The organism is Acidovorax sacchari (assembly GCF_042847045.1).
GTDB lineage: Bacteria > Pseudomonadota > Gammaproteobacteria > Burkholderiales > Burkholderiaceae_C > Paracidovorax > Paracidovorax sacchari.
The window spans coordinates 663,774-719,773 of sequence record NZ_AP035783.1; the positions used below are offsets into that span (position 1 = coordinate 663,774).

Annotated in this window: 45 protein-coding genes (2 of these 45 cut by a window edge); 26 read left to right on the forward strand and 19 right to left on the reverse strand. The window is 70.6% G+C overall.

The features are described from left to right. Nucleotides 1-297, reverse strand: the 5' end (the start) of a protein-coding gene (gene ltaE / locus ACGHC0_RS03155; protein ID WP_107132100.1) for a low-specificity L-threonine aldolase. It extends 768 nt beyond the left edge of the window; the window shows 297 of its 1,065 coding nt (coding positions 1-297); the start codon lies at nt 295-297; its stop codon lies beyond the left edge, outside the window. A 221-nt stretch (nt 298-518) separates the two neighbouring features. Here ltaE and ACGHC0_RS03160 point away from each other — a divergent pair, with 221 nt between their 5' ends. Both ACGHC0_RS03160 and ACGHC0_RS03165 read left to right on the forward strand, forming a co-directional pair. Beyond that, nucleotides 519-1,658, forward strand: a complete 1,140-nt coding sequence (locus ACGHC0_RS03160; protein ID WP_415267396.1) for an aminotransferase class V-fold PLP-dependent enzyme — start codon at nt 519-521, stop codon at nt 1,656-1,658. 115 nt (nt 1,659-1,773) lie between these two features. Then, nucleotides 1,774-3,198: a DUF445 domain-containing protein gene (locus ACGHC0_RS03165; RefSeq protein WP_368353948.1), complete on the forward strand. Its 1,425-nt coding sequence runs from the start codon at nt 1,774-1,776 to the stop codon at nt 3,196-3,198. A gap of 22 nt (nt 3,199-3,220) precedes the next feature. Here the strand turns inward: ACGHC0_RS03165 and ACGHC0_RS03170 are convergent, their stop codons facing one another. Both ACGHC0_RS03170 and ACGHC0_RS03175 read right to left on the reverse strand, forming a co-directional pair. Then, nucleotides 3,221-3,649 (reverse strand): XRE family transcriptional regulator, encoded by a 429-nt coding sequence (locus ACGHC0_RS03170; protein WP_368353949.1) that lies wholly within the window; start codon nt 3,647-3,649, stop codon nt 3,221-3,223. Nucleotides 3,650-3,756: 107 nt separating this feature from the next. Beyond that, entirely contained in the window at nt 3,757-4,182 is a 426-nt protein-coding gene (locus ACGHC0_RS03175; protein ID WP_368353950.1) for an XRE family transcriptional regulator, read from the reverse strand. A 303-nt stretch (nt 4,183-4,485) separates the two neighbouring features. Between ACGHC0_RS03175 and ACGHC0_RS03180 the strand changes: the two genes are divergently transcribed. Beyond that, nucleotides 4,486-5,451: a hypothetical protein gene (locus tag ACGHC0_RS03180; RefSeq protein ID WP_368353951.1), complete on the forward strand. Its 966-nt coding sequence runs from the start codon at nt 4,486-4,488 to the stop codon at nt 5,449-5,451. 108 nt (nt 5,452-5,559) lie between these two features. Here ACGHC0_RS03180 and ACGHC0_RS03185 read toward each other — a convergent pair whose 3' ends face one another. From ACGHC0_RS03185 to purU, 4 genes are all read right to left on the reverse strand, one after another. Then, nucleotides 5,560-7,095, reverse strand: a complete 1,536-nt coding sequence (locus ACGHC0_RS03185) for an FAD-linked oxidase C-terminal domain-containing protein (protein ID WP_415267397.1) — start codon at nt 7,093-7,095, stop codon at nt 5,560-5,562. An 87-nt stretch (nt 7,096-7,182) separates the two neighbouring features. Beyond that, complete coding sequence (locus tag ACGHC0_RS03190) at nt 7,183-9,180, reverse strand: UvrD-helicase domain-containing protein (protein ID WP_415267398.1); 1,998 nt, start codon at nt 9,178-9,180, stop codon at nt 7,183-7,185. 41 nt (nt 9,181-9,221) lie between these two features. After that, nucleotides 9,222-10,127 carry a LysR substrate-binding domain-containing protein gene (locus tag ACGHC0_RS03195; RefSeq protein WP_368353954.1) on the reverse strand — a complete coding sequence of 302 codons (906 nt, stop codon included), beginning with the start codon at nt 10,125-10,127 and terminating at the stop codon, nt 9,222-9,224. A 60-nt stretch (nt 10,128-10,187) separates the two neighbouring features. After that, a complete protein-coding gene (gene purU, locus ACGHC0_RS03200; protein ID WP_011793823.1) occupies nt 10,188-11,036 on the reverse strand; it encodes a formyltetrahydrofolate deformylase in 849 nt (282 codons plus the stop codon). Nucleotides 11,037-11,087: 51 nt separating this feature from the next. Between purU and ACGHC0_RS03205 the strand changes: the two genes are divergently transcribed. The 3 genes from ACGHC0_RS03205 to ACGHC0_RS03215 all read left to right on the forward strand — a co-directional run bounded on the left by ACGHC0_RS03205 (nt 11,088) and on the right by ACGHC0_RS03215 (nt 14,582). Further along, nucleotides 11,088-13,061 (forward strand): putative bifunctional diguanylate cyclase/phosphodiesterase, encoded by a 1,974-nt coding sequence (locus ACGHC0_RS03205; protein WP_415267399.1) that lies wholly within the window; start codon nt 11,088-11,090, stop codon nt 13,059-13,061. Between the two features lie 339 nt (nt 13,062-13,400). After that, nucleotides 13,401-13,772 carry a hypothetical protein gene (locus ACGHC0_RS03210; RefSeq protein ID WP_415267400.1) on the forward strand — a complete coding sequence of 124 codons (372 nt, stop codon included), beginning with the start codon at nt 13,401-13,403 and terminating at the stop codon, nt 13,770-13,772. A 93-nt stretch (nt 13,773-13,865) separates the two neighbouring features. Continuing rightward, nucleotides 13,866-14,582, forward strand: coding sequence for an MgtC/SapB family protein (locus ACGHC0_RS03215; RefSeq protein WP_368353957.1), 717 nt, complete (start codon nt 13,866-13,868; stop codon nt 14,580-14,582). 36 nt (nt 14,583-14,618) lie between these two features. On the opposite strand, the gene ACGHC0_RS03220 is transcribed toward ACGHC0_RS03215, so the two are convergent. Further along, nucleotides 14,619-15,431, reverse strand: a complete 813-nt coding sequence (locus ACGHC0_RS03220) for a ChaN family lipoprotein (protein WP_415267401.1) — start codon at nt 15,429-15,431, stop codon at nt 14,619-14,621. Between the two features lie 97 nt (nt 15,432-15,528). Between ACGHC0_RS03220 and ACGHC0_RS03225 the strand changes: the two genes are divergently transcribed. Both ACGHC0_RS03225 and ACGHC0_RS03230 read left to right on the forward strand, forming a co-directional pair. Next, nucleotides 15,529-17,439 (forward strand): type IV pili methyl-accepting chemotaxis transducer N-terminal domain-containing protein, encoded by a 1,911-nt coding sequence (locus ACGHC0_RS03225; protein WP_415267402.1) that lies wholly within the window; start codon nt 15,529-15,531, stop codon nt 17,437-17,439. 12 nt (nt 17,440-17,451) lie between these two features. After that, on the forward strand, nt 17,452-18,210 hold the full coding sequence (locus ACGHC0_RS03230; protein ID WP_368353960.1) for a LuxR C-terminal-related transcriptional regulator: 759 nt from the start codon (nt 17,452-17,454) through the stop codon (nt 18,208-18,210). Here the strand turns inward: ACGHC0_RS03230 and ACGHC0_RS03235 are convergent. From ACGHC0_RS03235 to ACGHC0_RS03245, 3 genes are read right to left on the reverse strand one after another with little or no spacing between them, the layout of a single operon-like run. Next, nucleotides 18,183-19,466 carry an MFS transporter gene (locus ACGHC0_RS03235; protein WP_415267403.1) on the reverse strand — a complete coding sequence of 428 codons (1,284 nt, stop codon included), beginning with the start codon at nt 19,464-19,466 and terminating at the stop codon, nt 18,183-18,185. The genes ACGHC0_RS03230 and ACGHC0_RS03235 overlap by 28 nt on opposite strands. Beyond that, nucleotides 19,463-20,518 carry a class I SAM-dependent methyltransferase gene (locus tag ACGHC0_RS03240; protein ID WP_368353962.1) on the reverse strand — a complete coding sequence of 352 codons (1,056 nt, stop codon included), beginning with the start codon at nt 20,516-20,518 and terminating at the stop codon, nt 19,463-19,465. Before ACGHC0_RS03240 ends, ACGHC0_RS03235 begins: the two co-directional genes overlap by 4 nt. 26 nt (nt 20,519-20,544) lie before the next feature. Continuing rightward, nucleotides 20,545-22,545: a TonB-dependent receptor gene (locus ACGHC0_RS03245; protein WP_368353963.1), complete on the reverse strand. Its 2,001-nt coding sequence runs from the start codon at nt 22,543-22,545 to the stop codon at nt 20,545-20,547. A 131-nt stretch (nt 22,546-22,676) separates the two neighbouring features. On the opposite strand from ACGHC0_RS03245, the gene ACGHC0_RS03250 reads away from it, so the two are divergent. The 10 genes from ACGHC0_RS03250 to ACGHC0_RS03295 all read left to right on the forward strand — a co-directional run bounded on the left by ACGHC0_RS03250 (nt 22,677) and on the right by ACGHC0_RS03295 (nt 40,803). Then, nucleotides 22,677-23,633, forward strand: a complete 957-nt coding sequence (locus ACGHC0_RS03250; protein WP_368353964.1) for a helix-turn-helix transcriptional regulator — start codon at nt 22,677-22,679, stop codon at nt 23,631-23,633. Nucleotides 23,634-23,795: 162 nt separating this feature from the next. Further along, nucleotides 23,796-25,106 (forward strand): MFS transporter, encoded by a 1,311-nt coding sequence (locus ACGHC0_RS03255; protein WP_415267404.1) that lies wholly within the window; start codon nt 23,796-23,798, stop codon nt 25,104-25,106. A gap of 1 nt (nt 25,107) precedes the next feature. Beyond that, nucleotides 25,108-26,568 carry a NarK family nitrate/nitrite MFS transporter gene (locus ACGHC0_RS03260; RefSeq protein ID WP_415267405.1) on the forward strand — a complete coding sequence of 487 codons (1,461 nt, stop codon included), beginning with the start codon at nt 25,108-25,110 and terminating at the stop codon, nt 26,566-26,568. A 215-nt stretch (nt 26,569-26,783) separates the two neighbouring features. Continuing rightward, the gene (locus ACGHC0_RS03265) at nt 26,784-30,611 is read left to right on the forward strand and encodes a nitrate reductase subunit alpha (protein ID WP_415267406.1); all 3,828 of its coding nucleotides are present in this window, start codon (nt 26,784-26,786) and stop codon (nt 30,609-30,611) included. Then, nucleotides 30,608-32,131: a nitrate reductase subunit beta gene (gene narH, locus ACGHC0_RS03270; protein WP_415267407.1), complete on the forward strand. Its 1,524-nt coding sequence runs from the start codon at nt 30,608-30,610 to the stop codon at nt 32,129-32,131. The genes ACGHC0_RS03265 and narH overlap by 4 nt, the downstream gene beginning before the upstream one ends. 1 nt (nt 32,132) lies before the next feature. Beyond that, a complete protein-coding gene (narJ, locus tag ACGHC0_RS03275) occupies nt 32,133-32,903 on the forward strand; it encodes a nitrate reductase molybdenum cofactor assembly chaperone (RefSeq protein WP_415267408.1) in 771 nt (256 codons plus the stop codon). Continuing rightward, nucleotides 32,900-33,682 (forward strand): respiratory nitrate reductase subunit gamma, encoded by a 783-nt coding sequence (gene narI / locus ACGHC0_RS03280; RefSeq protein WP_415267409.1) that lies wholly within the window; start codon nt 32,900-32,902, stop codon nt 33,680-33,682. The genes narJ and narI overlap by 4 nt, the downstream gene beginning before the upstream one ends. Nucleotides 33,683-33,705: 23 nt before the next feature. Continuing rightward, nucleotides 33,706-34,623 (forward strand): peptidylprolyl isomerase, encoded by a 918-nt coding sequence (locus tag ACGHC0_RS03285; RefSeq protein WP_415267410.1) that lies wholly within the window; start codon nt 33,706-33,708, stop codon nt 34,621-34,623. A 168-nt stretch (nt 34,624-34,791) separates the two neighbouring features. Continuing rightward, complete coding sequence (locus tag ACGHC0_RS03290) at nt 34,792-38,427, forward strand: LAGLIDADG family homing endonuclease (protein WP_415267411.1); 3,636 nt, start codon at nt 34,792-34,794, stop codon at nt 38,425-38,427. A 618-nt stretch (nt 38,428-39,045) separates the two neighbouring features. Then, nucleotides 39,046-40,803, forward strand: a complete 1,758-nt coding sequence (locus ACGHC0_RS03295) for a hypothetical protein (RefSeq protein ID WP_415267412.1) — start codon at nt 39,046-39,048, stop codon at nt 40,801-40,803. A 48-nt stretch (nt 40,804-40,851) separates the two neighbouring features. On the opposite strand, the gene ACGHC0_RS03300 is transcribed toward ACGHC0_RS03295, so the two are convergent. From ACGHC0_RS03300 to ACGHC0_RS03310, 3 genes are read right to left on the reverse strand one after another with little or no spacing between them, the layout of a single operon-like run. Next, nucleotides 40,852-41,241: a VOC family protein gene (locus tag ACGHC0_RS03300; protein WP_415267413.1), complete on the reverse strand. Its 390-nt coding sequence runs from the start codon at nt 41,239-41,241 to the stop codon at nt 40,852-40,854. After that, the gene (locus ACGHC0_RS03305) at nt 41,238-42,653 is read right to left on the reverse strand and encodes a sigma-54-dependent transcriptional regulator (protein WP_415267414.1); all 1,416 of its coding nucleotides are present in this window, start codon (nt 42,651-42,653) and stop codon (nt 41,238-41,240) included. Before ACGHC0_RS03305 ends, ACGHC0_RS03300 begins: the two co-directional genes overlap by 4 nt. Then, the gene (locus tag ACGHC0_RS03310; protein ID WP_415267415.1) at nt 42,650-44,455 is read right to left on the reverse strand and encodes a sensor histidine kinase; all 1,806 of its coding nucleotides are present in this window, start codon (nt 44,453-44,455) and stop codon (nt 42,650-42,652) included. Before ACGHC0_RS03310 ends, ACGHC0_RS03305 begins: the two co-directional genes overlap by 4 nt. Nucleotides 44,456-44,582: 127 nt before the next feature. Here ACGHC0_RS03310 and ACGHC0_RS03315 point away from each other — a divergent pair, with 127 nt between their 5' ends. Genes ACGHC0_RS03315 through ACGHC0_RS03325 form a run of 3 tightly spaced genes read left to right on the forward strand, consistent with a single transcriptional unit; the run spans nt 44,583 to nt 47,367 of the window. Then, nucleotides 44,583-45,230 carry a DUF4166 domain-containing protein gene (locus ACGHC0_RS03315; RefSeq protein WP_415267416.1) on the forward strand — a complete coding sequence of 216 codons (648 nt, stop codon included), beginning with the start codon at nt 44,583-44,585 and terminating at the stop codon, nt 45,228-45,230. Continuing rightward, nucleotides 45,227-46,780, forward strand: a complete 1,554-nt coding sequence (locus ACGHC0_RS03320; protein ID WP_415267417.1) for a TIGR01777 family oxidoreductase — start codon at nt 45,227-45,229, stop codon at nt 46,778-46,780. Before ACGHC0_RS03315 ends, ACGHC0_RS03320 begins: the two co-directional genes overlap by 4 nt. Further along, complete coding sequence (locus tag ACGHC0_RS03325) at nt 46,777-47,367, forward strand: hemerythrin domain-containing protein (RefSeq protein ID WP_415267418.1); 591 nt, start codon at nt 46,777-46,779, stop codon at nt 47,365-47,367. Before ACGHC0_RS03320 ends, ACGHC0_RS03325 begins: the two co-directional genes overlap by 4 nt. 73 nt (nt 47,368-47,440) lie before the next feature. On the opposite strand, the gene ACGHC0_RS03330 is transcribed toward ACGHC0_RS03325, so the two are convergent. Beyond that, complete coding sequence (locus ACGHC0_RS03330) at nt 47,441-47,992, reverse strand: RNA 2'-phosphotransferase (protein ID WP_415267419.1); 552 nt, start codon at nt 47,990-47,992, stop codon at nt 47,441-47,443. 1 nt (nt 47,993) lies between these two features. Continuing rightward, nucleotides 47,994-48,911 (reverse strand): LysR family transcriptional regulator, encoded by a 918-nt coding sequence (locus ACGHC0_RS03335; protein ID WP_415267420.1) that lies wholly within the window; start codon nt 48,909-48,911, stop codon nt 47,994-47,996. Between the two features lie 96 nt (nt 48,912-49,007). Between ACGHC0_RS03335 and ACGHC0_RS03340 the strand changes: the two genes are divergently transcribed. Further along, entirely contained in the window at nt 49,008-49,526 is a 519-nt protein-coding gene (locus ACGHC0_RS03340) for a hypothetical protein (protein WP_415267421.1), read from the forward strand. Between the two features lie 93 nt (nt 49,527-49,619). On the opposite strand, the gene ACGHC0_RS03345 is transcribed toward ACGHC0_RS03340, so the two are convergent. The 3 genes from ACGHC0_RS03345 to ACGHC0_RS03355 all read right to left on the reverse strand — a co-directional run bounded on the left by ACGHC0_RS03345 (nt 49,620) and on the right by ACGHC0_RS03355 (nt 52,285). Continuing rightward, nucleotides 49,620-49,907, reverse strand: a complete 288-nt coding sequence (locus ACGHC0_RS03345; RefSeq protein WP_107132115.1) for a DUF3567 domain-containing protein — start codon at nt 49,905-49,907, stop codon at nt 49,620-49,622. Between the two features lie 286 nt (nt 49,908-50,193). After that, nucleotides 50,194-51,465, reverse strand: a complete 1,272-nt coding sequence (locus tag ACGHC0_RS03350) for a DUF3108 domain-containing protein (protein ID WP_415267422.1) — start codon at nt 51,463-51,465, stop codon at nt 50,194-50,196. A 37-nt stretch (nt 51,466-51,502) separates the two neighbouring features. Then, nucleotides 51,503-52,285 carry an IclR family transcriptional regulator gene (locus ACGHC0_RS03355; protein ID WP_019700212.1) on the reverse strand — a complete coding sequence of 261 codons (783 nt, stop codon included), beginning with the start codon at nt 52,283-52,285 and terminating at the stop codon, nt 51,503-51,505. 108 nt (nt 52,286-52,393) lie between these two features. Between ACGHC0_RS03355 and ACGHC0_RS03360 the strand changes: the two genes are divergently transcribed. From ACGHC0_RS03360 to ACGHC0_RS03375, 4 genes are all read left to right on the forward strand, one after another. Then, nucleotides 52,394-53,404: a fumarylacetoacetate hydrolase family protein gene (locus ACGHC0_RS03360; protein ID WP_368353980.1), complete on the forward strand. Its 1,011-nt coding sequence runs from the start codon at nt 52,394-52,396 to the stop codon at nt 53,402-53,404. Nucleotides 53,405-53,408: 4 nt separating this feature from the next. Beyond that, entirely contained in the window at nt 53,409-54,503 is a 1,095-nt protein-coding gene (locus tag ACGHC0_RS03365; protein WP_415267423.1) for a TraB/GumN family protein, read from the forward strand. A gap of 27 nt (nt 54,504-54,530) precedes the next feature. Beyond that, entirely contained in the window at nt 54,531-55,508 is a 978-nt protein-coding gene (locus ACGHC0_RS03370) for a Bug family tripartite tricarboxylate transporter substrate binding protein (RefSeq protein WP_415267424.1), read from the forward strand. A gap of 119 nt (nt 55,509-55,627) precedes the next feature. Then, nucleotides 55,628-56,000: the 5' portion of a type 1 glutamine amidotransferase domain-containing protein gene (locus ACGHC0_RS03375; RefSeq protein WP_415267425.1), read on the forward strand. It continues 308 nt past the right edge of the window; the window shows 373 of its 681 coding nt (coding positions 1-373); its start codon is at nt 55,628-55,630; its stop codon lies beyond the right edge, outside the window.

The window sequence follows — 56,000 nt, forward strand, 5'->3', positions numbered from 1 at the left end:
ATGGATGGAGCCCAGCGTCGCCATGCCGCCGCCTTCCCAGCGGTAGGTGTGCCAGCTCTGGCCCACGATGGCTTCGTCCCCGCGCTGGCAGTGGCCCATGAGCGCAATGAGGTTGGCCTGCGTGCCGCTGGGGGCGAACAGCGCGGCGTCGAACCCGAGAAGTTCCGCGGCATGGTTCTGCAGGTCGTTCACGGAAGGGTCGTCGCCGAAGACGTCGTCGCCCAGGGGGGCGCCCTGCATGGCTTCACGCATGGCGGCAGTGGGCTGCGTGACGGTATCGCTGCGGAAGTCGTGCATCGGAACGGGCTCCTGGGGGGGCGGGAGAAGGGGGGCGGGCTTCGGCTGCGATAGTAGCTGCGGCGACCCGCTCCGCGAGTGAAACGGGGGCAAATCCCCTCGGGATGCCGGTGCGCTCCCGCCTGCGGGCGGTGTAAGCTGGGGCGGTTGCGCGCCGTGCCCGCTCCAGGGCCTGCCCCTCCCTTTTTTACCCCTTCCCGTTTTCAAGGAGTTGCCCTGCCATGCCCGGTCTGTTGCCCGATGTCGATCCCGATGGCCTGCTGGAGTTCTCGGTCGTGTACACCGACCGGGCGCTCAACCATATGTCGCGCCGTTTCGCCGGCGTGGTGCAGGACATCCTCGCCACGCTGAAGTCGGTGTACGGCGCCCACACCGCCGTGCTCGTTCCCGGCAGCGGCACGTTCGGCATGGAGGCGGTGGCCCGCCAGTTCGCCAACCGCGAGAAGGTGCTGATCGTTCGCAATGGCTGGTTCAGCTACCGCTGGAGCCAGATTTTCGACGCGGGCGGGCTGGGCGGCGGTGCCGTGGTCTGCCAGGCGCGCCGGCAGGGCGAGGGCCCGCAGGCACCCTGGGCGCCGTGCCCGGCCGACGAGGTGGCGCAGGCCATCCGCGCCGAACGGCCGAAGGTGGTGTTCGCGCCGCACGTGGAGACGGCCAGCGGCATCCTGCTGCCGGACGACTACCTGCGCACCGTGGCGGAGGCGGCGCACGAGGTGGGCGCGCTGTTCGTGCTGGACTGCGTGGCTTCCGGCGCGATGTGGGTGGACATGCGTGCCACGGGCGTGGACGTTCTCATCTCCGCGCCGCAGAAGGGCTGGAGCGGCTCGCCCTGCTGTGCCATGGTCATGCTCAGCGAGCGCGCGCGTCATGCGATCGAGGGAACGCAGAGTTCCAGCTTCTCCTGCGACCTCAAGAAGTGGATGCAGATCGCGGAAGGCTACGAGAAGGGGCAGCATGCCTACCACACGACCATGCCAACCGATGCGCTCATGCGGCTGCGGGACGTGATGTTCGAGACCCGCGACGACGGCTTCGAGCGGGTGCGCGAGCGGCAGATCGAAATGGGGGCCAAGGTGCGCGCGCTGCTGGAGTCGCGCGGGTTCCCGAGCGTGGCGGCCGAGGGCTGGAAGGCGCCGGGCGTAGTGGTGAGCTACACCACCGATCCGGGCATCCAGAGCGGCCGCAAGTTCCTGGAGGCGGGGCTGCAGACCGCTGCGGGCGTGCCGCTGCAGTGCGGCGAAGGGCCTGACTTCCAGACCTTCCGCATCGGCCTGTTCGGGCTGGACAAGTGGCGCAACGTGGACCGCACGGTCGGCCACCTGGCCGCGGCCCTGGACCGCATCGCGCCCGCCCGGGGCTGAGTCCGCGCCGGGCGCGGCCGCGCCTGGGGCCTGTTGACAGGCCCTAAACCGCCAAGCCCGTACGGGCAACAGTTCCTTACGCCCCGCCGGGCGGCGGGCGGGCTATTCTCCGGGCATGGACAGCAGCAGTCGCAACCGCAACCCCGGCGACGGCGGGCCCGCGCCGGGCATGGAAGCCCTGGGCGCCGCGGGCGGCCTCCTGGGTGTGCCACCCCTGGGCGAAAGCCCTTCGGCGTCGCCGGCCGCCACCGAGCGCGCGCTGGCGCTGGCGCGGTCGAAATGGCTGGCCACCGGGCTGCTGCTGGCCGTGGCGGCGGTCTTCGCGGGCACCTATGCCCTCCCGCCGAGCCTGCTGGTGTCGTGCGTGCGCGCGATGGCCGAGGCAGCGATGGTCGGTGCACTGGCGGACTGGTTCGCGGTGTCCGCCCTGTTCCGCCGGATCCCGCTGCCCTGGGTGCAGCGCCATACCGACATCATCGCGCGCAACAAGGAGCGCATCGGTGGCAATCTGGCCGTGTTCGTGCGCGACAAGTTCCTGGACGCCCCCTCGCTGGTCACGCTGATCCGCCGCCACGACCCGGCGGACATGCTGGCGCAGTGGCTGACGTCGCCGGGCAACGCGCAGCTGCTGGGGCGGCAGGTGGCGCGGCTGGCGCTCGCGGCGCTCGATACGGTGGAGGACGCGCGCATCCAGCGCTTCATGAACCAAGCCGCGCGCGCGCTGGTGGGGCAGCTGGACCTGTCGCGCACCATGGCCGCGGCGCTGGGCGCGCTCACCCAGGGGGGGCGCCACCAGGTGCTGCTGGACGACGTGCTGGCACGCGTGACCCTGCTGCTGCGCGCCCCCGAGACGCGCACCTTCATCGCGGAAGCCATCGTGCAGTGGATCAAGCGGGAGCATCCCCTGAAGGAGAAGGTGCTGCCCACCGACTGGCTCAGCGGCAAGGGGGCGGGGGCCATCGCCCAGGCCATCGACAGCCTGCTGGCCGAGGTGGCGAGCGATCCGGCGCACCAGCTGCGCTCGGCGCTCGATGCCGCGGTGCAGCGCCTGATCGAGCGGCTTCAGACCGATCCCGACTGGGAGCGGCGCGGCCTGGAGCTGCGCGAGTACCTGCAGAACGACGAGACCCTGGGCCGCTACGTGCACGACCTGTGGACGAACCTGCGCGAGCGGTTGCAGAAGGACCTGGCCGACGACGACTCCGAGATCTCCCGCAGGGTGGCCGCCATGGGGCAATGGCTGGGCATGGCCCTGGCAGGCGACCCCGCGCTGCGCGTGCGTCTGAACGTGCGCCTGCAGCTCTGGGCCACGCAGGTGGCGCCCGACCTGTCGCAGTTCGTGGCCGAGCACATCCGCAACACCGTGGACCGGTGGGATGCCAAGGAAATGGCGCGGCTCGTGGAGCTGCACATCGGCAGTGACCTGCAGTTCATCCGCATCAACGGCACCGTGGTCGGCGGCCTGATCGGACTCGTGCTGTTCGCGCTCTCGCACGCGCGGGAAATCGCCCAGGGGCTGGGAATCCTCGCCGCCGGCTGAACCGGCGGCTTCCATCGCCGGGTCAGCCCTTGCGTGGTTCCTCGCCCGCCGCGTGGGCCCGCGCGATGGCCAGGATGACCTCGCGTGCCAGGCGCCGCTGGGGGACCGGCAGCTTGAGATAGATGTCGAAAAGCTCTCGGTCGTCGTAGCCGAGTCCGGCATGCCATTTGTGGAGAGGCTCGCCTGCCGCGCGCAGGACGGCGCTGCCGTCCCCGGCATCGACGAAGTCCTCCAGCGGCACGCGCAGCCACTGCGACAGCGTGGTGAGCTTGCGGGGGCCCGGCATGGTTTCCCCGAGCAGCCACCGGCGCACGCCGTGGAGCGTCATGGGCTTGCCCCAGTGCCGTGTATTGAACTCGCGTTCCAGCACCGAGGGTTTGGGTTCGTAGCCTGCCGTTTCCATTGCCTCCCGCAATTTCCGGGCGAATTTTTGTTTTGCTTGGTCCTGCATGCCGGCACGCTAGGGACCCCTGCAGTGTGTGGCGTGACTCGGAAGGCGGGTTACGTCCGGGGTGTGATCCCTGGTTCAGTGGACTGCGGGGAACGGGTGTCCGTACGTCAGCTCCGGCCCCGCCGCTCTTCTTCCGCGGCATGCGCGCGGGCGATGGCGAGGATCACTTCGCGGGCGATGCGGCGCTGCGGCACGGGCAGCCGCAGATAGACCTCGAACAGCTGGCGGTCGTCGTAGCCCATGCCGGCGTGCCAGAGGGCGGCGGGCTCGGTGCTGGGGCGCACGGCCTGCGGGGCCGCGTCTTCCAGGAAGTCCTGGAGGGGGATCTGCAGCCACTGGGAGAGGGTGACGAGCTTGCGGTGGTCGGGCAGGGTTTCGCCGCGCAGCCAGCGCCGCACGCCGTGCAGGCTCATGGGCTTGCCCCAGTGGCGGGTGTTGAATTCCCTCTCGAGAACGGACGGCCGGGCCTCGTAGCCCGCCTTTTCCATAGCGTTCCGTAACTTCTCGGCAAAATTTTGCTTTGCATCCTGCATGCAGTCACGCTATGGATCGCCCATCGGAATGGGGTGATTCGGCTATATAGTCACGAAATCAACGTGATTTGTGGTTACAGATGCGGTGTGCGGCGCTGTCCGGCGGGCCGGACGGGCATGCACAGGTGACCGGGAACGGATCCACGACAAAGGGAAGGGCGTGCGATGGAGGACGTGGTTGGCATGGCGCTGCAGGCGCCGGAACGGGCGCTTTGCGTCGGGGGCTGGGGGGTCTCCGAAAACGGGGAGCGTAGCGAAGGGTACAACTCCCGGCCTGCGGGCCGGCCGGAGCCTGAAGACCCGATGGAGAGCGCCATCGCCCAGTTGCGGCTCGCGTGGTGCATGAAGGACCCCGACACGACGGCAGACCGCTGGATCGCCTCGGCCGAGTGGCCCTTCCGCGCGATGGCGCTGGCATTGGAGGCGCGCCGGCGTGCCCTCTGGGGCCGGCTGTCGGCCCTGGGGATGGCGCGCCTGCAGGCCCAGGGAGAAGGGCTGGACACGGTGCTGCGCCTGGCGCGGCGGCTGCCGCGCGGGATGGCGCCCACGCGCGGCGCAGGGCTGGGGGGCACGCCGGAGCAGGGTGCCCCGCGGCTGGAGGATCTGGCGGGCCTGGTGGGCCGTGCGGCGGACCTGCGCAGCTATGGCTGGCAGGGGCTGTCCCCCGGGGCCATGGTGGCCTGGGCGCTGGGGCACGGGGCTGGCGCGGTGGGCGCCGCGTCGGAGAATCCGACGGTGGCCTGGCTGAGCGGCGGCGCCGTGGCAGCGGCCAATGCGCAGGGGCCCTGCATGGTGCTCGGCGGGGTGATCGATGCGGTGGTGCTGCGTGCCCTGCGCGCCAGCGCGGAAGGCCGGGTGGACGAGGCGCTGGCGATCGCCCGCATGCATTCCGCACCGCTGCAGGATGCGGCGGAGCAGGTGGAGTGCGCCGCCACCATGCTGGACGCGATCGACCTGCGCGTGCAGGAAATCACCTGGCTGCTCGGGCGGCTGGAGGCGCGCCTTGGCCCGGTGGCGCACCGGGCCGAGATCGCGCTCGCGTTGCGGGAGGCGCGCCAGGCGCACCCGGTGCGCAACGCGGGGCAGGGCCTGGCGCCTGAGCTGTTGCCTGGCGAGCGTGCGGTGCTGGAAATGCTGACCACGCTGGGCGGCGCGCTGTACCGCACCGCGACGGTCCAGCTGCTGGACGATCTGGGTCGCCTGACGCGCCAGAGCGGCGAAACCGTGGCCCGCATGCGGCGCTGGCTGCTGATGACCCCGGCGGGGTAACTCCGGGGCAGCGCGGCGCAGCGGTACGGGCACGGCGCGGTGGAGCGGGCGATGCGCCTCGTGCGACGGCATGCTGCAAACGGAGCGGCACCACAGGGGTGGGCCGTCCTAGAACCGGGGCAGATCCGGGTGCGCGATCTGGCCGCCGCGCACCAGCATCTTGCCGTACTCCGCGCAGCGGCTCAGCGTGGGGATGACCTTGCCCGGATTGAGCAGGCCGGCCGGGTCGAACGCGGCCTTGAGGGCGAACATCTGTGCGTTTTCCTCGGTGGTGAACTGGGTGCACATGCTGTTGAGCTTCTCCACGCCCACGCCGTGCTCGCCCGAGACGGTGCCGCCCATGGCCACGCTGGTTTCCAGGATGTCGGCGCCGAAGAGCTCGCAGCGGTGCAACTCGTCGGGGTCGTTGGCGTCGAACAGCACCAGCGGGTGCAGGTTGCCGTCGCCGGCGTGGAAGACGTTGCAGCAGCGCAGGCGGTATTTCTTTTCCATCTCGGCGATGGCGAGCAGGATGTCGGCCAGGCGCTTGCGCGGGATGGTGGAGTCCAGGCACATGTAGTCGGGGCTGATGCGGCCGCTTGCCGGGAAGGCGTTCTTGCGGCCGCTCCAGAAGCGCAGGCGCTCGGCCTCGTTCTCGCTCACGGTGATGGCGGTGGCGCCGGCCGCGCGCAGCACCTCGCTCATGCGGCCGATCTCTTCCTCCACCTCTTCGGGCGTGCCGTCGCTCTCGCACAGCAGGATGGCTTCGGCGGTCAGGTCGTAGCCGGCCTTGACGAAGTCTTCCACGGCGGCGGTCATGGGCTTGTCCATCATCTCCAGCCCGGCCGGGATGATGCCGGCCGCGATGACGGCGGCCACCGCATCGCCGGCTTTGCGCACGTCGTCGAAGCTGGCCATGATGCAGCGCGCCAGCTGGGGCTTGGGGATGAGGCGCACCGTGGCCTCGGTGGTCACGGCCAGCATGCCTTCGCTGCCGATCACGGCGGCCAGCAGGTCGTAGCCGGGGGCATCGAGCGCCTCGCTGCCGAACTCGACCGGCTCGCCTTCCACGGTGAAGCCGCGCACGCGCAGCACGTTGTGCACGGTCAGGCCGTACTTCAGGCAGTGCACGCCGCCCGAGTTCTCGGCGATGTTGCCGCCGATGGTGCAGGCGATCTGGCTGGACGGGTCGGGCGCGTAGTAGAGCTGCCAGGGCGCGGCGGCCTCGCTGATGGCGAGGTTGCGCACGCCGCACTGCACGCGGGCCGTGCGGCTCACCGGATCGATGGAGAGGATGCGGTTGAAGCGCGCCAGCGACAGCGTGACGCCCAGCGCATGCGGCATGGCACCGCCCGAGAGGCCCGTGCCCGCGCCGCGCGCCACCACCGGCACCTGCAGCGCATGGCAGGTGCGCAGCACGGCCTGCACTTGCGCCTCGGTCTCGGGCAGGCAGACCACCAGCGGGCGCTGGCGGTAGGCGGTGAGGCCGTCGCATTCGTAGGGCGTGGTGTCTTCCGCATGCCAGAGCAGCATGTGCGCGGGCAGGTGGGCCGCGAGGGCCTGCACCACCTGGGCCTGCCGGGCGGCGCGTTCGGCGGCGCCGGGGGGCGGGCTGGCGGTCGTGGGGCCGGGGGATGCAGCGGGGAGGGGGGCGACGGCGCTCATGCCCTTGACTTTAGAGGAAGGCGGCCCGCGAGTGCGTGAGTTTTCTTTCAGCGCCGCGTGAATCGGCCGGATGACCGGCCGGATCGATCACACCGGTCCGGGGCTGACCGGGCGCCGGCTGCCTTCCAGCAGCCAGAGATGCCGGCTGGCGCGGGTCAGGGCCACGTAGAGCATGTTGCGTTCCCGGTAGGCCTCGTGCCGCGCGGCGGCACGGGGAAAGCGGCCGCGCTCGACCAGCGGCACGGCGACGTATGCGTATTCATGGCCTTTGCAGCGCTCCACGGTCAGCAGTTGCAGGCTGGGAGCCTCGTTGTGGCGGTGCTGCCGGATGCCGGACTCCACCATGAGCGCGAGCTGTCCCAGGAACTCATCGACGGACAGGCCCGCGCAGATGCGCGAGAGCGCCTGCAGGCTGTCCAGGCACTGGCGGTGTTCATGAGGGCTGATGGGGGCTTCGGCGAAGAATCGGTGCAGCAGCGGATGGCTGCAGAGCCGGCCGGCGTCCGCGCACACCTCGGGCGGCAGGTCGAGCCAGGCCTCGCAGGCGGCTGAGGCCACGGACGCGTTGGGGTCGAAGCTGGCGCGCAGCAGGAAGTCGCGCATGCGGTCCGGCTGGTGGACGAGTTCGGCGGCCACGGCGCGGGTGTCCACTTCGGCGGTGGAGTATTGCGCCAGCGCCTGCAGGTCGAACTGGCCATTGGCCAGCACGTCGGCATCGGGCCGGCTGCCGCGCCGCACATAGCGCATCAGGCCGTCGAGGGCGCTGCTCAGGATGCCCTGCGTGAGCCGCACGTGGCCGCCGCAGCCCGGCAGCGCGCGTAACAGGGCCAGCACCAGGGCGATCGCGGGGCGCTGGTAGAACCGCTTCAGCCCCTTGCAGGCGTAATGGATGCCCTCGTGGGCGAAGCGCCATTCCAGCAGCACGGAGTCCTCGGGCGAGCGCAGCACCACGGTCAGGCAGGGCGCCGTACCGTTCGCGGGGGGCGGAGCGTCCTGCACGCGTTGGTGGACGGCCAGCAGCTGCCGGGCGCAGTCCTCGTCGCTGTCATAGGTGAGCCGCTCGAAGCGGGCGGCCTTGGCGGGGTAGTGCGTCTCGAATTCCACGCCGAAGAGCGGGTTCAGGCCTTCGCAGATGGCCTTGCCGAAGCGGTAGGTGGTGTTGAGCGTGAGCACTTCGGGCGGCTCGGGCAGTTCCTGCCGGATGCGTTGCAGCCCGTTGCCGAAGACGGAGAACGCGCCGGGCAGGATGTGCTGGTTGAAGTCGCCCGCGCCCACGAACACGCCGTTGCCGCCTGCAACGAGGTGGCGCAGCACCAGCATGGCGGCCTCGTCCAGGTCCTGCAGTTCGTCGAACAGCACTGCGTCGTGGCGGTCCTCCAGCCAGGGGTATGGATCGCCGAAGTCCAGCGCGCAGAGCTGCCGGGCGATTTCGTAGGTGCAGTCGCCCGGAGCATAGAACTGTGGTTCGTCGTCCGGTCCCCGGCGCAGGCGCTCGTACCGGCCCAGCAGCAGGTAGAGTCCGTAGTCCAGCGCGTGGTCCCGGCAGTAGGCGGCCGCGTGCATGCCTTCCCGGTCGATGTCGCGGTGCAGGAGGCGCTGCTTGGCCAGGGCCTCGAAGTCGGTGAAGGCCTGCACGTCGAGTTCGCGGGCCAGGAAGTCGACGGCCTCGGGCGGTGCCTCGTGCCGCAGTTCCTGCAGCAGCGCGGCGTGGGCCTGGCGGATCAGCAACTGGCGCTCCAGCGGCTCGGTGAGTGCGTTCACGGGCAGGCCCTGCGCTTTCAGCAGGCCGGCGCAGAGCTGCTCCACCGTCATGATCCGCACCTCGCGCGCGTCGGCCGGCATGTAGCGGCCCAGCCGGTCGCGGAGGGCGGCGAGGCCCGCGTCGGAGTAGGCCAGCATGAGCACCCGGCGCGCACCGTGCATCTGGACCAGGTCCGCCGCCTTGGTCGCCAGGGTGGTGGTCTTGCCCGTGCCTGCCAGCGCGTTGATGAGCACCGTCTTCGCCGTGGTGTTGAGGACGGCCTTCTGCTCGTCGTTCGGGCGGCGCTGGATGAAGGGGGCGGCGGGGGAGGGATGCTGGGCCATTGGATCCGATGCAGGAGGCCCGCAGGGCCTCGGGGGTGTTGTCAGGTGACCCTGCGCAGCCATTCGGCGAAGGCGGCACATTCCCAGCGGTCCATGGTGCCGGTGCGCCAGCAGAGGTAGTGGGCATGGGGGCTGGGCGCATCGAGCGGGAACAGCCGCACGAGGGTGCCGTTCTCCATCCAGGATGCGCCGAGCTTGAGGCGCACGAGCGCCACGCCCATGCCGGCCGACGCGGCGTCGCACATCAGGCCGATGTCGTTGAACTGCGAACCTTCCGAGGGCTCCGCCCAGCCGAGTCCGGCGGCGGCGAACCAGGTGCGCCACGGCTCCAGCGGGCTGCGCAGCAGGGGCGTGCCTTCGAGGTCCGCGGGGCGTTCGAAGGGGCCGTGCTCGCGCAGGAAGGCGGGGGAGGCCAGGGGCGTGACGACGTCGCGCGACAGCTCCACGTGCTCCATGTCGGCATAGTGCCCCGGGCCGAAGCGGACCACGAGGTCGGCGTCTTCCGCCACCACGTCGAGCAGGGGGATGGAGACGTGCAGTGCCAGGTCGATCTCCGGGTAGGCCTCCGTGAACTGGCGCAGGCGCGGGATCAGGATGGCCCGCGCGAAGGTGGGCGTGACGGCGATCTTGAGCCGCCGCTTGCCCGGCGCGGCCGCCGTGCCCGGAAAGCGCTGCAGCGCGCCCAGGCCCTCGCGCACGTGGGCCAGGTAGGCGCTGCCTTCGGTGGTGAGCGAGAAATCCGCCCGCCCGAACAGCCGCGCACCCAGGATCTGCTCCAGCTGGCGCACGCGATGGCTCACCGCGCTGGGCGTGACGCACAGCTCGTCGGCCGTCTGCGTCACGCTGCGCAACCGCGCCAGCGCCTCGAAGGTCAGCAGGCACTGGATCGGCGGGATGCGCTGGGCGGCGCTTCTGGAAGACGGCGAAGTGGGGCTTAGGGAGGCCATCTCACGGATTCCCGACGCCACGCTCCGCCTGCCGCGCAGCGCGTCAGGGGATGTTGCACGTTATTTGAAAATCACCGTCTTGTGGCCGTTGAGCAGCACCCGGTGCTCGGTGTGCCACTTCACGGCGCGGGCCAGGACCTGGCTTTCGGTGTCGCGGCCGCGGGCCGTCAGGTCTTCCACGGTGTCGGTGTGGTCGGCGCGGGCCACGTCCTGCTCGATGATCGGGCCTTCGTCCAGGTCGGCGGTCACGTAGTGGGCGGTGGCGCCGATGAGCTTCACGCCGCGGTCGTGTGCCTGGTAGTAGGGCTTGGCGCCCTTGAAGCTGGGCAGGAAGCTGTGGTGGATGTTGATGGCCCGGCCTTCCAGCTTGCGGCACAGGTCGTCCGACAGCACCTGCATGTAGCGGGCCAGCACGACCAGCTCGGCGCCTTCCTGCTGGATGATCTCGTACTGGCGCGCCTCGGCCTGGGGCTTGTTGTCCTTCGTGACCGGAATGTGGTGGAAGGGCACGTTGTAGCTGGCCGCCAGTTGGTAGAAGTCGCGGTGGTTGCTGATGATGGCGCAGATGTGCACCGGCAGCAGCCCGGACTTCCAGCGGAACAGCAGGTCGTTGAGGCAGTGGCCTTCGCGACTGACCATGATGGCGGTCTTCATGGGCTCGCTGGCGGCGTGCAGGCTCCAGTGCATGCGGTGCGGCTCGGCGAACTCGGTGAGGCGGGCGCGCAACGCGGCCTGGTCGTGGGTGTCGCAGGCGAAGCGCACGCGCATGAAGAACAGGCCGGTGGCGTGGTCGTTGTACTGGGCGGCTTCCTCGATGTTGCCCCCATGCTCGAGCAGAAATCCGGAGACCGCATGCACCAGCCCGAGCTTGTCCGGGCAGGAGAGGGTGAGAATATAGGCTTGGGTCATAGCGGGGCGATTGTCGCAGCACGGCCCGCAGCAACGCGGAGCAAGGAATTGATGCATGAGGAGGAGGGGGGCGTCCCCCGCAACGCTCCCGGGGGGATGGCAGGCTGGTGGGTACCCGCCGCCCTGCTTCTGTACGCTGCCGCCGGGCTGGCCTGGGTGGCCGGCGCGGAGGCGCTTTTGCCGGCCGGCAGTGTGCTGCGCGCGGTGTTGCAGGCGGCCTTCGTGCTGGCGCCGGCGGGCTGTGGCGTGTGGGCGCTGCGGCGCTGGCGCGCGCGCGGCCGGGAGATCGCGGTGCTGGCCCGTGGTGCCGTGCAGGCCGACGAGCGCCAGCGGCTCGCGGCCACGGTGGTGGACAACGCGGCCGAGGGCATGGTGGTGACGGACGCCGAGAGCCGCATCCTCTCGGTGAATGCGGCCTTCACGCGGCTCATGGGGTACGGCGAGGCGGAACTGCTGGGCCGCACGCCGCGGATGTTCAAGTCGGGTCGCCACGGGCGTTCGTTCTACGAGGCCATGTGGGAAGAGCTGGGCCGCACCGGGCACTGGCAGGGCGAAATCTGGAACCGCCGCAAGAACGGCGAGGTGTTCCCCGAGCGCATGTCGCTCTCCAGCGTGCGCAACGCGCGCGGCGAGGTGACGCACTACGTGTGCCTGTTCACCGACATTTCCCAGGAGCACGAGCAGCGGCGCCGGCTGGAGGTGATGGCCCATACCGACCCGCTCACGGGACTGCCCAACCGCACGTTCTTCGCGCAGCAGCTCGAGGAGGCGATGGCGGACGCGCGCGCCCGCGGCGAGCCGCTGGCGGTGCTGCTGGTCAACCTGGACCGGTTCAAGGATGTGAACGACAGCTACGGCCACGCGGTGGGCGACCAGGTGCTGCGCCACATCGCCGCGCGCGTGCAGGAGGCGCTGCGGCCGGGCGACCTCGCGGGGCGCCTGGCGGGCGACGAGATCGGCGTGATCGCCCGCCGCGTGGACGGGGCGCAGGGCGCGGTGGCGGCCGCCCGGGCCCTGCTGGCCGCCCTGGCCGAGCCCTGGCGCTCGCCCGACGGCTTCGAGGTGGTGGCCTCGGCCAGCGTGGGCATCTGCCTTTTCCCGGACCATGGCGATACCGCCGATGCGCTGCTGCAAGGCGCCCATGCGGCGGTGTACGGCGCGCGCGAGCACGGGCAGGGCGCATGGCATTTCTTCGACGAGAGCCTGACCCAGGCCGCGCGCGAGCGCCTCGCCCTGGAAGCGCGGCTGCGCTCGGCGCTGGCCCAGGGGCACCTGCAGCTGCACTACCAGCCGCAGGTGGACATCGCCTCCGGGCGCATCGTGGGCGCGGAGGCGCTGGTGCGCTGGATCGACCCGGTGGAGGGGACCATCGCGCCCGACCGATTCATCCCGGTGGCCGAGCGCACGGGCATGATCGGCCCGCTGGGCGTCTGGGTGATGCAGGAGGCCTGCCGCCAGGCCCAGGGCTGGCGCGAGGCGGGGCTGCCCGAGGTGACGATGGCGGTGAACGTCTCCCCGCGGCAGTTCCACCTGACCGACCTGGCCGGCTGCGCGGCCCTCGCGCTGGCGGATTCCGGCCTGCCGTCCACGCTGCTGGAGCTGGAACTGACCGAGGGCGCGCTGGCGGAGCGGCCCGAAGAGGCACGCCAGGTGCTGCTGCGGCTGCGCGGCCTGGGCCTGCGGCTGGCGATCGACGATTTCGGCACGGGCTACTCGTCGCTGGCGCACCTCAAGCGCTTCCCGATCGATGTGCTGAAGATCGACAAGGGGTTCATCCGCGACCTGCCGCAGAGCGCGGACGACATGGCGATCTGCGCGGCCATCATCGCGATGGGGCACAGCCTGGGCCTGGCGGTGCTGGCCGAGGGGGTGGAGACGCCGGAGCAGCTGGCGTTCCTGCGCAGCCGCGGCTGCGACCGCTACCAGGGCTACCTGTGCCGTCGGCCGGTGCCCGCGGCGGACTTCGCGGCCCTGCTGGCGCAGCAGGCCGCGGGAGTTGACGCGCCTTTGCCGGCCCAGCCATAATCCGCCCGCTTTTTCCGCGGGCCGCGCGGGCGTCCCTGCCCGTGCCGAAGACGCCGCGGAAGCGGCGCGGCAGGACTGCCGCCTTCCGGCCCCTGCCGGCTTCTTCCCGCACCTCCCGTGCGGGCCCATCCACCGGAGCGCGCGAGCGCGGGAGAGAACGCCATGGACCCCTACCCTAGACGGCCCTCCCCTGCCATGACCCCGGTGTGCCCGATGGCCGCCCACTTCCCCCGCATTTCCCTTGCCGCATCCGGCGCGCGCCCGGACGCCGCCTGCCGTCCGCCCCGCCGCTGACGGCATGGAGGCTTCCCGCGCGTCTCGCGCGGCTGGAGCCTTCGCATGTTCTTCTTCCGTTCCTTTCTTCCCGCTTCCTCCCTGAGGGACGAGGTGGTCGCCCTGGTGCTGCGCGACGCGCTCGCCCGCCGCCGCCCGCAGGCGCTGTGCGGCCTGCTGCAGAGCCACGGACGCGGCGCCGTGGCGGCCTGCCTGTCCCGCGAGCCGGGCGCGGTGATCGCCGATGCGCTGTCCATGCTGCCCGCGGACCAGCGCCGCGCGGTTTTCCTGCGCCTGAGCCGGCCCGCGCGCGAGCGGGCCGAGCGCATCGGCGGCCGGGCGTTCGATGCTTTCGGGGCCTCCGGCCCGGCGGGCGCCTGGCGCCGCGCGCGGGCCTGGGTGGCCCGCCGCTGCGGCCGTTCCGGCAGGGCGGCCTGATGCGGCCCCGCCGCGGTCGCCCGCCCGTCTTCCGCTTCTTCCCGTTTCTTTTCGCAACCTGACCGACCGGCCCCGCCGCATCCGGACCGCACCATGCAATTCCTCCGCCATTTCCACCTGTTTCCCTTCCTCGACACCCTGGTCAGCCTGCTCACCGCCTTCGGGCTGGGTGCGGCGATCGGGCTGGAGCGGCAGATCCGCCAGCGGACGGCGGGGCTGCGCACCAACACGCTCGTGGCCGTAGGGGCCGCGGCGTTCGTGGTGCTGGCCGACCGGCTCGAGGGGCCTTCCGGCGCGGTGCGCGTGATCGCCTACGTGGTGTCGGGCGTGGGCTTCCTGGGCGCGGGGGCGATCATGAAGGAGGGCGCGAACATCACCGGGCTCAACACGGCGGCGACGCTCTGGGGCTCCGCGGCCGTCGGCGCCTGCGCGGGATCGCACCTCGTGGCCGAGGCGGTGCTGGCCGCACTGTTCGTGCTGGCGAGCAACACGCTGCTGCGCCCCGTGGCCAACCGCATCAACCGGCGCCCGGTGCAGGAAGCCACCAGCGAGGCCATCTACACCGTCTATGTGCTGTGCGAACGCGGCGTCCACGGCGAGGTGCGCGAGCGCATGGTGGAGCTGCTGGAGGGGGCGAACTACCCGGTGCGCGGCGTGGGCCAGCATGCCTTCGGGCGCACCGAGACCGAGATCGAGGCCACGCTCTACGCCACGGCGGTAGAGGCCGACGAACTGGATGCCGTGATGCGTGCGATCGAGGCCCTGCCGGGCGTGCTGCAGGCGTTCTGGAACGCCGGCTCGGAGGAATAGGCCCGCGGGCGATGGGCGCCCGGGCGCCTCATCGCCTTATCTCTTGAGTGCGGCGCAATGGTCCGTGGGTGGCAGGGGAGCGGTGGGCAGGACCGTGTCGGCGGCGTCCCCGGGCAGCGGATCGGTGGCGGATTGCGCCTGCGCGATCGCGATGCGGGCCTGCACGCCCGCGTCCCAGTGCAGCGGCACGCCGAGGTCGCGGCGCGCGTGGCCCGCGCCCGTGACCAGCAGCACCGTCTGCCCCGGCCGTCGCGCGCCGGCTGCCGTCCGCGCCAGGCTGTCGTCGCGCGCGATCTGGATGCGGGCCATGCCGGGCAGCTGCGCCGCGGGCAGCAGGCCGCAGTGGCCGGCCTCCATCGCCTCGACCTGCCGGCGCAGCACAGGTGCCGGCACGCGGCCGTCCCAGGCCGCATCCTGCATGGCCTCGCGCATCCGCGCGCGGGGCAGGTTGCCGCCGAGCACCGGAACGCCGGCACGCACGGCCTCCATCACCACCGGGCCGTAGTGCGCCCAGGGCCAGGCCGCATCGTTCCATGCGAGCGCTTCGCGCACGGCGGATTCGGTGGCATCGCGGGGCAGGCCGGCCGTGCCGTGGCCGGCCTCGGCCATCTCGATCACCAGCGCCGCCAGTTGCCCGCGGCCTGCCAGCGAGGCGACGGCCTCGCGCTCCAGCTGCTGGTGGTCCGGCGCGTCGTGCTGCTCGCCCAGGAGCAGGATGTCGGCGGGCAGCAGTGCCTGCCAGGAATCGCTGCCGGCAGGCGGGAAGGGCGGGGCGGGGCTGGCGCACGCCGCGGCCAGGACCAGCAGGGCCAGGGAGGCGGCGCGCCGCAAGCGGATGGGCAGGTGCATGGCCGGCACCTTAACCCATCGCGGCGGACGGCCCGGAAGGTCTCTGGCTTGACTTGCATCAAGGGTTGCGGCGATGCCCGTTCCTACACTGCCGGCCATGCGCAGGCCCCTTACCCTGACCACCCGGCTGCTCGCCGTCGGCAGCGGCTTTCTTGCCGTCGCCCTGCTGTCCATCGCCTTTACGCTGTGGATCACCTGGAAGCTCGAAGGCGGTGCCGCGGCCGTGAACGAGGCGGGCCGCCTGCGCATGGCGATGATGCGCATGGCGCTGGCCGGGCGGGCCGAGGCCCCGGAGGCGCTGGCGCCGCTGTCCGGCCGGTTCGATGCCGGCCTGGACCTGCTGCGCCAGGGGGACCCCGCCCGGCCCCTGTCCGTGCCCTGGAACGAAGACACGCGGGCACGCTTCGCCCGCATCGTGGAAGACTGGGGCCGGCTGCGCGACGGCCGCGCCGCGCCGGACGTCGCCCGGGCGGATGCCTTCGTGGCGCGCGTGGACGGCTTCGTGGAGGCGATCGAGCGCCAGATGGCGCGGTGGACCGCGGCGCTGCACCTGTTCCAGCTGGCGATGATGGCCGTGGCGATCGCTGCGGCGGTGGCCTTCATGGCCGTGAGCCACTGGCTGGTGCTCGCGCCGGTCGCGCGGCTGCAGCAGGCCCTGGCCCGCATGCGGCAGGGCAACCTGCGCACGCGGCTGCCGGTGGAGTCGCAGGACGAGTTCGGCCAGCTCGCCACGGGTTTCAACCTGATGGCGCACGCACTGCAGTCGTCCCACCAGGACCTGGAGCGCAAGGTGGCCGAGAAGACCTCGCGCCTGGAAGAGCGCAACGCGCGGCTGGCGGCGCTCTACGAGGTGAGCGCCCAGGTCTCCGGGGCCGGCAGCCTGGACGCACTGGCGCGCGGCTTCGTGCAGCGGGTGCGCGAGATCGCGCGGGCGGACGCCGCCGCCATGCGCTGGTCGGACGAGGCCAACGAGCGCTACATGCTGCTGGCCGGTGACGGGCTCCCCGAAAGCCTGGTGCAGGGCGAGCACTGCCTGCCCACCGGCAACTGCCATTGCGGCCAGCCGGAGGGCGCCGCGCGCCTGCGCGTCATCCCGATTCTTCCCGGTGCAACGGCCGGCATGCCGCACTGTGGCGAGGCCGGCTACCAGACCCTGGTGCTGGTGCCGGTGCGCACGCAGCAGCGCGTGCTGGGCGAGGTGGACCTGTTCTTCCGCTCGGCGACCGAGATCGAGCCCGGCATGCAGGAAATGCTGGAGGCCATGGCGAGCCATCTCGCGACGGCGATGGAGGGACTGCGTGCCACCGCGCTTGATCGCGAGGCCGCCGTGGCGCAGGAGCGCTCCTTCATCGCGCGGGAGCTGCACGACTCCATCGCGCAGTCGCTGGCCTTCCTGAAGATCCAGACGCAGCTGCTGCGCGACGCGGTGGGCCGGGGCGACGATGCGGCGCGCGACCGCAGCATGGGCGAGCTGGACGTGGGCGTGCGCGGCTGCTATGCCGACGTGCGCGAACTGCTGCTGCATTTCCGCACCCGCACCAGCGAGGAAGACATCGAGGGCGCGCTGCGCGCCACGCTGTCCAAGTTCGGGCACCAGACCGGCATCGCGCACGGGCTGTCGATGGCCGGCCACGGGCTGCCGCTCGCGCCCGATGTGCAGGTGCAGGTACTGCACATGGTGCAGGAGGCGCTGTCCAACGTGCGCAAGCACTCGGGCGCACGCCGGGTGGAGGTGCGCGTGCAGCGCGAGCCGCACTGGCGCTTCGAGGTGGAGGACGACGGCCGCGGGTTCGACGCGGCCTCCGTGCCGCCCGACTCCGTGCACGTGGGCCTGGGCATCATGCGCGAGCGGGCGGAGCGCGTGGGCGCGCAGGTCAGCATCGAGGCGGCACCCGGGCGCGGCACGCGGGTGCGCATCGACCTCCCGGCGGCCGGGGAGCCCGGCGCCGACGACGCCGCCGCGACGGCGAGCTTCTCCATTTCCGATTTCGCGCCGCTCGCGTCCTGAGCACCACGTTCCATGGCTTCCGACCCCCTGCCGCCCCGCAGCCCCTCCCTGGCGCCGGACGCCGCGCCCCTGCGGGTGTTCGTGGTGGACGACCATACGCTCTTCCGGCGTGGCCTGATCGCCCTGCTGTCGCAGTACCCGTCGCTGCGCGTGGTGGGGGAGGCCGGCGATGCCGGCGAGGCCCTGCGGCTGGCACCGCCGCTCGCGCCGCAGGTATTGCTGCTGGACAACCACCTGCCGGGGGTGCGCGGCATTGACGCCATCCGCGGCCTGCGCGAGGCCATGCCGGGCGTGCGGGTGCTGATGCTGACGGTGAGCGAGGATGGCGAGGATCTCGCCCAGGCGCTGCGCCAGGGGGCCCAGGGCTACCTGCTCAAGACCATCGAAGGCGACCTGCTGGCCGATGCCATCGGCCGGGCCGCGCGGGGCGAGCCGGTGGTGAGCATGGAGCTGATGGGCAAGCTCGTGGCGGCCTTCCAGGCGCAGGGCGGCCCGTCCGCGGTGCCGGCGCGCGGGCCGGAGGTCGCCGGCGGAGCCGCCATCGTGTGCGAACCGGAGGACGCGGCTCCCGGCGGCGCATCCCCGCTGTCGCCGCGCGAGGAGGATGTACTGCGCGAGATCGCGCGCGGCGCGAGCAACAAGGAAATCGCCCGTGCGCTCGACATCGCCGAGACCACGGTGAAGATCCACGTGCAGCACATCCTGCGCAAGCTGGGGCTGAGTTCGCGCGTGCAGGCGGCGGTTTATGCGTCGGAGCGCCAGCGCGAGTAGGCGGGCGGCGCGCCGGTGCCTCCGGCCCATGCGTCCGCCGCACAGCGCCGCGCCCACCACCATGCCAGGCCGGCGGCCAGCGCCAGGCCCGCGAGCATGGCGACCGAGCCCGCGGCGTCGAGCGCCACGCCCGCGGCCAGAGGCACGAGCATGCGGCTGGCGGCGAACAGGCTGGCCTGCAGTCCGTAATCGAAGGCCTGCGAGCGTGGCCGGGCGAACTGCATCATGAAGCCGAACACGCAGGCCGAAGACGCCCCCATGGCCAATGCCACGCCGAGCACTGCCGCGGCCATGCCGGCCATGGGTGCGCCTGCCGCCACCACGGCGGCCAGAAGGGCCAGCGCAGCCGTGTTGAGCCCCGCATAGAGCGGCAGGGCGCGCGCCGTGCCCAGGCGCCGGGTGATCTGGGGCGACGCCGCTGCGGATACCGCGGCCACTACGCCGCCGCCCAGGCCTGCCAGCCAGGCGGCCTGCTCGGCGGCGAAGCCGTGGTCGAGCAGCAGCGGCTTGAGATAGAACCAGGCCGCACCGATGAAAGGAAAGTAGCTGACCAGCACCAGGGTCCAGTGCCAGGCGCCGGGCTGGGTGCCGTAGCCGCGTACCTGCGCCGCCAGGCCGGGAGCCGTGGACCGTTGCGGGGGGCCTGGCTCCTGATCGGGCTCCCGGCGCACCGCCCAGGCCAGCAGCAGGGCGCCCAGCACCAGCGCGCCCGCCAGGCTCAGGAACGGCGCCCGCCAGCCCCAGCGCGCCTGCACGAGCAGCATGGCACCGCCGCCGACGATGGCCCCCAGCGACAGTGCCGCCGCGCGCACGCCGCCAGCGCGCATGCGCTCCCCGGGAGGCAGAAGGCGGATGGCCAGCGCGCTGACGGGAATGTCGGCCCAGGTCGCGGACAGCGCGGCGGCGAAGGCCAGACCGAACAGCCAGAGCCGCTCGGCCAGCAACTGCTGCCAGCCCAGGGCCAGCAGCACGACCGCGTAGGCCAGGACCAGGGCCAGCGCCCAGGCGCGGTAGCGCGACCGGCCTCGGGCATCGCGCGCTTCCACTGGCGCGGCCAGCGCGAATTTGGCCAGCGCGGGCAGGCCCGCGAGCTGGAACAGGCCGATGGCCGTGCCCGACCAGCCGTGCTGCCGCATGACCAGCGGCAGGCCCAGCCAGAGATAGACGCTGGGCGCGGTCAATGCCAGGTGCAGCCAGCCGAACAACGCCTGCAGCAGCCAGGCGGGACGTCGCGCAGGGTTGGAGGCGGTATTCATGGAAGGGCCTTGCGGGCCACGAGCACGGTCAGCGGTGCCATGGGAAAGCCACGCGCTTCCATGCGCTGGATCTGCACGAAGCCAGCCCGTGCCAGCATGGCTTCGGGCACCCCGCGCTCGGCCACGTGGCGGCCGAGCATGCGCATGGGCAGGTAGTAGGGCAGGGTGCGCAGTGCCTCTTCGGCTGTGTCGTCCACCTCGGCATGGGCGCAGACGAAGACCCCGCCCGGCTCCAGGGCGTCGAAGACTTTGGCGATTACGGCGGCCGCATCGGGCACGAAGTGCAGGACCGAGGAGCACCAGACCAGGTCGTAACCGCTGCCGAAGCCTTCCCGGGCGAGATCGCCTCCCAGTGCGACGAAGCGATCGGCCAGCCCCGCCTGCCGTGCGTTCCGCGCCGCCACGGTCACGGCCTCGGGCCAGTCGAAGACGGTGGCCCGCAATGCAGGCTGGCAGCGCAGCCACGCCAGTGCGATCCAGCCGGGGCCGCCGCCCAGGTCCAGCATGTTGCGGGCGGCGGCGGCTTCGGGCACCTGCTGCAGCACCTGCAGCGCGGCGGGCACGCTGACGGCGCGCTGCTCCTGGTCGAGTTGGGCGCGCGCGGCCTCGGCCCAGCCCTCGGCAGTGCCTGCGGCCAGCGGCGCGGTGGCTCCGTCGCCCTCGGGGCCGTGCTCCACCAGGCCACGCAACCGGCCGGCTGCGTTGCGCAGCGAGCGCAGCCGGAACAGCCAGGCCGCGGCGCACGATTCGGGCGAGGCGCCGTGCAGGTAGCGCAGGGCGCTGGCGCTCAACTGGTAGCTGGCGGACGCGTCCGCGCTGCGCTGCAGGAGGCCCATGGCCCACAACAGTTCCAGCCAGTGCGCGGTGTTGGCCTCGTGCCAGCCGAGGGCCCGCGCCAGTTCGGGGGCGGAGTGCTGCGTGGCCAGCCGGTCCAAGGCGCCGGATTCGATCGCCAGCACCAGGGCCTCGGCCTGCACCTGGGCGGCTGCGAGATTCCACAGGGGCTGCAGCGCGTGGTCGCCGGACCGGGAGGCGGAAAGATGGGTGGGCATGGGGTGTTCCTTTCTCGTGTGACCGTTCACAAGCGCCAGGTCAGGCGCAGGCCGAACTCGCGCGGTGGGCTGTAGACCACGACCTGGCCGTTGAGGTAGCCCGCGGCGTCATAGCGCCGGTCGGCCGCGTTGCGCAGGTAGGCGGCGATGTCCCAGGGGCCGCTGGCGTAGCCGGCCGAGAGGTGGACCAGTCCATAGCCGGGGCGGCGGTGGTCGTTGGCCGCGTCCAGATAGACCTTGCCCGTGCCCTGCACGGCGGCCTGGGCCCACCAGCCCCCGGGCGCGTCGTAGCGCAGGGCCACATGCAGGTTGGCGTCGGGAGCGAAAGGATTGCGGTGGCCGTCGTAGACGGCGGTGCCGTCGTGGAAGCGGCCGAAGCGCGTACGGTTCAGCCCCAGGGCGGTCCTGAGCTGCCAGCCATCGCCGAACACGTAGTCCAGCTCCAGGTCCGCGCCCGTGGAGCGCGCCCGCGCGGCATTGGTGATGTAGACGACGCCTGGCAGCCCCATCTGCTGCACCTGCATGTCGCGCACTTGCTGGGTGTAGAGCGACGCCGCATAGCGCAGCCGCTGGCCGGCGAGGCGGCCCTTGGCGCCGATTTCCCAGGCGCGCACGGTCTCGGGCGCGTAGGCCGCATAGCCCATGGCCGGCGAGAACACGTTGAAACCGCCCGCGCGGTAGCCCCCGCTGACGCTGGCATAGACCAGGGCCTGCGGCGACCACTGGTACTGCAGCGACAGCTTGGGGCTGAGGCGCGACCAGTCGTCGCTGCGCGCCGCGGCGCCCGCGGGCGCGAGCTCGACGCGGTTGCGCTCGATGCGCGCGCCCGCGGCCAGTGTCCAGCGATCGGCCAGGGGGACGGTCCAGTGCGTGAACAGTGCGGCCGTGCCGCCCTGGAGCCGGGCCGTGGGGCGCATCAGGGCGGCAGGCAGCTTCTGCTCGTAGCGCAGGTCATGGTCGTCGCGGTCCACGTACAGGCCTGCCAGCCAGCGCGCGCCGCGCAGGGCCCGGGATTCACCCTCCAGGCGCAGTTCCTGCGAGGTGGTAGCCAGGCGGTAGTCGCGGCCCACGTGCAGCAGGTCGGCGGGCTGGAAGTCCGTGTCCTGCAGGATGCGGTCGTCGAAGACATTGCGCGCGGTGATGGAGCGCAGCCGCAGTCCCGAGGCGAAGCGGTGCGACACGTCCAGCGACAGGGTCTGCCCGCGCGAGCGGTTCCAGCCCGCCGTGCCCGAGTTCACCGTGGCGCGCGGCGCGGCGATGCTGCCCCATTGCGCCGCGCCGTCGTCCCAGCGCTGCCCGGCGTAGCGCAGCGTGGCCTCGGTGCCGGCCGTGGGCGTCCAGCGCAGCGCCAGGCGGCCGCTGGCGCGGTCGCGGTCATCCAAGCGGTCACCCGTGCCCTGGTGGCGGATGAAGCCATCCTGGACGCGCGATTCGCCCGACAGGCCGATGAAGAGCTGGCCCGGCACCAGGACGCGGCCCAGCTCGAAGCTGCCGGCACGCCGGCCGTGGTTGCCGGCCTCGGCGCTGATCGATGCATGGGGCGTGTCGCCGGGCTGGCGCGTGACGATGCTGACCACGCCGGCTTCGGCATTGCGGCCGTACAGCGTCGATTGCGGGCCGCGCAGCACTTCCACGCGTTCCACGCCCTGCAGGTCGTGCTCGAAACCCTGGGCCATCAGCGTGGGAACGCCATCGACCAGCAGCAGGGTGGAGGAGGAAAACGACACGAAGTTGGCCGTGAGCCCGCGCATCACGGGTGGCTGCACGCCCGACTGGCCAAAGGCCTGGAACCCGAAACCCGGCACCTGCGCGGAGAGCGCGTCCAGCCCGTGTACGCCGGCCGACTCCAGCGCCGCGCCGTCGAAGACGGAAACGCTGGCGGGCACGGTGTCGAGGTTCTCGGCCTGCTTGTTCACGGTGACCGTGATGTCGGGCAGCGGCGCGCCGGGCGCGGGGGCCTGGGCTGCCGCGGCCAATGGTGCCCACGCCAGCGCGGCCTGCCAGCGAAGGGGAAAGGGAAGGGGCATGGTGTTCTCGTCCTCGTTCGAAAAGCTCTTGCAAGCGCATTTCGATGCTATTGGTGATGAGAATGGATATCATTTGGAAACATTTGCGCGCTGGCGAATTCCGTATGGGCAACGCGCAACCGGCCCCTGACATGACCTGCCGCATCCCGTCCTCGACCTCCGTTTCCCCATCCTGCGCGGCAGGCTGGACCCGCCATGCACTGCCGGCCGAATTCGGCGATTGCCATGCCGAATTTTTCACGCTGGGCGACGGCGTCACGCTGGCGCGCTCGCACTACCGCCCGTTGCGCGATCTGGTGGAGGAGAGCGTGCAGGCCGATGCCTCGGAAGGGGGGAGCACCCTGGTCATCACGCTGGGGCTGACGGGCGAGTCGGGCTTCGTCGCCCGTGGCGGGGGGGTCACGCTGCGTTTCGGGGCGGGGCGCACGACCATGGCGGCCTTCCGCGGCAGCCGGGGCGAGCGCCGCTACACGGCCGGCCAGACCGTGCGGCAACTGAGGCTGCTGCTGTCGGGCGCGGCGCTGGACCGTTATCTGGGCCCGGAACTGGCGCGGCGGCTCTCGCAGACCGATGGCGTGCGGGCCCTGGACCACCGCGCCAGCCTGCCGGCCAGCGTGGCGCTGGCCCGGCGCCTGGCCCAGCCACCCGGTCCGCAGCCCACCGATGCGCTGGACCGCCACATCGCCATGCTGAGCCTGGCCTCGCTGGAACTGCGGCACCTGGTACCCTCGCCCGTGCCGGACGCGGCGCCGCCGCGCTGGTCGGCCGACGAACTGGCCCGCCTGGAGCACGCCCGCGAGCTGCTGTCTACGCAAATGGACCGCGCGCTGACCGTGGCCTACCTCAGCGCCGCCGTGGGCCTGGGGGAGCACCGGCTGAAGCAGGGATTCCGCGCCGTGTTCGGTGCCTCGCCGCAGGCCCTGCTGCTGGAGCTGCGCATGCGCCGCGCCTGGGCGCTGCTGGAGACCGGCTGCCAGGTCGCCCAGGCTGCCTGGCAGGTGGGCTATGCCCATCCACCGAATTTCAGCACGGCGTTCGCGCGGTTCTTCGGGCGCAGCCCGAAGTCGGTGTTCGGCCGCCGTTCCTGACCGGCCCCGTTCCCGCCACCATCGCCGCGCCCTAGTTCGTTGGAACTAGACCGCAGGCCCGCGGCTAGTTCTTCTGCCTCGCCCCGACCGTACCACCGGCGGATGTGCAGCGCGCGCCGCGGGCGCAATCATGGATGCCATCGCTCCCACGAGGAAAACAAGATGGCAGATACCGCGTCCGCAACCCCGGACGGAACCCCGCGCCGCGCCCGCCAGGCCTGGTCCGTGCTCGCCGTGAGCACGCTCGCCTTCACCGTGTGCTTCATGGTGTGGATGATGTTCGGCGTCATCGGCATCCCGATCAAGAAGATGCTGGGCCTGAATGCCACCGAGTTCGGCCTGCTCACGGCCATGCCGGTGCTCACGGGCTCGCTCGTGCGCGTGCCGCTCGGCATCTGGACGGACCGCTACGGCGGCCGCATCGTGATGGCCTGCCTGATGGCTGCGACGGTGCCGGCCATCTGGATCATGGGGTATGCCACGCAGTACTGGCACTTCCTCGCGATCGGCCTATTCGTCGGCCTGGCCGGGGGCTCGTTCTCGGTGGGCACGCCCTACGTGGCGCGCTGGTTTCCCAAGGAGCGCCAGGGCACGGCCATGGGCATCTACGGTGCGGGCAATTCCGGCGCGGCGGTGAACAAGTTCGTGGCGCCGGCCATCCTGGTGGCCTTCGGCTGGGCGGCCGTGCCGCATGCCTATGCGGCCATCATGCTCGGCACGCTGGTGCTGTTCTGGCTGTTCAGCCACAGCGATCCGGCGCACCGCGTGCCCAGCCACGTCACCTTCCTGGACCAGCTGCAGGCGCTGAAGGACCCGCGCGTGCTCAAGTACTGCCAGTACTACAGCATCGTGTTCGGCGGCTATGTGGCGCTGTCGCTCTGGATGGTGCAGTACTACGTGGGCGAATACGGCCTGGACATCCGCGTCGCCGCGCTGCTGGCCGCCTGCTTCTCGCTGCCCGGCGGCGTGCTGCGCGCCATCGGTGGTGCGCTCAGCGACAAGTACGGCGCCCACAGCGTGACCTGGTGGGTGCTGTGGGTCTGCTGGGTGTGCCTGTTCCTGCTGTCGTACCCGCAGACCGATTTCACGGTGCTCGCCACGGACGGCCCGCGCAGCTTCCACATCGGCCTGAACGTGTATGCGTTCACCGGGCTCATGTTCGTGCTGGGCATCGCCATGGCCTTCGGCAAGGCGAGCGTCTTCAAGTACATCAGCGACGACTACCCCGCCAACATCGGCGCCATCAGCGGCATCGTGGGCCTGGCCGGCGGCCTGGGCGGTTTCGTGCTGCCCATCCTGTTCGGCGTGCTGCTGGACTGGACGGGCGTGCGCTCCAGCGCCTTCATGCTGATGTACGGCGTGGTCTGGGTGTCGCTGGCCTGGATGTATTTCACCGAGGTGCGGCATACCGATGTCATGGACGCCGGCCGCAGCGCGGCGGACCATGGAATGCCCGATGCAAGGAGACCGTGACATGCCTGCCACCCCTTCCCCCTCTTCTTCTCCCTCCCGCGGCGGTGCCCGGGCCGGGCGCGTGCTGACCCTCTGGACCCCGGAGGACAAGGAGTTCTGGGAGCGCGAGGGCGAAGCCATCGCTCGCCTGAACCTCTGGATCTCGGTGCCCGCGCTGTTCCTGTCCTTCGCCATCTGGCAGGTCTGGAGCGTGGTGGCCGTGAGCTTGCCCGCGCTGGGGTTCCGCTATTCCACCAACCAGCTCTTTTGGCTGGCGGCGGCACCTGCGCTCTCGGGCGCCACGCTGCGCATCTTCTATTCGTTCATGGTGCCGATCTTCGGCGGGCGGCGCTGGACGGCCCTGTCCACAGCCTCGCTGCTGCTGCCCGCGCTGGGCATCGGCTACGCGGTGCAGGACAACACCACCGGCTACCCGACGATGCTCGCGCTCGCGCTTCTGTGCGGCCTGGGCGGTGGCAACTTCAGCTCCAGCATGGCCAACATCAGCTTCTTCTTCCCGAAGGAGCGCAAGGGCTCGGCGCTCGGCGTGAACGCGGGGCTGGGCAACCTGGGCGTGTCGGTGGTGCAGTTCCTGAGCCCGCTCGTCATCACGGCCGGTGTCTTCGGCGTGCTGGGTGGCGATGCGCAGACCATGGTGAAGAACGGCCAGGCGCAGCAGGTGTGGGCGCAGAACGCGGCCTTCGTCTGGGTGCCCTGGATCGCGCTCGCATCGCTGGCCGCCTGGTTCGGCATGAACGACATCGCCGACGCGCGCGCTTCGTTCGCGGCGCAGGCCGCCATCTTCCGCCGCAAGCACAACTGGATCATGTGCGTGCTGTACCTCGGCACCTTCGGCTCGTTCATCGGGTTTTCCGCGGGCTTCCCGCTGCTCATCAAGAGCCAGTTTCCCGACGTGAACCCGCTCGCTTACGCGTGGCTGGGGCCGCTAGTGGGCGCGCTGGTCCGGCCCGTGGGCGGGTGGCTGGCGGACAAGCTGGGCGGTGCGCGCGTCACGCTGTGGAACTTCGCGGTGATGGCGCTGGCCGTGCTGGGCGTGCTGGCCTTCCTGCCCAAGGGAATGGGCGGCTATGCGCTCGCCTTCGGGCCGGCCGAGGGCAGCTTCGCGGGCTTCTTCGCGATGTTCATGGTGCTGTTCCTCACCACCGGCATCGGCAACGGATCGACCTTCCGGATGATCCCCGTGATCTTCCTGAACCTGCGCCTCGCCGACGTGCGCACGGACAGCGCCGAGGCCCGCGCCCAGGCCACCCGCGAGGGCAACACCGAAGGCGCCGCGGCCCTGGGCTTCGCGGGCGCGCTGGGCGCCTACGGCGGCTTCTTCATCCCCAAGAGCTACGGCAGCTCCATTGCCGCGACGGGAGGTCCGGAGCTGGCGCTGTGGGCTTTCGCCACGTTCTACGCGCTGTGCATCGGCATCACGTGGTGGTACTACGCGCGCCGCCGTGCAGAGATGCCATGTTGATGACCTACCCCCTGTGCGGCTGCGCCGCTTCCCCCTTCTCTCACGCTGCGCGTGGGAAGGGGGACCACACCGGTGGCCCGGCAAAGCCGGTTCCACGGTGTGTGCTGGCGCGGCCTGCTCCGCGGCCACCGGATGCGTGATGGCGTGCCAGCTCCCGGCGAAGCGGGCGCGGCGTCAACACGACGGATGACATGACGATTTTCCAAGGAACCACGATGAGCCACTTTCTCGACCGCCTCACGTACTTCAGCCAGCCGCGCGAATCGTTCGCGGGCGGCCATGGCCAGGTCAACGGCGAAGACCGCACCTGGGAGGACGCCTACCGCAACCGCTGGGCGCACGACAAGACCGTGCGCTCCACCCACGGCGTGAACTGCACGGGCTCCTGCTCGTGGAAGATCTACGTCAAGGGCGGGATCGTCACCTGGGAAACCCAGCAGACCGACTATCCGCGCACCCGCTGGGACATGCCCAACCACGAGCCGCGCGGCTGCGCGCGCGGTGCGAGCTACAGCTGGTACCTCTACAGCGCCAACCGCGTGAAGTACCCCATGGTGCGCGGGCGCCTGCTTAAGGCCTGGCGCGCGGCGCGGGCCACGATGGGGCCGGTGGAGGCCTGGGCCGCGATCGTCGGCGACGAGGCCACGCGCCACAGCTGGCAGCGCGTGCGCGGCCTGGGCGGCTTCGCGCGCTCCAGCTGGGACGAGGTGAACGAGATCGTCGCGGCCGCCAACATCCACACCATCCGCCGCCACGGGCCGGACCGCATCATCGGCTTTTCGCCGATTCCCGCGATGTCGATGGTGAGCTACGCGGCCGGCTCGCGCTACCTGAGCCTGATCGGCGGCGTGTGCATGAGCTTCTACGACTGGTATTGCGACCTGCCGCCCTCCAGCCCGCAGGTGTGGGGCGAGCAGACCGACGTGCCCGAATCGGCCGACTGGTACAACGCCGGCTACATCATCGCCTGGGGCTCCAACGTGCCGCAGACGCGCACGCCGGACGCGCACTTCTTCACCGAAGTGCGCTACAAGGGCACGAAGACGGTGGCCGTGACGCCCGACTACTCCGAGGTCGCCAAGCTCGCCGACCTGTGGATGAACCCCAAGCAGGGCACCGATGCCGCGGTGGCGATGGCCATGGGCCACGTGATCCTCAAGGAGTTCTACTTCCCCGAACAGGGCGAGCGCAGCGCGTACTTCGACGAGTACGTCCGCCGCTACACCGACATGCCCATGCTGGTGACGCTGCGCGAGCAGGCGCTGCCGGACGGCCGCGTGGTGCGCGTACCCGACCGCTACGTGCGCGCCAGCGATTTCCCGGGCCGGCTGGGCCAGGACAACCATCCCGAGTGGAAGACCGTGGCGCTCGATGCGCACGGCGAGGTCGTGTGCCCGCAGGGCGCGATCGGCTTCCGCTGGGGACCGGACGGCCGTGCCGACCAGGGCCAGTGGAACCTGGAGGACAAGGACGCGCGCACGGGTGAGGCGGTGCGGCTGCGCCTGTCGCTGATGGAAGCCGGTGCGGAGGAAGCGCACGGCTGGGAGACGGCGCAGGTCGGCTTCCCGTATTTCGGCGGCATCGAAAGCGAGCATTTCCCGGCGAACGTGCAGTCCGACGTGATCGCGCGCACCGTGCCCGTGCGGCGCCTGGCCACCGTGGATGCCGACGGCACCGCGCGCGAAGTGCTCGTGGCCACGGTGTTCGACCTGCAGGTGGCGCAGTACGGCGTGGCGCGCGGCCTGCCCGGCGAGAACGCCGCCACCAGCTACGACGACGACACGCCCTACACCCCCGCATGGCAGGAGAAGATCACCGGCACGCCGCGCGCGCAGGTGATCGCCGTGGCGCGCCAGTTCGCCGAGAACGCGCACCGCACGCGCGGCCGCTCGATGGTGATCATCGGCGCGGCGATGAACCACTGGTACCACTGCGACATGAACTACCGCGGCATCATCAACATGCTGATGATGTGCGGCTGCATCGGCCAAAGCGGCGGCGGCTGGGCGCACTACGTGGGCCAGGAGAAGCTGCGGCCGCAGACCGGCTGGACGGCCCTGGCCTTCGCTCTGGACTGGGTGCGCCCGCCGCGCCAGCAGAACTCCACCAGCTTCTTCTACGCGCACACCGACCAGTGGCGCTACGAGAAGCTCGGCGTGGAAGAGGTGCTTTCGCCCCTGGCCGACCGCGCCCAGTTCGGCGGCAGCATGATCGACTACAACGTGCGCGCCGAGCGCATGGGCTGGCTGCCCTCCGCGCCGCAGTTGCAGACCAACCCGCTGCAGGTGGCGCGCGACGCTGAGGCCGCGGGCCTGGACCCGAAGGCCTACGCGGTGCAGGGCCTGCAGAGCGGGGCGCTCAAGATGAGCTGCACCGACCCGGACCATCCCGACAACTGGCCGCGCAACATGTTCGTTTGGCGCTCCAACATCCTGGGCTCGTCGGGCAAGGGGCACGAATACTTCCTCAAGCACCTGCTGGGCACTCGCAACGGCGTGCAGGGCAAGGACCTGGGCGAGGGCGACGCCAAGCCGGCCGAAGTGGAGTGGCATGCGCAGGCGCCAGAAGGCAAGCTGGACCTGCTGGTCACGCTCGACTTCCGCATGAGCACCACCTGCCTCTATTCGGACATCGTGTTGCCCACCGCCACCTGGTACGAGAAGAACGACCTCAACACCAGCGACATGCACCCGTTCATCCACCCGCTCTCCACCGCGGTGGACCCGGCATGGCAGTCGCGCAGCGACTGGGACATCTACAAAGGCTTCGCCCGCGCGTTCAGCGAACTCGCGCCCGGCCATCTGGGCGTGGAGCGCGACCTGGTGCTGAGCCCCATCGCGCACGACACGCCCGGCGAACTGGCCCAGCCCTTCGGCGTGGCCGACTGGACGCGCGGCGAATGCGACCTCATACCCGGCAAGACCGGACCGCAGATGAGCGTGGTGGAGCGCGACTACCCGAACCTCTACCACCGCTTCACCGCGCTCGGGCCCCTGATGGAGAAGGTGGGCAACGGCGGCAAGGGCATCGGCTGGGACACGAAGGCCGAGGTGCAGCAGTTGCGGGAGTTGAACGGCACCGTGCCGGGCAACGGCCCCACGCAGGGCATGCCGCGCATCGATTCCGACATCGACGCCTGCGAGGTGATCCTGCAGCTCGCGCCCGAGACCAACGGCCACGTGGCCGTGAAGGCCTGGGACGCGCTCGGCCGGCAGACCGGCCGCGACCACACCCACCTGGCGCTGCACCGCGAGGACGAGAAGATCCGCTTCCGCGACGTGCAGGCCCAGCCGCGCAAGATCATCAGCTCGCCCACCTGGAGCGGGCTGGAGAGCGAGAAGGTGAGCTACAACGCCGGCTACACCAACGTGCACGAGCTGATCCCGTGGCGCACCCTCACGGGCCGCCAGCAGTTCTACATCGACCACCCGTGGATGCAGGCGTTCGGCGAGGGCTTCAGCAGCTACCGCCCGCCGGTGGACCTGAAGGCCACGGCCGAGGTGCAGGGCAGGAAGCCCAACGGCCACCCCGAGATCGCGCTCAACTTCATCACGCCGCACCAGAAGTGGGGCATTCACTCGACCTACACCGACAACCTGCTCATGCTCACCCTGAGCCGCGGCGGGCCCTGCGTGTGGATCAGCGAGGAGGACGCGAAGCGCGCGCAGATCGAGGACAACGACTGGATCGAACTCTTCAACGCCAACGGCGCGCTCACCGCGCGCGCGGTGGTGAGCCAGCGCGTGAAGCCCGGCATGGTGATGATGTACCACGCCCAGGAAAAGATCGTGAACACCCCTGGCTCGGAGGTGACCGGAACGCGCGGCGGCATCCACAACTCGGTGACCCGCGTGGTGCTCAAGCCCACCCACATGATCGGCGGCTACGCGCAGCTGAGCTACGGCTTCAACTACTACGGAACGATCGGCACCAACCGCGACGAATTCATCGTGCTGCGCAAGATGAACCGCGTGGACTGGCTCGACACGCCCGTCGCCGACCCGCTCGTCCGCCCCACCCTGGACCAAGGAGAAACCGCATGAGAGTCCGCGCACAGATCGGCATGGTGCTCAACCTGGACAAGTGCATCGGCTGCCACACCTGCTCCGTCACCTGCAAGAACGTCTGGACCAGCCGCCCCGGCATGGAGTACGCCTGGTTCAACAACGTCGAGACCAAGCCCGGCATCGGCTACCCCAAGGACTGGGAGAACCAGGACCGCTGGAACGGCGGCTGGGTGCGGCGCGCGGACGGCTCCATCGCGCCGCGCCAGGGCGCGAAGTGGAAGCTCTTGATGAAGATCTTCGCCAACCCCAACCTGCCGGAGATCGACGACTACTACGAACCCTTCACCTACGACTACGCGCACCTGCAGTCCGCGCCCGAGATGAAGGCCGCGCCCACGGCGCGCCCGCGCAGCCTGATCACCGGCAAGCAGATGGACAAGATCGTCTGGGGCCCGAACTGGGAAGAGATCCTGGGTGGTGAGTTCTCCAAGCGCAGCAAGGACAAGAACTTCGAGCACGTACAGAAGGACATGTACGCGCAGTTCGAGAACACCTTCATGATGTACCTGCCGCGCCTGTGCGAGCACTGCCTCAATCCGGCGTGCGTGGCCTCGTGCCCCTCGGGCTCGATCTACAAGCGCGAGGAAGACGGCATCGTCCTCATCGACCAGGACAAGTGCCGCGGCTGGCGCATGTGCGTCTCGGGCTGCCCCTACAAGAAGATCTACTACAACTGGAAGAGCGGCAAGGCCGAGAAGTGCATCTTCTGCTATCCGCGCATCGAATCGGGCCAGCCCACCGTGTGCTCGGAGACCTGCGTGGGCCGCATCCGCTACCTGGGCGTGCTGCTCTACGACGCCGACCGCATCGCCGAGGCCGCGAGCGTGGAGCGCGACCGCGACCTGTACCGCGCGCAACTCGACATCTTCCTCGACCCGAACGACCCGGAAGTGATCGCGCAGGCCCGCATCGACGGCATTCCCGACGCCTGGATGGAGGCCGCGCGCAGGAGCCCTGTTTACAAGATGGCGGTGGACTGGAAGGTGGCCCTGCCGCTGCACCCCGAGTACCGCACGCTGCCGATGGTCTGGTACGTGCCGCCGCTCTCGCCGATCAGCGCCGCGGCCAACGCGGGGCACGTGGGTGCCAACGGCCTGATCCCGGACGTGGGCCAGCTGCGCATTCCCGTGCAGTACCTCGCCAACCTGCTCACGGCCGGCGACACCGCGCCGGTGGTGCGCGCGCTCGAACGCATGCTCGCCATGCGGGCCTTCCAGCGTGCGAAGCACGTGGAGCAGCGCACCGACCTCGACGTGCTCGCGCAGGTGGGGCTGACGCAGGAAGAGGTGGAAGACATGTACCAGACCATGGCCATCGCCAACTACGAAGACCGCTTCGTCATCCCCACCACGCACCGCGAGTATGCGGAGAACGCCTTCAACGTGCGCGGCGGCTGCGGCTTCAGCTTCGGCAACGGCTGCTCCGGCGGCGTGAGCGACGTGAGCCTGTTCGGTGCCGAGAAGAAGCGCACCATTCCCATCAAGGCGGAGGTCTGACATGGGCGCCACCACCGACCTGCGCACCGCCCAGGCGGCCATCGCCGGCCGCCATCCCGGCAGCGTCACGCTGCGCGTGCTGGGTGCGCTGCTCGACTACCCAGGCGCTGCACTGCGCGCGCACCTCGCGGAACTGCCCGCGCTGCTCGATGCCGATGCCGCGCTGGCAGCACCACGCCGCGCGCAGGTCGCCGGCCTGCTGGAACTGCTCGGCACGGGCGACCCGCTCGATGCCGAGACCGCGTACGTGGAGCTGTTCGACCGCGGGCGCGCCACCTCGCTGCACCTCTTCGAGCACGTGCATGGGGATTCGCGCGACCGCGGCCCCGCCATGATCGACCTGGGCGAGACCTACGCCCGCGCCGGCCTGCTGCTGCGCGAGGACGAACTGCCCGACTACCTGCCGGCGGTGCTGGAGTTCGTCTCCACCCAGCCGCCGCGCGAGGCTAGCGCCTTCCTCGGCGAGATCGCGCACCTGCTGGCCGCCATCCACGGCGCACTCGTGCAGCGCGGCAGCGCGCAGGCGGCGCCGTATGCGCAGGCCTATGCGGCCGTGTTCGCCGCGCTGCTGGAACTTGCGGGCCAGCCGGTGCCCGGGGTGCCCGCCGCGCCTGCGAAAGCGGCGCCTGAGCCCGGCATCGACGAGAGCTGGACCGAGCCCGCGGCCTTCGGCGGCTGCGCGAACCTCGGCCAGGCCCGCGCCGGCCAGTCCCAGCCCATCCACATCGTCCGCGCCGGAAGCTCTGGCGCATCCCGAGGAGCGAACCCATGACTGCCGCCCTGCACGATTTCCTGTTCCAGGTGTACCCGTATGTCTGCTTCACCGTGTTCGTGGTGGGCAGCCTGATCCGCTTCGACCAGAACCAGTATTCCTGGAAGAGCGATTCCTCGCAGATGCTGCGCGCCGGCCTGCTGCGCTGGGGCAGCAACCTGTTCCACTTCGGCGTGCTGTTCCTCTTCTTCGGGCACATGGTGGGCCTGCTCACGCCGCACAGCGTCTATGGCGTTTTCATGAGCGCTTCGGCCAAGCAGATGATGGCCGTGTCGGCCGGCGGCGTGGCGGGCGCGATGTGCTTCGCCGGCCTCAGCATGCTGCTGTGGCGGCGGCTGTTCGACCCGCGCATCCGCCACACCAGCCATGCGACCGACATCGCGGTGCTCGTGGTGCTGTGGGTGCAATTGGTGGTGGGGCTCGTCACGCTGCCGTATTCGATGCAGCACACCGACGGCAGCGTGATGCTGATCCTGGCCGATTGGGCGCAGCGCATCGTCACGCTGCGGCCGGTGGATGCCACCGCGCTCGCGGTGCTGCCCTGGCCCTACCTGTTCCACATCGTGTTCGGCATGACGATCTTCCTGCTCTTCCCGTTCAGCCGGCTGGTGCACGTGTGGAGCGGCTTCGGCACCGTCGCCTACCTGCTGCGCGCGCCGCAGGTGGTGCGCTCGCGCCGCATGAACGTGCCGCGGGGCCACGACCTGCCGGGCCAGCCCAGCGCCGTGCCGTCGCCAGACGTGGCCCGCGCCATCGACAACCCGCGTGCCACGCGCTAGCGGTGTTCACAACGGAGCACACCATGTCCTGCACCTGCCAAGACTCTCCTGCCTCCACCGGCTGCTGCGGCTCCGGTGCAGGTACCACGGCGGATGCCGCTATCGCCATCGATACCGTCCCCGGCTTCGATGTGGACCATCTCGGGCAAGGTCCCGGCTCGCCCGCGCCGGCCGTCCCGGGCCCCGTCGCTTCGGTGAACGGCATCGCACTGCACCGCGCCGACGATGCGCCCGATGCCGACCCGCTGCGCCAGCGCGCCTGCACCGAGCTGCTGCGCCAGGCGGCCCAGCGGGTCGGCCTGCTGGCCACGGACGATGCCCCCGCCGACGACGGCACCACCTCCGAAGCCGCGACCCAGGCCATCGAGGCGCTGCTGGAGCAGGCCCTCGCCGTGCCCGATCCGTCGGAAGACGCCTGCCGCCGCCACTACGAGGCCCATATCGCGCGTTATCGTGACGGCGAACGCGTGCACCTGCGGCACATCCTCTATGCCGTGACGCCGGGCGTGGATGTACAGCGCCTGCGCGAGCGCGCCGAGGCCGAGTTGCTGCAGCTGCGCTGCGCCCAAGATGGGGGCGAGGCCTTCGCGCGTGCCGCACGGCAGTGGTCCAACTGCCCCACGGGCGCGGAGGGTGGCGACCTGGGCTGGCTGGCGCGCGGCGACTGCGCGCCCGAGTTCGCGCGCGAGGTCTTCGGCGCCAGGGAAGTCGGCGTGCTGCCGCGCCTGGTTCACAGCCGCTTCGGCCTGCACGTGGTGGAGGTGGTGGCGCGCGACGCGGGCCGCCAGCGCGGCTACGGCGAGGTGCGCGAGGCCGTCGCGCTCGCGCTGCGCCAGCAGGCGTGGGTGAATGCACTGCGGCAGTACCTGCAGGTGCTCGCGGGCGAGGCCGCGCTGCAGGGCGTGGACCTGGACGGCGCCGGGACGCCGCTCGTGCAGTAGCTACCGCCAGCGCTTCCAGGACCTGGCGGCGCAGGGCCCTGCGTGCCCTGCGTCGAGCACGGCTGGCACGACGGGCAAGCCCTTTGCGCCGACGTTGACATAGCCCAGTGCGGCGACACGGCGCAGGAGTAGAAAGACGGTTTGGCCGTGTTCAGGAAACTGGAACCCATGCAACGCGATCCGATCGACTCCCTCGCGCCCGATGCGGCGCCCCGCCTGCCCGAGCAGCCCATCAGCCTCGACGTGCTGCGCGAAAAGTACCTCAAGCCCGGCGAGGCCGATGCCGAGACGCTCTACCGGCGCGTGGCCCGCGCCCTGGCATCGGTGGAGGCGCCGGAGGTGCGCGAGGCGATCGAGGCGCGTTTCCTCGCCAACCTGCGGGCCGGAGCGATCGGCGCGGGGCGCATCATGAGCGCGGCGGGCACCACCATCCAGGCCACGCTCATCAACTGCTTCGTGCAGCCCGTGGGCGACTGCATCCAGGGCATGGACGAGGGCGGCTACCCCGGCATCTACGAAGCGCTGCGCGAAGCCGCGGAAACCATGCGGCGCGGCGGCGGAGTGGGCTACGACTTCTCGCGCATCCGCCCGCGCGGCGCCGAGGTGAAGGGCACGGCCTCCATGGCTTCGGGGCCCTGCAGCTACATCAACGTCTTCGACCAGTCCTGCGCCACCGTGGAGAGCGCGGGCGCGCGCCGCGGCGCGCAGATGGGCGTGCTGCGCATCGACCACCCGGACGTGCTCGACTTCATCACCGCCAAGCGCACACCCGGCCGCTGGAACAACTTCAATGTCTCCGTCGGCGTGCCCGATGCCTTCGTGCAGGCCGTGCTGGACGATGCGCCGTGGGAGCTGGTGCATCCCGCGCGCCCCGGCGCCGCGCTGCGCGAAGAGGGCGCCCGCCAGCGCGCCGACGGCCAGTGGGTCTATCGCACGCTGCCCGCGCGCGAACTGTGGGACACGATCATGCGTTCGGCCTACGACTTCGCCGAGCCGGGCATCCTCTTCCTCGACCGCGTCAACACCGACAACAACCTGGCGTACTGCGAGAGCATCGCGGCCACGAATCCCTGCGTGACGGCAGACACGTGGGTAATGACGGATGCCGGCCCCGCGCAGGTGGCCGACCTCGTCGGCAGGCCCTTCAATGCCATCGTGAACGGGCGCCCCTTTCCCACGCTGAGCGCCGGCTTCTTCGCCACCGGACACAAGCCCGTGCTGCGGTTGCGCACCCGCCAGGGCCATGCTTTGCGGCTGACGGAAGACCATCTGGTGCGGCGCTTGGCGAAGCAGACCCGCTACGTGCGCGAGGTAGAGTGGATCGCCGCGGGCGCGCTGCAGCCTGGCGACGACATCGTGCTGAACGACCACCGCGCCCTTTCGGGCTGGAAGGGCGAGGGCACCGAGGCCGAGGGCTACCTGCTGGGCCTGCTGATCGGCGATGGCACCTTGAAGGTCGACAAGGCGGTGATCTCTGTCTGGATTGCAGAAGCGAAGGAAGACGAACGCCTTGTCGCCAATGGCGCGCCCGTCCCCTCCAGCGGCGCGCACGGCATCGTGAGGGCCGCCGAGGCTGCCGCAGCGACGCTTGTGCACCGGGCGGATTTCCGCGGCTTTCAGCGCACGGTGGCGCGCAGTGGCGGGGCCTGCGCGGAGCAGCGCATGGCCAGCGGTGCCGTGCGTGCGCTGGCGCTGCGCATGGGCATGCGCCCCGGCGCGAAAACCATCACCCCCGCCATGGAGCGCGCATCGTCCGCCTTCTCCATGGGACTGCTGCGCGGTCTCTTCGATACCGATGGCTCGGTACAGGGCCGCCAGGACAAGGGCGTGAGCGTGCGCCTTGCGCAGAGCGATGCGGAACTGCTCCAAGCCGTGCAGCGCATGCTGCTGCGGCTGGGCATCGCCTCCACGCTGTACCCGGACCGGCGCACGGCCGGGTTGCGCCTCCTGCCCGACGGGCGCGGCGGTCGGCAGCCCTGCGCCACACGGGCGCAGCACGAGCTCGTCGTGAGCGGCGACAACCTGCGCGTTTTCGCCGAACGCATCGGCTTCGAAGACGCGGACAAGGCTGTGCGGCTGGACGCGGCGCTCTCGGGATACCGGCGCGCCCTGAACCGTGAACTGTTTACCGCCACCGTGCAGGACGTGCTGCCGGACGGACACGAAGACGTCTACGACGTCACCGTGGCCGACTGCCATGCCTTCGACGCCAACGGCCTCTATGTGCACAACTGCGGCGAGCAACCGCTGCCTTCCTACGGCTGCTGCGACCTCGGCCCCATCATCCTGCCGCGCTTCGTGCGCCATCCCTTCGGGTTCGCCGGCGAGCCGGCCTTCGATTTCGATGCGTTCGCGGCCAGCGTGGCCACGCAGGTGCGCGCACTCGACAACGTGCTGGACGTCACCTTCTGGCCGCTGCCGCAGCAGCGGGCCGAGTCCGCGGCCAAGCGGCGCATCGGCGTGGGCTTCACGGGCCTGGGCAATACCCTTGCCATGCTGCGCCTGCGCTACGACACCGACGCCGGCCGCGCCATGGCCACGCGCATCGCCGAGTGCATGCGCGACGCCGCCTATGCCGCCTCCGTGGAGCTGGCGAAGGAGAAGGGCGTGTTCCCGGTGTTCGATGCCGCGGGCTACCTCGCGCCCGGCACCTTCGCGAGCCGCCTGCCCGCCGCATTGCGGGATGCCATCCGCACCCACGGCATCCGCAACAGCCACCTGCTGTCGATCGCTCCCACCGGCACAGTGAGCCTGGCCTTCGCGGACAACGCCTCCAACGGCATCGAGCCGCCGTTCTCCTGGACGTACACCCGCCGCAAGCGCGAAGCCGACGGCAGCACCAGCGAGTACGCGGTGGAGGACCACGCCTGGCGCCTCTACCGCGCGCTGGGCGGCGACATGGACGCGCTGCCCGACTACTTCGTGAGCGCGCTGCAGATGCCCGCGGCCGGGCACATCGCGATGATGGAGGCCGTGCAGCCCTTCATCGACACGGCCATCTCCAAGACCGTGAACGTGCCGGCCGACAACCCCTACGAGGATTTCAAGAACCTCTACCTGCACGCCTGGCGCGCGCGCCTCAAGGGCCTGGCCACCTACCGGCCCAATGCCATTCTGGGGGCCGTGCTGGAGGCGCCGGCCGCCGCGCCGCAGGGCGGCGACGCGACCGCCTCCGCGGCACCTGCGATGCCCGCCGCGGCGCCCGTGGACCCGATGCGCGCCGTGATCGAAAGCCGCCCCAAGGGCGCGCTCTCGGCCGTGGCCGAGAAGGTGGAGTACTGGACGCAGGAGGGCCGCAAGACGCTCTACCTGCTCGTCTCCTTCCTGCCCGTGCCCGACGGCCATGGCGGAACGCTGGACCGCGCGATCGAGTTCTTCATGCCGGTGGGGCAGAGCGGTGAATCGCAGCAGTGGATCACCTCCAGCATGCGCCTGCTCTCGCTGGCCGCGCGCGGCGGCTTCCTGGAGCGCGCGCTCAGCGACATGCGCAAGGTCGCCTGGGACCGCGGCCCCGTGCGCCTGGGCACCCACACCCGCCCCGACGGTGCCAGCGTGCCGCTCTGGCACGACTCGGAAGTGGCCGCCATCGCCTACGCCGTCCAGAACATCCTGGCCCAGCGCGCCGCCGCGCCCGCCGGGCCCATGCGCCAGCAGGAGCTGCCGCTGGACGCTCCCGCCGCGCCCACCGGCCTGCCGCCCGCGATGGCCGGCCGAAAGTGCCCCGAGTGCGGCGCGCATGCCGTCATCCGCAAGGATGGATGCGATTACTGCACGCAGTGCGGGCACCTGGGTAGCTGCGGGTAGGCCCGGGACAGGCGGTTTCGCTGCAGCGTCCCCGGCTTCGCATCGCGGCCGCCGCCCGGGCCGCTGCGGCGCTACAACCGGTCCATCTGCCGCGCCGCTTCCTGCCTTCCGGGCAGAGGCTGCCATCGCGTTGCGGCGTTGCACCGAGGACTCTCCATGCTACCGAACCACAGACACGTGGGCACGTCCCGCACCGGCCGGACGGCGGATCTTCCGCGTCCGGAATCCCCGGATCGCCATGGTCCCGAGGCGCGGCCTGCCGGGCGTGGGCCGATGCTCCAGGGGGACGGTGCGCTGGCCGGCCTGCGGCCTTCGCAGCGGTCCGGTGACTATCTCGGAGGGTATTCTTCCCCGCCGCGCCAGGCATCGCCGGTGTTCGGCAGGGATCCCGGACCGCCGCGCGCAGGCACCCACTGGACCGAGCTGCCCCCGGAGCCGATATCCCATTGGACCGACCAGCTGCACCAGGTGTTGCCGACCGCTTCCCTGGACCAATGGATCGCGAACCGCGAGGACCGGGCGATGGGCCGCCCCGCGCCCCCATCCGCTTTCCCGCAGCCGGCCTCCGCAGCTGCCGTACCGCATGCATGGCCTGAATCCCGGCCTGCGTCGCCGCCCATGGCGATGCCGGCACGCAGCGAGCCCCCGGCCGCACCTGCGCAGCACGAGGAGGAGTTTTCCTTCAGTGCCTGGGCGCAGCCGCCAGTTGGCCGCACCCAGCATGCCAGCGCATCCGCGCAAAGGCCGGAGCCGCTCGACACACCGGCGGCCTCCCATATCAGGAAGGCCACTACGACCACGAAGACCCCATCGGGGCAGGAAAAAATACGGATCGATTTCGGCAATGCCGTCGGCTCCATGAGCACCGAGCTGCAGGCTGAACTCCGGCGGGGCATGCGGCAGGCCTCCCCGGGGTCGACCCGGCTGCAGGGCGTTGACAAGCGCCTTGCAGATGCGTTCTCCAATGCGCTGAATGAGCTGGGCGCCGGCGGCCATCGCCTGCCGGCCAACCCGCTGGTGACGGAGAAGGCGATGCAACTGGCGTCCCGCAGCGTGGCGCGCGAAATACTCATGCCAGAGTTGGTGAATGCGCCCAGAGGCGCGGATATCGTTCTGGATTCCGGGTCGTGGACGGCTCCATCGTCGCCGCCCTCCACGTTCGAATCGCGTGCGGCGTCCGTGCTCACCCATCTCCGGGAAGGCGGGAGCAAGAATCCGGAAAGGCCCGATGCCCCGAGCATCAGCATGACAGCGGTCGCCGTCCTGGAGGACGAACTGCGGGAAGAACTGGAAAAAGCCACGCTGTCCGTCGTCGGGGGGCGGGTCCGTCTGGACGATGTCGATCCGCGCCTTGCCGAAGCGGTCGATAGCGCCCTGCAGGATGTGGCATCGCAGGGCTACGGACTTTCCAACCACCAAGCAGTGCTGGAACAGGCGAAGAGGAGGGCGGCCAAGACTCTGGCAAGAAGCCTGGTCGGGGAGCAATTGCGCAGAGAGGCGTCCGAGGCGGAGCGTGCCCATGCCGGTGCTTCCGTGCCGCTCGAGCAGCGGGCGGCCTCCACGATCAGGAAGGCACTGATGGCCCCTTCGGGGACGGACGGAAAAGCACGGCTGGATTACCCCAAGGCCATCGGTTCCTTGAGTGCGGACCTGCAGGCCGATCTCCGGCAGGGCATGCGGCAGGCCTCCCCGGGCTCGACCCGGTTGCAGGGCATCGACCGAAGGCTCGCAGATGCTTTCGCCGTTGCTCTGAAGGAAGAACTGGGCGTCGGCGGCAATCGCCTCCCGGCCAACCCCCTGGAGACGGAGAAGGCGCTGCAAATGGCGGCCACCACGGTGGCGCAGGAGCTGCTCATGGTTGGGCTGTTCCGTATGCCCGACGCCCCGGAGGTCGTCAAGTACAGCTCGCCGATGCGCCAGCCGCAGCCCCCGCTTGCTTCGCGCGCAGCGTCCTTGCTCGCCGGCATCCGGGAAGAGCGGAGCCGGAAAGCGGAGAGGCCCGATGCCTCGGTTGTCAACATGATTGCGGTCGCCGTCCTGGAGGAAGAACTGCGTAAAGACCTGGAGAAGGCCACGCTGTCTTTCTCCGGGAGGCAGGTCCGTCTGGACGATGTCGATCCGCGCCTTGCCGAAGCGGTCGATAGCGCCGTGCAGGAGGAGGCATTGCAGGGCTACGGACTTTCCAACCACGATGCGGTCCTGCAGCAGGCGAAGAGGAAGGCGACCAAGCAACTGGCAAAGAGTCTGGTCGGGGAGCAATTGCGGAAAGAGGCGTCCGAGTCGCGGCAACGCCCAGCCAGGGCCGAGCCACCGCCCGCGGAGTTCTCCTTCAACGCCTGGCTGCCGCCGGGCTCCTCCAGCACGCGCCGTTCCTGAGCAGGGGCTTGCCGGTCCATGCCCCCGCGCCATGGACCTGGGGGCCACTCATACCGATGCCGAGTGGCACACCGCCTCGATGTTGTGCCCGTCCGGGTCGCGCACGAAGGCGCCGTAGTAGTTCGGGTGGTAGTGGGGTCGCAGGCCCGGGGCCCCGTTGTCGGTGCCACCCGCCGCCAGGGCCGCGGCATGGAAGGCATCCACTGCTGCGCGGGTGCCGGCGCGAAAGGCTATGTGGATGGCCGGCCGGTTGGGGCCGCCGCTACTGATCCAGAAGTCGGTCTTGGGCGGCTCGCCGAAGCCGGCCATGTCGTGGCTGCCCGTCAGGGCCGCGCTCACTTCCATCAGCAACTGGTAGCCCAGGGGCGCGAGCGCCTGGGTGTAGAACGCCTTGCTTTTTTCGTAGTCGGTGACGGCGATGCCGGTGTGGTCGATCATCTTGGCTCCTCCTTGCCTGTGGTTGAACGCAGCCCGAGCCGGGCCAGCTTCTTGATGAGTCCCATGCGCGAGATGCCCAGGCGCCGCGCAGCCTCCGACTGGTTGCCGCCGGTGGCCTGCAAGGCTTCCTGCAGCATGCGGGTTTCCAGGGACTGGATGGCCGCATCGAGCGCACCCGGCGCTGTGCCCGTGTCGTGATCCGCTTGTCCGGTTGCCGGCGGTTCCGGAAGCTCGGCCGTTTCCCCGCTTGCGAAGCGTAGCAGGCCTGTATCGACGCAGCTCGATCCGGGTGCGATCAGTGCGGCGGCCGATTCGACGACCGCGCGCAGTTGCCTCACATTGCCGGGCCAGTGCGCGGTAGCGAGCCAGGCCTGCGCATCGGGGGTGAAAAAAGCTCCTGGTGTGGCGCGGTGCAGGAAGTGTGCGGCCAGCAGGGGCACATCGGCTTGGCGCTCGGCCAACGCGGGCAGGCGCAGCACCACTCCCTTGAGCCGGTAGAAAAGATCTTCCCGGAAGTGGCCTTCGCGCGCCATTGCCTCCAGATCGCGGTGCGTGGCCGAGATCACGCGCACATCCGCACACCGCATTTCCCGGCCGCCCACGGGCAGGAACGTGCCTTCCTGCAGGAATCTGAGCAGCTTCACCTGCATCGGCGGCGGCATTTCGCCCACTTCGTCGAGGAACAGCGTGCCGCCGTGCGCAGTCTCCAGCAATCCCGGCTGGTCGCGGTAGGCTCCCGTGAAACTGCCCTTGAGGTGGCCGAACAGCTCGCTCTCCAGCAGTTCGGCTGACAGTGCGCCGCAGTGGATCACCGCCAGCGGCCCCCCGCTGCGCGCGCTGCACTGGTGCAGCGCCCGTGCCACGAGTTCCTTGCCCGTGCCGGTGGGCCCGAGCACCATCACATTCACCGAGGTGCCGGCCACGCGCCGCACGATCGCGCGCAACTGCTGCGCGGCCTGTGTCTGGCCCACGATGCCCATGTCCTCGCCGGGCGATGCGCCGGCACGCAGCGTGCGCAACTCGGCATCCAGGCGGGCCTTGTGCATGGCGCGTGAAACGACGAACCGAAGCATGTCCGGATCGATGGGCTTGGTGAGGAAATCCCAGGCCCCGTGCTCCGCAGCCTGCAGCGCCAAGGCCCGCTCGCCGTGGCCGCTCACCACCACGACTACCGCATTGGCGAAGCGCGGGATGAGCGCCAGCCCGGCCTGCGGGTCCATGCGGGGCGGCATGGCCAGGTCCAGCAGTACCACATGTGCAGGGTCGGCATCGAAGGCGCGCAGCGCCTCGTCGGCATCGCTTGCCACGCTGACACGGTGCCCCAGTTCGCGCAGGAAGGAACTGCCCAGCCGCTGGTAGGAAGGCTCGTCATCCACGAGAAGCACGTGGCCGATGGCAGGGCGGTTGGTCATGCGGAGGCTGGAAAGGTGAGTGTGAAACAGGTGGTCCAGGGCGCGCGCTCGGCGAGTGTGACCGAGCCGCCGTGGGCCGCCATGATGCGCGCCACGATCGCCAGGCCCAGGCCGGTCCCACCGGGGCTGCGGGACGCAAAGGGCTCGAAGATGCGTTCGCGCAGGTCCGGCGGCACCCCGGGGCCGTCGTCGCAGACATGCACCAGCACGCCCGCGGGCGTACGCTCCGCATCGACGTGCACCCGCTGGCCCGAGGCCGCGGTGCGCGCGTTTGCCAGCAGGTTGGTGATGGCCTGGTCCACCCGCGCGGGGTCCGCCACGGCGGGCAGCGGTTGCGCCAGTCCGGGGCCACGCTCCACATCCGGCAGGTGTCGCAGCGCATCGCGCAGGCAGGGGCTCAGGTCCATGGGCTCGGGGCGGATCTGCCAGGGGCGGGCATAGTCGAGCAGGTCGTCCGCCAGGCGGGCGATGCGGGCGATTTGCGCCTGGATTTCCTGCCGGGGCTCGGGCGCGGCGAACGCTGCCGCCATGGCGATGATGTTGAGCGGATTGCGCACGTCGTGCGCGACGCTTGCGGCCAGCGCACCCAGTTCTGCCAGGCGGGCCTGGGTCTGCCGCTCGCGCTCGCGCTGCCCTGCGGCAGCGGCCCGTTCCACCTGCCCCGCAGCGTCGGCCAGCACGCTGCCAAACAATTCGGCGAGGTGCCGGGGCCCGGGAGGTGCCTGCTCGAAGCCGCGCAGGTCCGTGTGCCAGCTGCCCAACTGGTCGCGCGTGCAGACCAGTTCCGGGCCGGGCGGATCGGCGGCTGCCGCAGGAAGTGCTTCGACGCGCACCTGCACCGCGAGTCCCATGCGGCCGGACAGCAGGGCGGTTGCCTGCTGCGCCAGTTGCGCCAGGGAATCGGCGGAGGACAACCTGTGACGCCACGCCTGTAGATCGTCGGCCGTGGGCGTGCCGCCGGGATAGACGATGCGTTCGGCCAGACGGCGCACCGGGCCTCCCAGCGAAAGGCAGACTGCAGCGACCACGGCCGCCGTGACCCAGCGCGATTCGAGCGGTAGCAGCAGTGACAGCGGGACGGCCAGCAAGCCCAGGCCGGTCAGCAGCGCCCAGGCCAGCGCCCTGCGCGCCCAGGCGTTGGCCACGAAGACGCGGTAGCGCAGGATTCCGTATACGAGGATCACCGGATAGGCCGGGAAGGCCAGCACCTGCCATGGATACTGCGCGATGCCCAACGCGGCGAACCCATAGCCCGAAATGCACATCAGCCCCCAGCCACACGACAGCGCCACCGCGGCGATCTGGCGGCGATGGGCTGGAGACGGGCTGCGCCAGAACGCACGCGCCAGCAGCAGCAGCCCCCCTGCGGCCAAGCCCGCCCACACGAGGCTGGTGGTCCAGCCTATGCGGTTCGGAACCACCACCCACTGCACGCCCGTGAATGCCGGGAAATGCACGAACGTGCCGGGCGAGCGGTAGAGGGAAATCGCCACCGCCGCCGCCGCGGCCCCGTAGGCCGCCGCCAGCAGTCCGCGCGAAGGGCGCCAGCCCGTAAAGAGGGCGCAGAAGTGCAGGAAGGCCGCGGATGTGAGGGGAACGGTGGCCAGCAGTGCCAGCGCCCATGGAGCCGAGGCGGTGCCAGCCCAGTTCGGCAGTTCATTGCCGACGATCCAGGTGCCGACTCCCAGAAGGAACACGGCCAGCAATCGAGCTCCTTCCACTTGGCGCGCCCAGACGAGAAGCGCCGCTGACAGCGCCAGCGTCTCGATCAGGGCCAGGGCGAGGACGGTATGGATGACCATCGCCGGACTGTAAACGCAGTGGACACCCCTGCCGGAACGGCCTGTCTACTGCGTTGGCAGGTTGGTAGGAAAATCCTTTTGAATCAATGGTTTGTGATCTGGTACGCGGCGTGCAGACAGGCAGGGCATGGACACCGCCGCTTCCCACCCCTCCGCCACCGCACCGCGGCCAGCCGCCGCGCTCGATCTTTCGTCCCTGCTGGGGCCTGCCGGGTGGGCCCGGCTCGCCCCCGCCATCCGCCGCCGCTTCGCCGCAGGCCACGCCGCCACCGTCTACGAGGGGATGATGGAACTGAAGTGCTCGCCTGCGGGGCGCTGCTTTGCCTGGCTGGCAGCCTGCTTGCGCAGCCCGCTGTCGCCGCTGTGCCGGTCCGGCGTGCCTGTGCAGGTGCGCGTGTATGGCGACGGGCTCGGCGGCGTGGTGTGGGAGCGGCATTTGCGCATTCCGGGCCGGCGCGTCCACGTCGTGCGTTCCACGAAGTCGGCCGGTACCGGCGGTGGGCTGCAGGAGCGCACCGATGGCGGCCTGTCGATGGCGCTGGACCTGCGCGAGGAGGACGGGGCGCTGGTGTTCTCCAGTCGCCGCTACTTCCTCGCCCTCGGCCCGCTGCGCATTCCCGTTCCGGCCGCGCTGACACCCGGCACTTGCCGGGTCGAGCACCGCGACCTGGGCGCGGGGCGATTCGTTTTCACCCTGGAAATGCACCACCCGCTGTGGGGGTGCACCTTCCGCCAGACCGGCGTATTCGCCGACCCCGAGGAGCTTCTGCCATGACGGCCATCTTCATCATTCTTACCGTGCAGGCCCTGATGGGGGCCTTCGACAACCTCTGGCACCACGAATGGCAGGCCCGCCTGCCGCAACGCGCTTCCGCGCGCCACGAACTGCTGCTGCATGCACTGCGCGAAGCGATCTACGGATTGCTCTTCCTGGGATTTGCCTGGGTGCGGTGGCAGGGATGGTGGGTGCTGCTGCCCTCGGCCCTGCTTGCTGTGGAGGTCGTCATCACGGCGGCGGATTTTCTGGAGGAGGACCGCAGCCGGCGCCTTCCGCCCGCCGAGCGCGTGCTGCACACCCTACTGGCCGTGAGCTACGGCGTCCTGGTGGGCGCGGTCGCTCCCATGTTCGCCGCACTGGCGGCGCTGCCCACCGGCGTGGCCGTGGAAGGGCACGGCGCGTGGTCCGTATTCTTCACTCTGGGCGGGGCCGTGGTGTTGGCCTGGAGCCTGCGCAATGCGATCGCCGTCGTCCGGCTGCGTGGCGTGGCGCAGGCCGATGCTGCATCTGCGGCGTCCCGGCACGGGCCTGCGGTACTGGTGGCCGGTGGCACTGGCTTCATCGGCTCCGCCCTGGTGCGCAGGCTGCAGCGGGAAGGCCGCCGCGTGATCGTGCATACGCGCGATCCGTTGCAGGCGCGGGCGGCCTTCGGGTCGGGCGTGTGGGCCGTAGACCGGCTGGACGATATCCCGCCGGAAACCGCCATTGGTGCCTTGGTGAACCTGGCCGGCGCCCCCATCCTGGGCCTGCCCTGGACACGCCGGCGTCGCGAGCGCCTGGTCGGCAGCCGCGTGGAGGCGACCCGAGCGCTGCTGGCCCTCGCCGAGCGCCTGGAGCGGCGTCCTGAGGTGCTGGTCAGCGCATCCGCCGTGGGCTTCTACGGCCTGCCGGAAGGCAGCATATTCCTTCGGGAGGACCAGGGACCAGAGCCTGGACGCTTCCAGTCTGACCTGTGCGCGCAGGTCGAGCTGGAGGCTGGCCGTGCCAGTGCGCTGGGAATGCGCGTGGTCTGCCTGCGGTTGGGTATCGTGCTGGGATCGGATGGCGGCGCCTACCCTGCTCAGGCCCTGGCCGCGCGCTGGGGACTGGGATCGGTGCTCGGCCACGGGCGCCAGCCCGTGCCGTGGATCCACCTTGACGATGCCGTGGGGCTCTTTCTGCATGCCTGCACGCAGCCTCGGTTGTCGGGCGCCGTGAACGCGGTCGCCCCGGGAGCCCTGGACCAGCAGGCGTTCGCGCGGGCCCTGGCGGCTTCCTTCGGCAGGACGGTGCGCATGCGCATCCCCGCGTGGCCCTTGCGTCTGGCGTTGGGCGAGATGTCGGAGTTGCTGCTGTGCGGGCAGCGGGTACTGCCCGTCCGGGCCGCCGCGAGCGGCTACGCCTTCAGGCACCCAACGCAGGAAGGGGCGCTGGCATCGCTGGCCCGGCCAGGCGCACAGGCGGATGCGATGCCGCGGCCGGTGGCCCATGTTGATGGTGCGAGCGGCCGGTCCGCGGCTCGGGGGGACAATGCCGGAACACCCCGGTCTTCCCCCGCCGCCCGATGATCCGCTCGTCCGTCCCCTTCCCATCCCGGCCTTCCGGCGCTGCCGATATTGCGGTTCCCGGCCTGCGCAGCCCCGCCGCCGGATTCGACCAGCCCTTCGAGATGCTGCACGCCTGCCACGAACGCGTGCAGCGCACGCTGGGGCTGCTGGAGCGCCTGCGTGCCCACCTGCGTGTGCAGGGCTGCGATGCGCAGGCCCGCGAGGCCGCGCGCGACGTGCTGCGCTACTTCGACATCGCCGCGCCGCTGCACCACGAGGATGAGGAACTGCACGTGTTTCCGCCGCTGCTGGCGCAGGGGACTGCCCCGGTGGTGGAGCTCGTGCGGGAACTGCAGCGCGAACATGCCGCCATGGCGCGGCTGTGGTCGCAGGCGCGCATGCCGCTGGCCGCCATGGCCGGCGGGGAGCCCGCGGCGCTGCCCTGGTCGCCGGAGCAGGAGCGGGTGCTGGACGACTTCGCCAGCCTGTATGCCGGGCATATCGACCGCGAGGAAGCGGTGGCCTACCCGGCGGCTCAGCGGCTGCTGCAGGAGGCTGCGCTGGGTGGCATGGGGCAGGAGATGGCGCGGCGACGGGGCGCAGCGTAGTCCACGGCATTCTCCTCGAGCCTTGGGCGCTGGCATCGCCTTAGGCGCTGGATTTCCTCAAGGCGGACCGGGATCAATCGCGTGCGAGAGATAGGAACGCCGGGGGCACCGAGGCGGTCAGCCAAACACCGTTCTCCACTTGGTGGAACACGTGCCCGCCCGCATGCAGGCGCTGCGCCGCGATCCGCAGGACCACGGGCTCGCCGTGGCGGCGGCCCACCTCCATGGCGGTTGCCTGATCGCTGGAGAGATGCACGTGGTGGCGTCCTGCCGGGACCAGACCCTGTGCCTGGATGCTGGGCAGGAAGCGGGTGGCGGTCCCGTGGAACAGCCATTCGGGGGGATGCACTGCTTGCAGTTGCCGCTGCACCTGCATGGACGAATGGCCCTGGATGGCACGGATGAACAGCCCGTCTTCCGACATCTCGTAACGGCGCTTGGCTCCTGCATGGACTGCCTGCAGCACGTTGCCCGGGTCCAGGCGGTGCCCCGCAGCCCGAGCCTGCTCGACCAGGCAGGAGACCCGTGTCCAGCCTTCAGGATCGAGTTGGAGTCCGATCGATTCGGGCTTGTGGCGCAGGATGAAGGCAAGCAGCTTGCTGGTGTTTTCCGTTTCGGAATCCATGTCAGCTCCACTGTGGCAGGGAAAGATCGGTGCGCCACTGTTCCGCGTGGGTCAGCAAGCTGTCGCGCAGCCGCGAGGTGGCTGGGTCCAGCCGCTGCCCTTTGCGGTGGAAGACATGGTAGGTCAGAGGAGGATAGCCCTTGAGCGGAATGGCCACTGTCCCGCGCGGGGCCGGGCAAAAGGCATTGACGACTGCCAGACCCAGGCCCCAGGCCGCGAACTGCATCATCAGGCCCCAGCTGTTGGTCTCCACCGCAACGTGCCACCGGATGCCCTTGGCTTCCAGTAGCTGACCGAGCAGTTCCCGATGCGGGCGCCCGGCGTGCGGAACGACCAGGAACTGATCCCGCAGGTCCTTGAGCGACATGAAGCGCTGCAGAGCCAGGGGATGGCTGCGCGGCACGATGAGCACCTGGCCCACCGAGGTCAGTGGTTGGCTGTCGAGGGCGCTCGCCATTTCGCCGAGCGGTGCCACGCCCAACTGTGCTTCTCCGTGTTCCACCGAAGCAATGGCGCGTTCCCGATTCCCAGTCAACAACTTCAGTGCCATCGCTTTCGACGATGAACGGAAGTGGGTAAGCGCCTTCCCGATCAAGTGCAGGTATGCACCGTCGCCCGCCACCAGTGACACCGCATCCGTGCCTGCAGCCCCCGACATGCCCTGTATGAACCGTTGGTTGAAGGCGAGCAGCTCCCGTGCGTGGCGGGCCACTTCCAACCCCTCTGCCGTGAGCTTGAGCTGGCGTCCCTGCCGCACGTAGAGCGGCACGCGCAATTGCTCGCTCAGCTTCCTGAGTTTCGCGTGCAGCGCGGGCTGGCTGATGTGCAGCTGCCTGGCGGATTCGCTGAGGTTCAACGTATTGGCAAAGACGGCGAAGGACTGCAATGCGTCGAGATGGGTGGTAGGTACCAGCGACATCTATCCATTTTATGGATAGTCCATAAGAACATAGTAGTTCTGGGTGAACGATCAGCTCTCTAGCATTCGAAGCATTGAATCAAGGAGTCTATGGATATGGAATCGAATCTCTCTTCACCCAGACTGGGCATCGACATCGGACGAGTGATCATCGCGCCGGATGGCAACGATGGCGCCGACACCTCATTCATCGGAGGTTCACTGGACGACGCGCTGGCAACGCCTCCCTACGAAGGCATGTTCGAGCATGTACCGGCACTGGTCGAGCGCTTCGGCGGGAGTGTCTGGCTGGTGTCCAAGGCGGGCATTCGCGTTCAGGACAAGACGCTGCGCTGGCTGGAGCACCACCGCTTTCATGAGCGCACGGGCATTGCTCCGGAGAATGTGCGATTCTGCAGGCAGCGGCCGGAGAAGGCGCACCATTGCCGCGACCTGGGCATCACGCATTTCATCGACGACCGGGCGGACGTGCTGCTCCACCTGGAAGGTGTGGTGGCGCACCGCTTCCTTTTCGGGCCGCAGCGCGCGCGAACGCAGGGAGAGCAGTGGCGTGAGGCTGGTACCTGGGCGATCGCCTCCCGGGAAGTGCTGGCTACGCTGGCGCCAGTGCAATAAAAAAACGCACCCGCTGTGGGTGCGTTTTCTCGTGGCTTACATACATGGAGCGGCCGGGTGGCGCGCCGTACCGCAGGGAGGCAACCCTGCGGGTCAGTGCACCACCACCGGATTCTGCGCCAGCCCCACGTACCCGTCGAGCGTGTCGTCCACCTCTTCCTGGGTGGGCGTGTCGCGCTGCCAAGCCAGGATCTGCTGCTGGAACATCTCGGCCCAGGAGCCGTCGAGGTACACCTCCTTGCCGGAGCGCTTGTCCACGATCTCGAAGCCGTGGCGCACCAGTTGGTGCACGGGCGGCACGCCGGCGGGTGCCTCGGCCTCGCTGGTGTCGGGCTGCATGTGGACCACCACGAAGGAGTCGGAGTCGTAGAGCATGTGCATGGTGTTCCCCTGTCGGTCAAACAATCGTTTACTTGGGTCAGATGGCCACCCGGGTCCCGAAGTTCAAGACCCCCGGAAACCCGTCCTTGCATACGCCGTGCCAGCCCTCCCGGACCGGAGCCCGGACGGCGCGCCCGAAGCGGATGCGTGAACCCAGTATTTCATGAAAAGCCCGGCCGTACAGGCTGGAGGGCGAAGTCACGCCACCGTCCCACGAAGCTGTGGGTGAAACCGCACACCGCGCTGGCATGGCCGCCTGCCCGCTCGCAGAGGGCGGCCCACCCGTTCAGGGGCTGCCTTTGCCCGACAGCTGCAGGTCCACGTAGTCGCCATTGCCCTTGGTGAGCCGGATGCGGGCGGGCAGGAAGCCCAGCGAGGGGGCCAGCCACAGTTCCGCCTTCTCGTCGGCATCGCGGCGCGGCAGGCGTTCCAGCTTCAGCGCCGGGGTGGGGCCTGTCGGCAGGTCGAGCGTCTCGGTGCCTTCGATGGTGAAGGTCCAGCGGTCGGCATTGCGGGCCCCCACGGTGGTGAAGGTGATGCGGGTACCGTCGGGATAGCGCTCGGGCGCGGCCGCCAGCAGGGCGCCGAGCTGGATGAACACGCTCAGCCGGTCTTGCGCGCCCGCGGCGATGGCGGCCGGGGCGGTGCCCCCGCTGAAGGTGGCGCGGCCCGCGCCGAAGTCGAAATCCGCCGTCTGCTCCTTGCGGGCCTGGTCGCCGAAGCGCCTGGGCTGCAGGCCTGCGGGCGTGACCACGCCGCTGCTGGTCTGCGAGCGCGAGCCGAGCAGGAAGGCCTTGGCCTCTTGCCGGGCCTCGTAGCTTGCACCGTCGTGGCGCCACACGAGCGTGGCGCTGGCCCGGTAGGCGAACTTCTTCACCTCTCCGCTCACGTCGAACGCGAGGCGCAGCGAAGGCGGCAACTGCACGGGTGGCGGCTTGGCGCTGGCATCAATAGCAGGCCCGTTCGGAGGGCGGATCTCCACGCCTGCAGTGCGGGTGTCGGCGGGATCGCTGGCGTCGGCAGCGGGTGCCGGGGCTGCGGCCGTGGCGCTGGAGGCCGCGGAGGCCGGGGGGGATGAGGGGGCGCTGGCCAGGGCTGCGGCGGCCTGCGCGGCGGTCCGCGCCGCCTGGGCCGCATCCATGGCCGTGTCCGCCGCTTCCGCGGGGGACGAGGGGGCAGGCTCCGCCATCGGCGGCGCGGACGGCGCCTCGCCTGCACCGGCAAGGGCGGGCGGGGTGGGGGGCATGGCCTCCTCGGCGGGCGAGGCCGCGGGCTCGGGAGCCGCTGCCGGCGGCGCGGGGCGCGGTTTGCGGACCTTCGCCGGCCTGGGCGGTGGTGGGGGGGATGGCGCAACCGGTTGCGCCGCAGGCGGTTCCGGCGCGGGGGCGGGTTCCGGAACCGGTGGGGCCGGCGGGGGCGCCAGCATGCGCGTGTGGAAGGCCAGTTCTTCGGGCCGGCTCGCGTCCGTGCCGCCGGTCCAGCGCGGCAGGCCGAACAGCACGAGTGCATGCAGGGCGGCCACCAGGGCGGTGAGTGCCGCCAGGACGCGGCGCGGCATCAGCGGCGGCCCCCGCGGCGCCAGGCAGCGGCCACGCTCATGCCTGCCCGTAGCCCAGGTCGGCCGAGAGCCGGCCCGCCATGGCGCGCAGCGGCGCGTCGATGGCGCCGCCCCATTGCGGATCGAACGTGGCGACGGAGCCCAGCGTGGTGATGCCCAGCGCCAGGTGGCCGTCCGCGTCGAACACCGGAGCGCAGAAGGCCACGATGCCCGGCAGCAGCGTATCGACCACGCGGGCGGAGCCGCGCTGGCGCACTTCCTCCAGCATGGGCTGCAGGGCCTCGGGCGTGGCGGGGATGTCCTTGCGGCCGCGCCGGGCGGCCTCGGCCAGCTCCTCGGCGATCAGCCCGGCCGTCACGTCGGGCGCCAGGTGCGCGGCGAAACAGCGGCCGGTGGCGGACGACAGCAGCGGCATCACGTCGCCCAGCCGCAGGTTGGCGGTGACCGACTGGTGCGATTCCTCCCAGTGGACGATGGTCGGCCCCCGGTTGCCCCAGACGGCCAGGGCCAGGGTCTGCTGGATGTCTTCCATGAGGGCCGGCAGGCGCTCGCGGGCGAGCCGCACCGGGTCCAGCCGGGCCAGGGAGGCCAGGCCCAGCTTCAGGGCCGCCGGGCCCAGGTCGTAGCGGGCGGTGCGCGGATCCTGTGCGACGAGGCCCATGCGCTGGAAGCTCACGAGGTAGCGGTGCGCCTTGGCTGCGCTCATGCCGGCGGCGGCGGCGAGGTCCTTGAGCATCAGCGGGCCCCGGCTGCGCGTCAGGCCCTCCAGCAGCGAGAAGCCCACCTCCACCGATTGAATGCCCGCCCTTTCCTTGTCCATCTGCAATAGAATTCCCGGAGTTTTGTTTAGTTAAATCAATTTAACCATTCGTAATTTGTGTCAGGCAGCGTGCCGGCGCGCTGCGGAGACAACGAGGTCTGAGCCCCCATGAAACTCGCCACCTACAAAGATGGTTCCCGCGACGGCCAGCTGGTCGTCGTTTCCCGCGACCTGGGCACGGCCCATTATGCGACCGGCATCGCGAGCCGCCTGCAGCAGGTGCTCGACGACTGGGGCTTCCTCGCCCCGCAGCTGCAGGACCTCTACGAGCAGCTCAACGCCGGCCGCGCGCCGCATGCCTTCCCCTTCGAGCCCGAGCGCTGCATGGCCCCGCTGCCTCGCGCCTACCAGTGGGCGGACGGCTCGGCATACATCAACCACGTGGAGCTGGTGCGCAAGGCCCGCAATGCCGAGGTGCCCGAGAGCTTCTACACCGATCCGCTCATGTACCAGGGCGGCAGCGACGACTTCCTGGGCCCCTGCGACGACGTGGTGGTGCCCAGCGAGGCCATGGGCATCGATTTCGAGGCCGAGATCGCGGTGGTGACCGGCGACGTGAAGATGGGTGCCACGCCCGAGCAGGCGCTCGACGGCATCCGGCTGGTGATGCTGGCCAACGACGTTTCCCTGCGCAACCTGATCCCGGCCGAGCTGGCCAAGGGCTTCGGCTTCTTCCAGTCCAAGCCCGCCACCGCCTTCAGCCCCGTGGCCGTCACGCTGGACGAACTGGGCGACGCCTGGGAAGGCGGCCGCCTGCACCTCACGCTGCAGTCCACCTGGAACGGCCGCAAGGTCGGCATGTGCGATGCCGGCCCGGAGATGACCTTCCATTTCGGGCAGCTGATCGCCCACATCTGCAAGACCCGCAACGTGCGCGCCGGCTCCATCGTGGGCAGCGGCACGGTCAGCAATCGTGGCGTGGAGCAGGGCGGCCGCATGGAGTGGCCCAGGGGCTACAGCTGCATCGCCGAGAAGCGCTGCATCGAGACCATCCAGGACGGCAAGCCCTCGACCGAGTTCATGCAATTCGGCGACACCATCCGCATCGAGATGAAGAACAAGGCCGGACAGAGCCTGTTCGGCGCCATCGACCAGGCGATCGCCAGCCCCGCCGCCTGACGCCATGAGCCTGCCCGCCGCCTTGCGCCGGCTGGCCGCCGCCGGGCTGTTCTGCCTGGCGTGGCCGGCCATGGTCCCGGCGCAGCCCGCTCCGGCACCCGTGCCTGCGCCTGCACCCGCCGCCCTGCCGGCGTCCGCACCCGCTTCCGCGCCGGCCTCCGCCGCCCGCCCCGCCGCTTCCGTGCCCGCACCGGCCCATGCCGTCCGGCGGGCCGACTGCCCCCCGCTGCCCAGGCCGCTCGATCCCGCCGGCATTCCCCAGGCGCTGCAAAAGGCCCGCGACCGCGGGCTGCTGTGGCGCGTGGAAAAAGACGGACGCACGAGCTGGCTCTACGGCACGGTGCATGCCGCCCGGCGCGGCTGGATGCTGCCCGGCCCCACGGTGATGGCCGCCGTCCGCGCCAGCGACCGCGTGGCGCTGGAGATGGACCTGCTGGACCCCACGGTGATGCAAAAGCTGCAGGCCGCCCTGCGCAAGCCGGCGGACGCCCCGCCGCTGCCGCCCGACCTGGAGCGCCGCCTGGCCGCGCAGCGCGATGCCGCCTGCGCCGATCCCTCCATGCTGGAGATGCGGCCCGAGCTGCAGGTGTCGTCGCTGGTGGTGATGTCCGCGCGGCGCGAAGGCTTCGATCCGGCCTATGGCATCGATTTCGTGCTGGCCGGGCTGGCCCGCGGGCTGCACAAGCCCGTGCTGTCGCTGGAGTCGGTCGATCTGCAGGTGCGGGTGCTGGCGTCCGACGACCCGAAGGAGACCGCCGCCGCCGTCGCCTCCGGGCTCGACCAGCTGGAGAACCATTCCGCGCGCGACACCCTCACCACGCTCGCCACGGCCTGGTCCGGCGGCCGTGCCAACCTGCTGGAAACCTACGGCCAGTGGTGCGGCTGCCAGCGCACCCCCGAAGAGCGCCAGTCTTTCGAGCAGCTGGTGGCGGACCGCAACCCGGGCATGGCGCGCGCCATCGTGGCCGAGCACCGCGCGGGCTACAGCGTGTTCGCGGCCGTGGGCGCGCTGCACATGGTGGGCCCCCAGGGCCTGCCGACCCTGCTGGCCCGCGAGGGCTTCCGGGTCGAGCGCGTGGAATGGCCTGCCCGGCCCTGATTTTTACGACGACAACAGGAGACAACCATGCACCGCAGAACCCTGCTGGGGAGCGCCGCCGCCGCGGCCGCCCTGGCCGTCCAGCCCTGGGCGCGTGCCCAGAACGACTACCCGGCCCAGCCCATCCGCTGGGTCGTGCCCTATCCGCCCGGCGGCGGCACCGACGTGCTCGCGCGCACCGTGGCCGAGGCACTGCGCACCCCGCTGGGCCAGCAGATCGTGGTGGACAACCGCCCCGGTGCCTCCACCAACATCGGCGCGCAGATCGTCGCCACTGCCAGGCCGGACGGCTACACGCTGATGTCGGCCGACAATGCCCTGCTGGCCTACAACGAGCACCTGTTCAGCAAGCTGCCGTTCAGCCCGGAAAAAGACTTCACCTACATCGGCGGCCTCTCGCGCTTCCCGCTCGCGCTGGTGGTGCACCCGGGCTTCGAGGCGCGCACCTTCCAGGAATTCCTGGCCTATGCGCGTGCCAACCCCGGCAAGCTCAACTACGCATCGCCCGGCAACGGATCGCCCCACCACCTGGCGATGGAGATGTTCAAGAACCGCACCAAGACCTTCCTCACCCACATCCCCTACCGCGGCGCGGCGCCAGCGCTGCAGGACGTGATGGGCGGCCAGGTGCCGTGCATGTTCCTGGACCTCGCCGCCGGCCTGCCGGTGATCCAGTCGGGCAAGGTGCGCGCGCTCGCCATCGGCTCGGGCCGCCGCGCCGCGCGCCTGCCCCAGGTGCCCACGCTGGCCGAAGTGGGCGTGCCCGATGCCGAGGTCTATGCCTTCCAGGGCGTGCTCGGCCCCGCGGGCCTGCCCCCTGCCGTCGTCGCCCGCCTGAACGGCGAGATCAACAAGGCCCTGGCCACGCCCACCGTTGTCCAGCGCATGCAGGATTTCGGGATGGAGGCGCTGCCCGGCACCCCCGAGCAGTTCCGCGCGATGGCACGCGCCGAGGCGAAACGCTGGGGGCCGATCATCCAGGCGGCCGGCGTGAAGCTGGACTGAGCGGCTGCGCAGCCGCGCTGTAGGCCGGCGCCGCGAACTCGGCGCCATGGGCGCGCGGGCAGGAGGGATTGCGCTACGGTGGAACGTTGGATTTCCCCACTCGACGAAAGCGACATCCCATGGCCCGCATCCTGATGGTTCTCACGTCCCACGACCGCCTCGGCGACACCGGCAAGAAGACCGGCTTCTGGCTCGAGGAATTCGCCGCGCCCTACTATGTGTTCAAGGACGCGGGCGCGGAGATCACCCTCGCATCCCCCCAGGGCGGCCAGCCGCCGCTGGATCCCAAGAGCGACGACGAGAGCGCCCAGACCGACGCCACGCGCCGCTTCAAGGCCGATGCCGAGGCGCAGCAGCAACTGGCCACCACCATGCCGCTCGCCAGCGTGCGCGCGGGAGATTTCGATGCCGTGTTCTACCCCGGCGGCCACGGCCCGCTGTGGGACCTGGCCGAAGACGCGCAATCCATCGCGCTGATCGAGAAGACCTTCG

What these genes read in the sequence shown, in the direction of transcription:
- ACGHC0_RS03180 (WP_368353951.1), top strand. Translation starts at nt 4,486, where the DNA reads ATGGAGAGCGCCATCGCCCAGTTGCGGCTCGCGTGGTGCATGAAGGAC.
- ACGHC0_RS03245 (WP_368353963.1), bottom strand. Translation starts at nt 22,545, where the DNA reads ATGCCCCTTCCCTTTCCCCTTCGCTGGCAGGCCGCGCTGGCGTGGGCA.
- ACGHC0_RS03285 (WP_415267410.1), top strand. Translation starts at nt 33,706, where the DNA reads ATGTCCTGCACCTGCCAAGACTCTCCTGCCTCCACCGGCTGCTGCGGC.
- ACGHC0_RS03320 (WP_415267417.1), top strand. Translation starts at nt 45,227, where the DNA reads ATGACGGCCATCTTCATCATTCTTACCGTGCAGGCCCTGATGGGGGCC.
- ACGHC0_RS03250 (WP_368353964.1), top strand. Translation starts at nt 22,677, where the DNA reads ATGACCTGCCGCATCCCGTCCTCGACCTCCGTTTCCCCATCCTGCGCG.
- ACGHC0_RS03190 (WP_415267398.1), bottom strand. Translation starts at nt 9,180, where the DNA reads ATGGCCCAGCATCCCTCCCCCGCCGCCCCCTTCATCCAGCGCCGCCCG.
- ACGHC0_RS03335 (WP_415267420.1), bottom strand. Translation starts at nt 48,911, where the DNA reads ATGTCGCTGGTACCTACCACCCATCTCGACGCATTGCAGTCCTTCGCC.
- ACGHC0_RS03195 (WP_368353954.1), bottom strand. Translation starts at nt 10,127, where the DNA reads ATGGCCTCCCTAAGCCCCACTTCGCCGTCTTCCAGAAGCGCCGCCCAG.
- ACGHC0_RS03310 (WP_415267415.1), bottom strand. Translation starts at nt 44,455, where the DNA reads ATGGTCATCCATACCGTCCTCGCCCTGGCCCTGATCGAGACGCTGGCG.
- ACGHC0_RS03345 (WP_107132115.1), bottom strand. Translation starts at nt 49,907, where the DNA reads ATGCACATGCTCTACGACTCCGACTCCTTCGTGGTGGTCCACATGCAG.
- ACGHC0_RS03235 (WP_415267403.1), bottom strand. Translation starts at nt 19,466, where the DNA reads ATGAATACCGCCTCCAACCCTGCGCGACGTCCCGCCTGGCTGCTGCAG.
- narH (WP_415267407.1), top strand. Translation starts at nt 30,608, where the DNA reads ATGAGAGTCCGCGCACAGATCGGCATGGTGCTCAACCTGGACAAGTGC.
- ACGHC0_RS03300 (WP_415267413.1), bottom strand. Translation starts at nt 41,241, where the DNA reads ATGATCGACCACACCGGCATCGCCGTCACCGACTACGAAAAAAGCAAG.
- ACGHC0_RS03210 (WP_415267400.1), top strand. Translation starts at nt 13,401, where the DNA reads ATGTTCTTCTTCCGTTCCTTTCTTCCCGCTTCCTCCCTGAGGGACGAG.
- ACGHC0_RS03165 (WP_368353948.1), top strand. Translation starts at nt 1,774, where the DNA reads ATGGACAGCAGCAGTCGCAACCGCAACCCCGGCGACGGCGGGCCCGCG.
- ACGHC0_RS03260 (WP_415267405.1), top strand. Translation starts at nt 25,108, where the DNA reads ATGCCTGCCACCCCTTCCCCCTCTTCTTCTCCCTCCCGCGGCGGTGCC.
- ACGHC0_RS03340 (WP_415267421.1), top strand. Translation starts at nt 49,008, where the DNA reads ATGGAATCGAATCTCTCTTCACCCAGACTGGGCATCGACATCGGACGA.
- ACGHC0_RS03290 (WP_415267411.1), top strand. Translation starts at nt 34,792, where the DNA reads ATGCAACGCGATCCGATCGACTCCCTCGCGCCCGATGCGGCGCCCCGC.
- ACGHC0_RS03175 (WP_368353950.1), bottom strand. Translation starts at nt 4,182, where the DNA reads ATGCAGGATGCAAAGCAAAATTTTGCCGAGAAGTTACGGAACGCTATG.
- ACGHC0_RS03350 (WP_415267422.1), bottom strand. Translation starts at nt 51,465, where the DNA reads ATGCCGCGCCGCGTCCTGGCGGCACTCACCGCCCTGGTGGCCGCCCTG.
- ACGHC0_RS03225 (WP_415267402.1), top strand. Translation starts at nt 15,529, where the DNA reads ATGCGCAGGCCCCTTACCCTGACCACCCGGCTGCTCGCCGTCGGCAGC.
- ACGHC0_RS03315 (WP_415267416.1), top strand. Translation starts at nt 44,583, where the DNA reads ATGGACACCGCCGCTTCCCACCCCTCCGCCACCGCACCGCGGCCAGCC.
- ACGHC0_RS03185 (WP_415267397.1), bottom strand. Translation starts at nt 7,095, where the DNA reads ATGAGCGCCGTCGCCCCCCTCCCCGCTGCATCCCCCGGCCCCACGACC.
- purU (WP_011793823.1), bottom strand. Translation starts at nt 11,036, where the DNA reads ATGACCCAAGCCTATATTCTCACCCTCTCCTGCCCGGACAAGCTCGGG.
- ACGHC0_RS03305 (WP_415267414.1), bottom strand. Translation starts at nt 42,653, where the DNA reads ATGACCAACCGCCCTGCCATCGGCCACGTGCTTCTCGTGGATGACGAG.
- ACGHC0_RS03170 (WP_368353949.1), bottom strand. Translation starts at nt 3,649, where the DNA reads ATGCAGGACCAAGCAAAACAAAAATTCGCCCGGAAATTGCGGGAGGCA.
- ACGHC0_RS03265 (WP_415267406.1), top strand. Translation starts at nt 26,784, where the DNA reads ATGAGCCACTTTCTCGACCGCCTCACGTACTTCAGCCAGCCGCGCGAA.
- ACGHC0_RS03205 (WP_415267399.1), top strand. Translation starts at nt 11,088, where the DNA reads ATGCATGAGGAGGAGGGGGGCGTCCCCCGCAACGCTCCCGGGGGGATG.
- ACGHC0_RS03355 (WP_019700212.1), bottom strand. Translation starts at nt 52,285, where the DNA reads ATGGACAAGGAAAGGGCGGGCATTCAATCGGTGGAGGTGGGCTTCTCG.
- ACGHC0_RS03220 (WP_415267401.1), bottom strand. Translation starts at nt 15,431, where the DNA reads ATGCACCTGCCCATCCGCTTGCGGCGCGCCGCCTCCCTGGCCCTGCTG.
- ACGHC0_RS03360 (WP_368353980.1), top strand. Translation starts at nt 52,394, where the DNA reads ATGAAACTCGCCACCTACAAAGATGGTTCCCGCGACGGCCAGCTGGTC.
- ACGHC0_RS03215 (WP_368353957.1), top strand. Translation starts at nt 13,866, where the DNA reads ATGCAATTCCTCCGCCATTTCCACCTGTTTCCCTTCCTCGACACCCTG.
- ACGHC0_RS03370 (WP_415267424.1), top strand. Translation starts at nt 54,531, where the DNA reads ATGCACCGCAGAACCCTGCTGGGGAGCGCCGCCGCCGCGGCCGCCCTG.
- ACGHC0_RS03325 (WP_415267418.1), top strand. Translation starts at nt 46,777, where the DNA reads ATGATCCGCTCGTCCGTCCCCTTCCCATCCCGGCCTTCCGGCGCTGCC.
- ACGHC0_RS03240 (WP_368353962.1), bottom strand. Translation starts at nt 20,518, where the DNA reads ATGCCCACCCATCTTTCCGCCTCCCGGTCCGGCGACCACGCGCTGCAG.
- ACGHC0_RS03255 (WP_415267404.1), top strand. Translation starts at nt 23,796, where the DNA reads ATGGCAGATACCGCGTCCGCAACCCCGGACGGAACCCCGCGCCGCGCC.
- narJ (WP_415267408.1), top strand. Translation starts at nt 32,133, where the DNA reads ATGGGCGCCACCACCGACCTGCGCACCGCCCAGGCGGCCATCGCCGGC.
- ACGHC0_RS03230 (WP_368353960.1), top strand. Translation starts at nt 17,452, where the DNA reads ATGGCTTCCGACCCCCTGCCGCCCCGCAGCCCCTCCCTGGCGCCGGAC.
- ACGHC0_RS03160 (WP_415267396.1), top strand. Translation starts at nt 519, where the DNA reads ATGCCCGGTCTGTTGCCCGATGTCGATCCCGATGGCCTGCTGGAGTTC.
- narI (WP_415267409.1), top strand. Translation starts at nt 32,900, where the DNA reads ATGACTGCCGCCCTGCACGATTTCCTGTTCCAGGTGTACCCGTATGTC.
- ACGHC0_RS03330 (WP_415267419.1), bottom strand. Translation starts at nt 47,992, where the DNA reads ATGGATTCCGAAACGGAAAACACCAGCAAGCTGCTTGCCTTCATCCTG.
- ACGHC0_RS03365 (WP_415267423.1), top strand. Translation starts at nt 53,409, where the DNA reads ATGAGCCTGCCCGCCGCCTTGCGCCGGCTGGCCGCCGCCGGGCTGTTC.
- ACGHC0_RS03295 (WP_415267412.1), top strand. Translation starts at nt 39,046, where the DNA reads ATGGCGATGCCGGCACGCAGCGAGCCCCCGGCCGCACCTGCGCAGCAC.